Origin of the sequence: Mesorhizobium sp. M1365 (assembly GCF_040317865.1) — a bacterium.
Lineage (GTDB): Bacteria > Pseudomonadota > Alphaproteobacteria > Rhizobiales > Rhizobiaceae > Mesorhizobium.
In genome coordinates this window covers 169,224-226,361 of sequence record NZ_JAMYLG010000008.1, presented here as the reverse complement: position 1 = coordinate 226,361, position 57,138 = coordinate 169,224, and the positions used below count along the sequence as shown (strand labels likewise).

Here is a 57,138-nt window from a genome sequence, read left to right as displayed (position 1 = left end):
AGGACAACGACATCGCCATCTTCGCTGTCGGCGGCGTCCTCCTCCGCGGCCTGTTCGGCTTCATTGAAGAGGCGGTCAATGTGCTTTTCGCTCTTCGGCGCAAAACGATGCAGCCGCGCAAGCGCCAGCTCTTCCTCGAGTTTGACGACGCGTTCGGCGAGTTGACGGTTCTGCGCCTGCAGCGCAGCAATGCGCGCCATCAACTCTTTCAACAGTCGGTTCGCCGGGTCGATTCATCAGATTCTTGAATCGAAAGCATACCGCCGCGTCAACCGCTCAATTCGAGAGCCCTCAACCGGCAACCTGATATTGCCGCACCGGATGGCGGACCATCGCATCGATATCGATGCCGTCGAGGATCCAGTGCAATTGCTCGGTCGTAAGCGTGACCACCGCTGCCTCCCGGCGCGGCCACCGGAACCTGTCCTCGGTCAGCCGCTTCAGGACCAGCACAAAGCCCGACCGATCGAAGAACAGGAGCTTCATCCGGTCGCGACGGCGATTGCAGAACGCAAAAACCGCCGGAGCAAACGGATCGAGCGCCATCGTCTCCTGCACCAGAACCGCAAGGCTGTTGATGCCGGCCCGGAAGTCGATCGGCTCGCGGTGCAGGTAGACTTTCAGGTCAGCGCCCAGTCTGAACATGACCCAGCGCTCCGATGGTTGCCGTCAATGCATCCACATCACCGCATTCCAGCGTCAACTTCACGCCGTTCGGCAGCGACGCGCTCACCTTGGCTGGAGAGGAAAAATGCGCTGTCCTTTTCGATGCCGACCTACGCACCCCATCGCAAGTCCCCGGCAAATCCACCGCAGCCATGCTGCTCTGTCGCAGCAAGGCCCGATCGGAAGTGCTTTCAATCTGAACCGGGATGAACGCTGATGGTGAGGGCGGCGGGAGGGTCTCCGCGCGCCTCTTTATCCACTTCCGAAGAAGGTTCGCATTGACCCCATGTTCGAGCGCGAGCCTCGATACCGACACGCCAGGCTCAAGGCAGGCCGAGACAAGACGGTCCTTCGATGCGGGGTCGTATCGGCGTCGCCCGTCCCGACCGACAAGCCTTACCCGCAGTTTCTGCTCATCTTCTTCCATCACTTGGTGTCCACCTATTTTGGTGGACACCTGCATGCATCAGAGCACTCAACAGCAAAAGGTGCGGGGAAATTCGCGCTTACCGCCCATCCGCAACCATCTCATCAAGAGCATCGATCCGACACCGACATAGAGAATTGCTTCTCCATTTAGAGAGGCCTCGCCGCGGACATGAGATTGCGTCACTCTTCATGATCGCGGCCTCCAAGGATGTCGGGATCCAGCCAGTGCAACGGCACGACAGGGCGAAGGATCTGGCAGCTCTTGCAACTGCCGACCTCGATGGACAAGGCATATCGCGATCTGTCCGGCAGAGACAGAAGGTTCTGCACTGTCCGTTCATGAAGACGTCGTGCTGGTCTCCATAAGAGAAGTATTCTGGTGCAGAAGGTGCCCGATTAGCTATTCGGAAAGGGGACATCGACGTGCAAATCGGGCGCCGCCGGTACGCGTCCCCCTCAATGTCGGATTTCCGACAGGGTCGCAAATCCGCCAAGCCGTTGTTAAATAAAGTTTTCCTTCTCTGGCACGGCCCATGCATGGGGTCCTGCGAACGCATCAGCGAGACCTCCTCCATGATCATGCGCACCGAAAATGCCGTCGCCGCAATGAAAACCGCGCTCTCGCCTGCCATCAAGCGCCGAAAGGCCGGCGCGTCATGGTTGAGGCGGGCGACTGCGCCGGCTTCAAACACCTTAATGGGCCTGGAAAGCTCCTCGCGTGCGGCGACGCGGGCATCCAGACGGGCGGAAAGGATATACCGTTGATACCCCCAACCCACGTCGGCGGCATGACCCGTCGATTGTCACCGCGCTGGAATGCTCGGGTCTACATTCGACAACCCGAACGCGCAGGACAATTCTCGCAAATCCGGTCGGCACCGGGGCTCGAAAACGCCCGCGAGGGGGCCCAATGGCTATGGCCGATATTCGCCGCGAACAAGCCGCCGAGTCGGAAAAATTTATAGGAGCAAAGCAAGTGGAGTTATCTTGCGTTGGAGTCGGTGCTGGGCCGTCTAATTTGAGTCTTGCGTGTCAGATACACGAGCAAATTGGGCGAGGGGCGCTGTTCCTGGATCGGCAAGTCGACTTCCGTTGGCATCCCGGCATCGCGTTCGATTCCTCGGAGCTCCAGGTCAGCCACTTCAAGGATCTGGTCACGCTGGTGAATCCGCGATCAGCCTACACTTTCGTAAACTTCCTGCACGAGAACGGGCGTCTGTATCACTTCCTGAACGCACAGTTCGAAGCCGTGCTCAGAGTTGAGTTCGAGCAATACCTGAACTGGGCCTTCCACAGGAACCCACTTGTGCGTCGCGGCGAGACCGTGCACGAAATCCGCTTTAACGGCGAGTTTCGGGTGCGGACGGATAAGGCGGTTCTCGGCGCCAGAAACGTCGTGGTCGGCATTGGCAAGCAGGCGCAAATTCCGCCTCAGTTTCAGGGCTGGACTGGACACAACCTGTTCCACTCATCTGTTTTATTGCACGTCCATCCTGAGGTGCGGAGAAAGCATGTCTGCGTGGTTGGCGGAGGCCAGTCGGGAGCCGAGGTGATGTTGCACCTTGTCGGCCTGCCGAAAGAACGGCGGCCTGCCTCGATCACTTGGGTCTCGCAGCGTGAGAACTACCTGCCTCTCGACGACAGCCCGTTCACAAACGAGTTGTTCATGCCCTGCTTTTCGGATCGTTTCGCGGCGATGAGCGAGTCGCAGCGTAAGCTGCTCCTGCGGCGTTTCGTGCTTGCCTCGGACGGCATTTCGGAAAGCACGTTGCGCGCGATCTATCAGGCGCTGTACCGCCACGCATTTGTCGAGCCAAACCGATGCGACATCACACTGCGGCCGGGCTGCACCGTCTCGCACTGCATCAACGCCGGACCGGGTCACAGGCTGACCCTGCAGCACGGCATGGACGAGGTCGAAGAAGTCACGGCTGACATCGTCATCCTGGCCACCGGTTACGAGAACGCGGTGCCAGACTTCTTGGAACCCATCGCGCACCGGCTGGAGCAGATCGACAATGAATTAGCTATTCGCGAGGATTTTTCGGTGAGCTGGGACGGACCGCGTGACAGACGCATCTTCGTACAAAACGCGAGCCTCGGGCAGCGCGGCCTGGCCGATCCGAACCTAAGCCTGCTGGCCTGGCGCGCGCGCCGCATCCTCGATAGCCTTCTTGGGCGCGCGCCATGCGGGAACCCCGAGCATCCTGGCTTCATCAGCCATACCTCGATCGAGAGCTGGCCCGCCCCCGCAGCCGAAGAAATGGGCAGCGGGATATGACTCGTAGACTTTTGATCATCGGCGGTGGCATCCTAGGAATGATATCCGCCTCCGCTGCGGCGAAGGCCGGAGGCTTCTCCGAAATCATCGTGACCGAACAAGCCCTTGGACCAAGCGGCGCATCGCATTATTCTGGGGGCGTGCATTTCCCCTCCGGTTGTCAAGACCGTACCAGGTCGCTCACTCGAAAGAGCGCCGTGGTCTTGGCGGCCATGGCTGGGTCGGCGGTCAGCGGATGGTGCCGGCCTTTAGCGATGCGTGTCGTGGCTGGACCGGGTGAAGCGATTGATCCGGCCCAGTTTACGGAACCCCTGGACCCGGCTGAGCCTGACATAGGCAGTCTCGCGCCGAGCTTCTGCGGACAATATCCGCCGGAGCGGAACGCACTTAGCATCGCCGTCCCACATGATGTGAGTCCGTCTCCGTGGACCCGCAACTTGACCAGCGCCCGACTGCCCTAATTGGGATGTCCGACCAACCAGTCTTTCCAACAGGAGGCTTTTCACATGTTGACTGATGCACAAAGAGAAAAGTGGCAGAAAGACGGATACGTCAGGCTCGAAAGGTTCTTCTCTCCAGCGGATCAGGAAGATATCTCTACTTTTGTCGAAGATATGTCACGATGGGATGTCAGCGATGATAAATGGCTCATGTGGTTCGAGAAGACGACGGACAATCGAAAGATCATCTCCAAGATCGAGAATTTTCTCGATTTCCATGATCCATTGCGTCGTTTGCTCTTAGAAGATCAGCGCATAAAGTCAGCGGTCCAGGATTTGCTTGGCGAAGAGTCGCGCAGGCTCAAGGAGTTGCTGATTTTCCACTACCCCGACAGCGGCGGCTATCTCCCGCATCAGGACATTTATCACATTCCACACAAACTCCCCGACCGGATGGTCCATGCGGTGGTTGCCATAGGCATCGACGACTCCGACCCGGAAAACGGCGGGCTTTTCTTCAGCCCCGGCAACCACAAGAAGGGGGTGTTTCCCATGGATGCCGGTGGGGTGATCGATCCTCAAGTCGCCGAAATGTTCTCCTGGGAACCCGTAGTATGGAAGGCTGGCGACATCTTCATCTTCGACGATTACGCACCGCACTACTCACGACCGAACAAAAGCAATCGTTCGCGGCGGACACTCTACTTGGTGTTCCAGCGTGCTTCAACCGGTGGACCGACCCGCGCTGAATATAACGTGCTTAAGCGCGCCCTTAACCCGCCCGAGGGCAAAGTGGCCGATCTCGACAAACTCAAGCCCCCAAATGGCATTTTCTATCGCGATTGAGCTCACGCAGCCAGGCGGAGGCATGCACACGAAACTGATCGACCGCTCAAAAATGCGCGGAGAGTATGGCGTTCTGATTTGCGGGCTGGCGGAGCATCGACCGCAGCCCGTTACGACGCTTCGGCACGTGGATTGTGGAGGTGGTCGCAGGGCGGTCTTCTATAACGCCTACAGCCCGACTGGCGCACCCGTCGTCGCCGCCTGGGGCCCAGAGCCGGATTATTCTGGCCGAGGCCGGCAACGGGTTGGGCTGCCGCTTCTCTGCGCAACTTGCACAAGAGGCTGTTGCGTTGGCAGCCGAAGATACCACTGCTTCAACAGCTTAGGTTCGTCATGCGCAAACACAAGTTTTCTCGAACCGGGCTGTCGCGCGCGTTCGGTATCGACATGGCCACGCTTGGAACGGGAAGCGCCGGCACGGGGTTTTCGTTCGGTAGGGTGGCACCGGGCGTTACATCCGAGCCCCATCGGCACGACGAAATCGAGGCCTTCGTGATCCTGTCAGGATCGGGCAAGGTCAGGACCGACCTTGGGGAAATCCCGGTCGAGGCGGGCGATGTCGTTCTGTTCCACCCTTTTGAAGCGCATGTGCTGCGCAACGACGGAAACGAAGACCTAGATTTCGTCGATGTCTACTGGCGAGACGGCGAGGCCGCCCTTGATGCCGCTGCAAAGACCACGGCTCCACGCGGGCCGATCTTCGTCTTCTCCACGCCACCGACGCCTAATGGCGATCTGCATCTGGGGCATCTTTCTGGCCCTTATTTTGGCGCTGATGTCTACACGCGTTTCCTGCGCATGAAAGGGGTCGAGGCCTACCACCTGACAGGAAGCGACGATTACCAGAGCTACGTCACGATACGCGCCGATGCCGATCAATCGACGCCTGCAAACGTGGCGCGCTACTACGCCGACGAGATTTGCGCCACGCTTGCGCTTCTCGATTGTGACGTCCACAGCTTCCAACCCACAATGGACAATGACGGTTACGGCGAGTTTCAAGCCGCGTGTTTCCGCAGTCTTCTGAGCAGCACGGCGGTAGATCTGCGCCAGAGCCCTGCGCTTTTCGATGCTGTGACAAGCCACTATCTTTACGAACCGGATGTTAGCGGCCTCTGCCCCGATTGCGGCGGCTCCGCCGGTGGCAACATCTGCGAGGAATGCGGCGCCCCAAACCTTTGCCACGACTTGGGTGCAGCCCGGTCACGGCAGTCTGCCGAGGCGCCGCTGGTCGGCTCCGTCCGCCGCCCGGAGCTTGCCTTGGACCGATGCTACGACAATATCGACCGGCATCTAAGGGCGTCGGGCGTCCCGCTACGGATCTTGGATCTCTTCGCGCGCCTACGCCGACGCGGCAACTTTTCAGTGCCCATTACCCACCCCTCGGACTGGGGCCTGCCGGCCGAAGGGTTCCCGGGGCAAGTGATCTGGGTCTGGCCGGAAATGGCCTTCGGTTTTCTTTACAACATCCAGGCGCTCGGCCGCTTGCTGGGTCGCGACTGGAAGGCGGAGATGCCCGGCAACGACTGGCAGATTGTCCATTTCTTCGGCTTCGACAATTCGTTCTACCACGCGCTACTCTACCCCGCTCTTTACGCCGAGGTCTTCTCCCACTGGACGCCACGCATCCGCTATCACGTCAACGAGTTCTACCTGCTCGACGGCAAGAAGTTCTCAACCAGCTGCCGCCATGCGGTCTGGGGCAAGGAGGTTCTGAGCCCAAAGACAGTCGACGTCGTGCGCCTCCATTTGGGCCTGACACGCCCGGAAGGTGAGCGGACGGATTTCACGCTGGACGCGCTGCGCCGCACCGAGAACGAGGTGTTCCAAGGGATTTGGCTGAACTGGCTTGATGCGTTGAACCAGGAAATCAAGCAGGATTTTGGCGGCCGTGTACCCGATGCAGGCGACTGGAGCCCGGTCGACCGCGCCTTCTTTGCTCGGATAGAGATCTATCGCGCGGCGATGGAGCGCGCCTATTCGGACGAAGGCTTCTCGGTCCGGCGCGCGGCCGCTCAGGTCTGCGATTTCGTGCGCGATTGCGTGATCTACCGTCGGGCGCAAGACTATGCGGCGGCGCGACGTTTCTATCCCGCCCGCAATCGGACTTCGCTAGCCCTTCAGACGACGGCCGCTGCGATCCTGGCACCGACACTCGCTCCGCTGCTGCCCCGATTCGCCAGAACGCTGGCGCGAGGCATCGATGGCGTCTCAACCGAAACATGGCCCCGGTCCGTCCAGCGCCTTGCGCCCGGGACGCGCTTTGATCTCGGACCGGTGTTGGTGTTCTACGCCAAATCCGGCAATCCTCATCTCCATGAGGAGGAAGCACTATGAGCCCAAAGGTGCACCAGTGAGCTATCCCAATCTCGACCAGATCTGCGCGGCAATCAAAGCCGATGATGCCAAATATCTTTACTCGCTGTCACTGGCGACCGAAGCCGCTATCAGACGGTAGAGACCAGATTGGCGGACCTGAACCAACGCATGTCGACACCCTGGCTCGCGCCTTCGAGGACCGCCGATCGCTTCCCAGCCCTTGCTGTTTCGTGCCGCAAATGCCGTGTGGGCTCGACTGCGCTGACCAACCTCTTCGGCATCGCGGGATTTCCGTCCTCCAGCCGGTCAAGACTGTCATGCGGTTCGAGGCGCTTGGTCAACCGGGCGCGCCCTGGATCGTGCGCCGATCACCGGAAATGTCGAATGCGAATGCCTGCCTGATGGTATCTTCGATTCTGTCCGAGCCTGTACTGGCGCGGCAGTCGGCCGAAGAACAACTGAGCTACTGACGATCGGAAGGTAGCAGGTTCAAAATTCTGCCCCACAAACCGGATATTGCGCACAACCAGCGTTCGCGATCGCGATGGTGCACAAGCTTCCAACCAGACCCGCGCAATGACAGCCCGTCGCCTGAAGATAGTCGGCGAGGGCCGCCAAATCCTTCGCAAGCGTATCCTCCGTCACATGCACGCCGTCTTCGCCGACAATGCAGACGCTTGTCTCGTCGAGAGATAAGTCCAGCCAGGGTGCTCCTTCAGGATTGCGTGTTTGCTCGGGACGGAGCCGCCCCTCAGTTCCCAATCGAGGAGCGATCCTACAATACACATGTTTGGAGATCGCTCGCTAGGTTACCGGTCTGTGAACCCTGCAAGCCGAAAATTCAGATGCCGCCCATGCAGAGATATTTCATTTCAAGGTAGTCCTCGAGGCCATGGCGGGATCCCTCCCGCCCGATGCCGGACTGTTTTATCCCACCGAACGGCGCCGCTTCTGAAGACATCCGGCCGGTATTTACCCCGACCATTCCATATTCCAAGGCCTCGGCCACACGCCAGACACGCTTCAGGTTGGAGGCATAAAAGTAGGCCGCGAGGCCGTAGATCGTGTCGTTGGCCTCACGCACGACCTGATCCGCATCTTTGAAGCGAATAATCGGTGCCAGCGGCCCGAATGTCTCTTCTTGCGCGACGGTCATCTCGCTGGAGACACCGGTCAGGACTGTCGGTTGGAAAAACGTGCCATTCGTGCCGATGCGTTTGCCCCCGCATCGAATTGCGCCGCCTTTGGCGACGGCATCGGCAATATGGGATTCGATCTTGGCCAAAGCGTGCTTGTCGATGAGCGGTCCGATGTCCACTCCGGGAGCGAAACCGTCACCAACTTGAAGTTGGCGAGCCCGTTGCACGAATTTCTCGACGAACTCGTCGTGAACGCCCGACTGGACATAAAGGCGGTTCGCCGAAACGCAGGTCTGGCCGGCATTGCGGAACTTCGCCTGGATCGCACCGTCAACCGCGGCATCGATATCGGCATCATCGAAGACGATGAAAGGTGCATTGCCGCCGAGCTCAAGGCTGACTTTTTTGATCTGGTCCGAGCACTGGCGCATGAGAAGGCGCCCGATCTCAGTCGACCCGGTGAAGCTGATCTTGCGGACCTTGGGATTGGTACAAAGTTCGCGGCCGACCGCGTCACCTTCGGACGCATAGATCAGGTTGACGACGCCTTCAGGAAAGCCAGCCTGATGGGCGAGGGCGAACATTGCTCCCGCCACCAGCGGCGTCTGTTCAGCGGGCTTGAGGACGATCGTGCAGCCCGCCGCCAAGGCTGGCGAGATTTTGCGCGCCACCATCGAGGCCGGGAAATTCCATGGCGTTATCGTGCCAACAACTCCGATGGGCTGCTTGATTACCAGCATTCGGCGGTCCATCGATGGTGCGGAGATCGTCTCGCCATAGACGCGATTGGCCTCCTCGGCGTACCATTGCAGATACGCCGCAGCATGCGATATCTCCGACTTGGCTTCGGCAAGCGGCTTGCCCATCTCCGCGGTGAGAATCGCGGCGAGATCGTCGGCGTGGTCGATGATCAACTGATGCCATCGCCATAGAACGTCGCTGCGCTCACGTGCGGTCAACCCTGCCCATCCAGGCTGCGCGACATAGGCCTTGTCGATCACAGCGCATGTCTCCTCGACACCCATGTCGGGTAGTTCTGCCAGCACTTCGCCAGTCGACGGGTTGAGGACCTCGAATGTCCGCTCGCTGATCCGCGTGCCAAGTGCCGGCAGGCGATCAATGGGTCCAAACAGGTCGGGGGATGTCAGGTGACGGATCATCGGCCGGCACAGGGGCAATACCGGATTCCTCCTCAACGCAGCAGGTATATATAGCAGGTGCGGTGTGTACTCCGCGACGTCCGGGTTCCTTATAGGGCCTCGGCCAGACAGCTGGTAGACCACGGTACCCAACTGGAAAGGGAGAAATACGCTAGAAGATGTCTCGCGGTTCTACTAGTCGAACGATTGAACAACGGACATCGGCTTCGCCAGCCCCGCGCAGTGGATGCTGGTGGCCTCGGCCTACAATCTGCGGACCACGAATCGGCGACTCTATCCACTCGAAGAGAGGCTGGCCTGAGGAGGAGCGCACCCCAATAATGACGCCGGAACCGGCAAATGCCTGGCAAGGCCCGCGAACACCGCTCCTCGCGGCTTTAAACAGATCCCGTTTACCCGGCGAGCGCCCGCAAGATGAGAAAGAGGATGGAGAGGAACAGGGTGGCGAAGGCGCGCCGAAGGAAGACCGGCCGGCGCATTTGCACGGGGATGGAGCTCATGATCAATTCCCCGCCTGTTGCTGCGGCAAAAGATAGCCTGTCGTCGAATGCTCGAGCACCAGATAACGCGCGGCGACCGCCTTGACCTCGTCGGTGGTCACCTTGCGGACGCGGTCCGGCCTCTCGAGCACGTCCTTCACATTGCCACCGGTGGTGAGCGTCTTGCCATAAATGTTGGCGATGTGGTCCAGCTCGTCGTGCGCAAAAATCACCGAGCCGATATAGCGGTCTTTGGCCTTGTCCAGCTCGTCGCTGGTGACGCCATCCTTGGCGATCCGGGCGACTTCGGCAACGGCTGCCGCTTCGAGATCGACGAGCTTTGCATCGCCGCGCTGCGAGCCGGAGATCGTGAAATTGGTGTCGTCTAGCATGGTGCCCTGGAAGGAGGCGCCGGCCGCCGAGGCTATGCCTTGCTTGACGACAAGCTCCTGATAGAGCCGGCTGCGGTTACCGCCGCCGAGGATCTCGGCCAGCAGGTCGAGCGCCTCGGCCTCGCCGGGCTCTGCGGTATGATAGGACGGCACCACCCATTGAGTGGAAAAGCTCGGCACCGAAACGCGCGCATCGGTCAGCGTCACTGTGCGCTTGGTGTTCTGCTCCGGCTCGACCGGACGGTTGCGCGCGGGCAGGTCCGGCCCGCGCACAACCTTGCCATAGGTCTTCTCGGCCAGCGCCTTCACCGTCTCAGGCTCTACGTCGCCGGCCACCACCAGCACGGCGTTGTTCGGTCGGTAGTATTTGTTGTAGATGGTGAATGCGTCGGTGCCGTTCAGCTTCTCCATCTCCTGCATCCAGCCGATGACCGGAATGCGGTAGGGCTGGTTCTGCCGTAACGTCGCGTTGACCTCCTCGTCCAGCAGAGCATGCGGGTTCGTCTCTCTGTGCCAACGGCGCTCCTCCAGGATCACGTCGCGCTCGGTCTTGATATCATCGTCGTTGAGGATGAGGTTGAACATGCGATCGGCCTCGAAGCCCATCATCTCACCCAACGCCGAGGGCGCCACCGTCTCGAGGAAGGTGGTGTAGTCATAGGCGGTGAAGGCGTTATTGTAGCCGCCGATGGCTGAGACGGCTCGGTCGAACTCGCCGGCGGCGTGGTTGGTCGTCGCCTTGAACATCAGATGCTTGAGGAAATGGGCAAGGCCGGATTTGCCGGGTGGCTCGTCGGCGCTGCCGATCTTGTACCAGACCATATGAGTGACGATCGGCGCGCGGTGATCGGGGATGACGACCACTTCCATGCCGTTGTCGAGCAGGAAATCCGTCACCTTGCCGCCGTCGGTGGCGGCCAGAGCCGGAGCGGTCGTCACCAGGGCCAGCGCGGTGGCAATGAACGCCCTGCGCAGCCAGGGGGACGATCGATGGCTGCGGTTGTGGTGGCTGGTCGAAAGGCAAGGTTCGAGGCAAAGTGATTTGTTCTTCATTTTGATGAAGGCGCTGCGTCCCCGTCTCCCCGCGTGGGAGGATCGGCGGGCAGCGCCGAGCCAGATGAATAAGCTCTTCATGGGACCAGGCCTTACTCGAGCCTCATCTTTGGATGGACCCAGGAGACCTGCGGCGGTATTTCTTGGTGAGGTGATCATGGGACGGATTCTCCTTGGTCCGCGACGCCTTGCCGATGACCAAGCATGCACCGTGCCAGATCAGAAAACCGTTCGAGGCAGTGGACAAATCGGGCTCTGCCATGTTGCGCATCCGACATTGTCGGACATCGGACAGGGCCGAACGCGACGCGCGCGCGGCTGAGAATATCTTCTTCGTTCGGAAGACGATTGGGCGCGCTGCCGGGGAGGGTATAGGATGCGCTTCGAATGGCCGCTGCACTGACGGTGAGAATGGAGATGTTGGTCGCCCCAGCGGAACCCTGTCCTCGACAGCCAGACCGGGTCGATGAACGGCAGAGGCGCGAGGAGCGTAGCGAACTCGAGCGCGGAGCCTGCTCGCGCGCTAGGACGGATCTGATCCAAAAATCGGCGAGTTGGGCGATATCCGCGAGGCGCTGGAAAACGAAGATCGTAGGACTCGGGCGGGAAAAAACAATGCGGTTGCGCGCTTCTGGCGTAATGCGCCTGCCGCGAGGCCGTTGAGCCTGATGAGTTGCTGCGGGAAAGGGGAGTGTTTGCGCGGGACCTTGGTCAAACGTAAGAAACAACCGTCGAGCTCGCCCTGGATGGGGCATGCAGGCACGTTTGTCGCTGGAGGACAGCAGCACGGAAGCTGTCCGCGCTTGCCGTCGTCGCTGGGTACCAAACAGGAGAATTTGGCGGTCGCGATCGAATTCATCTGCGTAAATACCGCCTGGCTGTGCTCGGTTTGCCGGCGAACAGATTTTGCCTTCTTTGCGGCTGCAAACGCATCGCCGGCGGCGTGGTCCCTTAGGTCAAGAGCATCGGGTGAGTAACAGCCTGATCCTGCTCAATCTGATACGCGCCAACCGCCTCGCCGGATTGTGGAACCGCTCGCGGGTAGCTTCTACCACAAACAGCAAGGTCATGAAATCAAGTAGGAAGTCGTCGATCGCTTGGGCGATTGTTTCTGACTTGCCCTTGAACTGGTCCAGCAAAACGCGCGCGTTATCGATCGCTTCCACGCTGGTGGCATCGATCAACCCCTCGACCCTCTTGAAACAATCCAATTCGAAACTCCTTCAAGCGCTTGTCGAGCCGTTATGCACGAAGGTAGCTCCGTGAACTACCCGGCCTTTGACCTGGCGGCACGAGCAGCGGTCGGCCTTACGTCCCGTGCCTCCAAGCACCAGCCCTAGACGTGGCGCTGAGGAGCGTTGGAAGGATCGGGCGCTTCCGGCCATGCTCGAGCGGTAGTGTAGGACAGTGCTTGCTGGCGACTACGGCCAAAATGGAGTGCGCCAGCTGATCGGGGCTTAACAATTTTTCGCTTTTTGCTGCGCCCAAGTCTCGGCTATGAGTCAGGCAGGCCTAATGGCCTGCCCGACGTTGCAATTGTTAAGGAGGAACACGTATATGCCTACTGGAACGGTAAAGTGGTTCAACAGCACCAAGGGGTTTGGATTTATCCAGCCCGACAATGGCGGTCCGGATGTTTTCGTCCACATTTCCGCTGTCGAACGCGCGGGCCTCTCGACCCTCGCTGACGGCCAGAAGATCAACTATGAGATCGAGCAGGATCGCCGCACCGGCAAATCCTCCGCTGGCAGCCTCAGCAAAGCTGGTTGAAATTTTCTCCTGCGTCCTGGCAAGAGTGGGCGCGTAGGTCCGGAGGTCCTCACGGCCGCTCGATAGGAGCGAGCAAGAACTGAGGGCAGCAGATTGCTGCAGGCGTCGCGAATTCCTCATGAAACAAAAAAGGAAGGCGGGGTTGGCCCCGCCTTTTTATATGACGATATGACGCGCAGATTAAGCCGATGGCTGCAACGCTCCAGAACGAATCTCCATTGCCGAAATCAAGCCGCGACCTTCTTGCGGGTTCGCTTCGTCGGCGCCGGCTCCGGCGCTTCCGGCGCTTTCGGTTTGCGGCCGAGCCCCATTGTCTTGGCCAACGACGAGCGCGCCGCGGCGTAGTTCGGCGCGACCATGGGATAATCCGCCGACAGGCCCCATTTGGCCCGATATCCATCCGGCGTCAGCCCATAGTGGGTCGACAGATGGCGCTTTAGCGATTTGAATTTCTTCCCGTCCTCAAGGGAGATGATGTAGTCCGGTGTCACCGACTTCCTGATCGGGACTGCAGGCGTAAGGGCAACCGGCTCTTTTGCAGAGACACCTTCCGCCGTCCCTTTCAGAGCCGCGTGCACTTGGCCGATGAGGGCAGGGAGATCCCCCACCGGGATCGGATTGTTGGAGACATAGGCTGAGACGACATCGGCCGTGAGCTCGATGAGGGTGTTGATGTTTTTTTCGGCTTCTTCTGTCATGAAACTCTCCAGGCGGCGTGAAACACAGTCGGCGAAGCGTCGCTTCATAGTGGCGGTCTCCGCTGAAAGCAACCAAGGTCTCGACAGGATTATTGCGATGCTCGTCCAGCGAGATCTATGGCGCAGTATCGCGCCGTCATGACCGTTGATGCGTTCCGTTGTTGGCGACCTGCCGCGGTGCTTGCGCATTTTCAGGCGCGTCTCGGCCGTAAGCTTTGCGCCAAAATGACCAGTAATCTCGAAACGAAGCGGGCTATTCCTGTTTCGCCATTCTCTTTTTGGCTGTGAAATCGATGGCAGAGCAGTGGCCGCTTCCTGGTGGCGCGTGGAGGAACTATCAAGCGTTGATTCGCAATGGTCGAAACGATGTAGATTCATCATCCGGTGAGCCGCTCTTGCAGCAGGATGTTAGGGATTGACCCGCTGGCAAACCGAGGACATCACGCCGCTGCTTTGCTATTGAACCGCTATCGCTGTGACAACACATTCCGCAATGGTGGGCGGGTGTAGAGGAGGCGCCTGTTCACGCAAAACTAGCGGTTTCAGCAGGTCGGGAGGAACGAATGAGCTCAGGGACTTTCAGCAGCCCACTTTTCGTAAAGTGTCAAACGCACATCGTGCAAGAGATTGCCAGTCCTGCGGATGCTATCGATTTTCTCAACGAATGGCCAGAAGATCGCAGAGACCGGATCTACGAAGCCGCCCTCAGGCGTGCTTTGATGCATACAACGGACGAATACCTGCGAGCGCAGCGCGCTATACTTTTTTCCGCTTTGGGGAACAGGTGGCCATATTGGAAGATGCAACCTCCGCGATGCATGGCTCGCTGCCTGCATGTCGGGCGGTGGAAAGCGCAATATAGGCGTCGCAGTCGTATGTGAGGCTGGAGCGGGTACGCCGACGAGGTATTGTATCGAGGTTTCGCCGGCATCTGGAGCGTACTATAGAGATCAAACAATATTTTGCGCCATACGGCGATGTTAATCATCTTGTTGCATTTTAAATCAGCTTATCGCGACAGTACTGCAACGCTTCCGATGTGAAAATCACTGCGTGAGACTTGGTTCTCTCAAATTCATGATGGTAAATTGCCGTGTAGTTATTGCAAAGCAGTTGTCCCATTGAAGCAAGATGATAACGAAGCCAAAATTGTGCTCCGTCGTCTGCCAATATTTGCTCGATGGAGGCTATAGGCCTCACAAGCTAATCAAAACAGCTACTTGGGCGCCCTTTGAAATTCGTTTAATTTCGCTCACCCCAAACGGCCCTCCACAGTCGAAAATAAGATTGTCCCGCAAAGGGTGCTACAAGACGCGACCGCGGATCGTTTGGGCCAACGTCGATCTGGCGAAGGCCCGGAAATGGAGCAGGACCTGCAGCGGAACAGATAACCGGCCCCCAACCGAAATCTGACACGGCGGCGGACCCGATTTCTTCTTGGTAGAAGGCGCGGAGAACCGGAGCACGGCTCCGGCGCCGAAGGTTGCCGAGCAGGGATCCTCCTCCTCCTCCTCCCTGAAGTCCAATCGAGAAGAGCGATCACTTCCAAGAGGGTCCCAGCTCTGCCGCGAAAACAGGTGTCAGACCCCGGTCCTCTCCCGCAGCTGATCTAGCGCAGGGCGTTCATGGGCTGCGTATCCCAGAGTGGCTGCGTGGACGACGCAGGGAGATCATTTATGAAAATCCTATTCGGTACGATGGCTGTCCCTTTGCTGGCAGCCACCGCTTTTGCTGCGGATTCGATCCCCACAGACCTCAGAGAAACGGCACTGGCCACCTTCAGGGCTTTGCCATCCACCACGCCGGCAGTCGCCAACAACCCGATCACCCCGGAAAAGATCGCTCTCGGCAAGGCACTGTTCTTCGATCCACGCGTTTCTGCGTCAGGCGTCTTGTCGTGCAACTCGTGCCACAACCTGGCCACCGGCGGCGACGACAATCACGAAACCTCGATCGGCCATGGTTGGCAGAAGGGACAGCGCAACGCGCCGACTGTACTGAACGCTGTCTTCAACATCGCCCAGTTCTGGGATGGTCGTGCCGCAGACCTGAAGGCTCAGGGGAAGGGACCGGTCCAAGCCGGCATCGAAATGGCCAATACACCGGGTCAAGTCATCGCCACGCTCAAGTCGATGCCGCAATATGTCGAGTGGTTCGATGCAGCTTTTCCCGCTGAAGCCGATCGGGTCACCTTCGACAACTTCGCCAAGGCAATCGAAGCCTTCGAGGCGACACTGGTCACGCCGGCCCCCTTCGACAGCTTCCTGAATGGTGATGAGCTTGCCATGACTTCCGAACAGAAACAGGGCCTGGCGCTTTTCATGGACAAAGGCTGCTCGTCCTGTCATGCCGGCATCAACGTTGGTGGGGAAGCCTATTACCCATTCGGCCTCGTGGAACAGCCCAGCGCCGAGGTCCTGCCGGAAAAAGACAAGGGCCGATTTGCGGTCACCAATGCAGCCGACGATTCCTATGTTTTCCGCGTGGCGCCGCTGCGCAACGTTACACTCACCGCGCCATACTTTCATTCGGGCAAGGTTTGGGATCTGAAACAGGCCGTTGCCATCATGGGAACCACCCAGCTTGGCGTGGTACTGGCGGACGAAGAAGTCGACCTGCTTGTTGCCTTCCTCAACTCGCTGACCGGAAAGGCACCCGAGTTCGCCTATCCCATCTTACCCGCCGAAACGGCGACAACACCCCGGCCTATAACGCAGATCTTAGGAAAATAAACGGCCAGCTGACTGCGGAACATCGCAATTGACAATGATTGCGACTTTTACTGGACGAGACGAGTCGCGACGTCCATGAGAACGCAAATGGCTCGTTTCCAAAGTGCAGACACTGCTTCCGTCACCAGCTCGTTGCGATGGAAACATGTTTGGGATCTGGCGTGCGACATGCCAAGGAAGGCGTCTGACGCATGAGGCTCGCGCGCTGTCGATACCGCGCGGCGGCCGGCCATCGCGCTGGCGGCCGAATTGCCGCGCGCCGAAGTGATCGGCCCCCTAGGGCGAAGGGGCAGCCACTCCGTCCTCCATGTCCAGCGATTCTTCGACTGCTTCCGGATTCCGGGCGATGGTCCAAAGGAGAGTATTCGCCGCTGCATCCGGTTTCGAGCGACCTTGCTCCCAGTTTCGAAGCGTTGCCAGATCGAGGCCATACCTCACGGAGAATGCCTCCTGAGAGAGCTTCGTGCGATCCCGGACTTCGCGAACACTTATCGGCCGCGGCGCATGAACCTTCGCGATCACGCCTGCGGACGATAGTTCATTCTTCAGTGCCAATAGGTCGTCGACGCAAGGAACCGTCACGAACGCCTTGCCGTGATCGACCATCTCCGTGAGTATCGCGTGGGCCGTCCTGAGCGGCAGCTGTCTCTTAACGAGAATCCGGGCGGCCTCAGGAGTATTCGCGCCGTGAAGAAAACTGAGGCTCAGTCGGACGGGAGAGCATGACGACACCGGGGCGACGTCCCGGGTTCGCACCCGTTGTCCGTACCGCTCCATGAATTCCGATTTAGTCGACATTAAGCTTCTCCGCGATCACTCGACCGAGCTTGCGCAATTTGGACCATCCCCACTGGAGGCATCGCGATAAAAGTACGCCAAACAACGCTAAGGGAGAACAAGCAGTGATCTGATTTCGTTCGACGCTCGTTTTCGAGAGCCGTTCTGGGTCGTTCGCAATCAACTGTGTAGGCCAGCGGAGCGAGCAAGGAGCGCCGATCCGGACAGGGCTGAGTGGGGTGTTTCTCCGAAAGGTGGGCCATGCCCTAAGGGACACGAGATGTAGTGGACTCGTCGATCCACGCGGTTTCGATTCGCGCACCCGGGCACAACGCTTGGATAAGTCCCATCAAATGCTCTCCGGTGCCCGTCATCTGTATAGCTGACATTGGGCCGAGGGCTTCCAGCACGAGCCACATGGCGCGGGTATCGACCGTGACCCATGGTGCGCCGCCCCTGCCGCCAGTTCCAGCGGCGGCACGTGACACCGGAATCATCGCACCAGATGACTTCGCCCGGTTCGGGATGCTCGGTTACCATTTCACCTTGCTCGATCGTGTCGAATGGCTCCGCTCCCTTCGCAATTAAAAGTCTCGGGACCCCTGGTAGAGATCGAGATCTTCCCCGCCAATCGGAACGCCATACAACACGCTGACGGCATTGTAGGCATCAACCAGTGGGGAAATCCGCGGGAGAGAGCCATCTTTCCGCACCCGCTTGAGAAGCGCGGCGGCCGAGCACGGCGTTCGATTGGCCTTTGTGCCGAAAGCCTCGTAGGCAACGGCCCACGCCGCAAGACGCGCGTCCCTTTGGGCGTCATCGCGAAGCGCCGCCTGTTCCGCCGCCGCAATCGTGTCGTTCAACGCCTGTGCATCCGGCACGTCGATTCCAGCGTTCCGCACCACGATGCTGATCAGATGAAAATCCCGGTAGCGGGCCTTGATCTCGGGGCAATCAATGACGTGAAAGACATGGGATGCTCTTTTCTCATGGGGAGGCTTTGCGCTGCGGGTGGTTCGGGAAATGTTTCAAGAAAGGTGCTTGTCGAGCGTCCAGATCTTCTGGCGTCGCCATGGTGCATGCCGCACCATGCGCTGGATAATTCCATCATTCGGCGGTGGACAAGGCCTGATAGAGATCGTCGATTATGTCTTGCGGGTGCTCGAGCCCACGTCCGGCAACAAGCTACGCCTCCTCCAGATCCTCCATTTCATAGAAGGCAGCGGGCGCGATATGGATGTGAAGCAGCTTTCCTTGCCGGGTCATGCATCGCTTTCGGAAATTCGTCTCGCACGAAAATCTGCCGCCAAACTGGCCTGATCAATAGCATGGTATGGCGTTTTCCCAGTCCAGTTGGCTTTGCAACGAAACGCGGTTCAGCCCAAGGGTCGGTTTCCTCGCCAGCACGCCACGTCCCCGCCGTTTTAGCCACCGTGTCCCGGCAACGCGTCTTGTACCTGCCTGACAACCGCTCGCAGGACCTCAACGCCCTTCTCGATCTGCCGAATGCTCAAGGCGGCATAGCCCATGACAAGCCCCATGCGATCGATGTGGCCTTCGTCCGACTGCCGCTCGTAAAGGGGCGAGATCAGGTGTAGCCCCAGGCCCGCGCCTCGGGCGGATTCGACCAAGGCCGTTTCCCGCGATCGTGGCAAGTCGTTGAACCAAACGGCGACGTGCAGACCGGCCTCTGCTCCCTGGACAGCGATGCGATCACCGAAGCTGTGCCGCAAGGCGCCCAACAACGTCTCCCGACGTTCGCCGTTCAGCCTGCGCACACGCCGCACATGGCTTTCGTAGCCGCCACTCTCGATCAAAGAGGCCAGAGCCTCCTGTTCAGCCACCGGCGAATGTCGGTCCGCGAATTGTTTGGCGGTTGCGAAGACCTCCTGCAATTCCGGCGGGACGACGAGGTAGCCGATACGCAGCATCGGCGAGAGCGTTTTGGAGATCGTGCCGAGGTAGATGACAGCCCCGTGGTCCTCGAGACTGTGCAGCGGAGGGACCGGATTGATGTCGTAGCGATATTCGCTGTCGTAGTCGTCCTCGATCACATAGGCGTTGTTGTGCCTCGCCCATTCCAGAAGCTGGTGGCGGCGCGCGATCGGCATGACGCCGCCCAGCGGAAACTGATGCGATGGCGTGACATAGGCCAGTCGCGCCCCGATCCCCGCCAGCAACTCCGTCTTCATCCCGTCCTCGTCGACGGTGACCGGGATGGGCGAGGCACCCGTACTGGCAAAGACCTGACGCGCCATCCTGTAGCACGGGTCCTCGATGACAAAGCGGTCGGCGGGATCGAGAAGCAGGCGCGCGCACAGGTCGAGGCCCTGCTGCGAACCGTTGACGATGATGATCTGCTCGAGGTCGCAGCTCAGGGTTCGGGCGCGCCAGAGATAGCCCTGGAGCGCCTGGCGCAGCCGGCGCGAGCCGCGCGGATCGTCATAGGCAAGACGCAACGGGCGCTGCCCCATCGCCTCGTTCATCGCACGTTTCCAGACCAATGCGGGGAAGTCTGACGGCGCCAGGTCGCCATAGCGGAAATCGACCTTCAGCCCAGTCGGCAGATAATCCGGCCAGGGCGGCGTGACGCGCAGTCGGCCCCCATAGGCGGACAGAAGAACCGGGCCGACCCGTTTCGCAGGCGTGCGGCTTGTCCCAGGACCGACCAACGAAGATGCAACGCGGGGTCGTGCGCCTTGACGGACGTCGATGAAACCCTCCGCGGCCAGTTGCTCATAGGCGACCGTCACCGTCGTTCGCGAAACCCCAAGGTCATTTGCGAGGCCTCGGGAGGACGGCAGCTGACTGCCGGTTTCGTAGACGCGGCCAAGGATTTGCTCGCGAAGAGCCTCGTAGATCTGGCGTGCACCCATCGCGTGCGAGCGACCTGCAGAACCGGCACTTGAAGACTGGACCATTTCATTCATCGCCAACTGGATATTTCACATTGGCCAGTTTGCCGTCAATCTTTCGGAAACCCAAGAAAAGATCTTAGAGGCCGAATGACCCGTTCCTATCAATCCGAAACCGATGCTCTCACGCGGTCGCTCAACGACACCGGTCCCGGATTCGCCACTCGGGCGATCCATCATGGCTACGATCCGGCCGGCTTTTCCAATGCCGTTCAGCCGCCAGTCTTCTTGACCTCGACCTATGGATTCGAAAGCGTGGCAGCGAACGAGGCCGCCGCCGCGCTCGGCGGAAGGCTCTATGCGCGCGAATACAATCCGACGACGGAGATCCTCGAGCAACGGCTCGCCAATCTGGAAGGAGCCGAGGCAGGTTTGGTCGTTGCCTCGGGGATGGCGGCTTTCGGCACACTGATCTTGTCGCTCCTGTCCCAAGGCGATGAACTCATCGTCCACAAGACGCTTTATGCGAACACGCTTGCCATGGTCGAACAGGCGGTCCCCCGCTTCGGCATCAAGGTCGTCGCGGTCGACCTGTCCGATCCTCACAATCTCGATGCCGCGATTACGGAGCGGACCCGGCTTGTTTTTTTCGAGACGCCGGTGAATCCGCTGAGCCGCATCCTTGATCTCGCTGCCATTGCCGAGCGCGCCCACGCGCGCGGTGTAAAGGTTGCAGTCGACAGCACCTTCGCCTCGCCCGCGCTCCAGCGGCCGCTCGAACATGGGGCCGACCTCGTGCTCCACTCCCTGACCAAATACATCAATGGGCATGGCGATGCCCTTGGCGGGGCGATTCTCGGCGACGCGCAAACGCTCCGCACGCTGCACGAGACGGGCCTGCGCTACATCACCGGCGCAGCGCTCTCGCCCATGTCAGCCTTCCTGATCCTCCGCGGTCTGAAGACGCTCACGCTACGCATGGAACGCCACAGCGCCACAGCCCTTGCGGTGGCTCAGGCACTCGAGGCGCACCCGGCGGTGGCATGGGTGAGTTATCCCTTCCTCGACTCGCACCCTGATCAGGTGACGACGCGAAAGCAGATGTCCCACGGGTCGGGCATGTTGGCCTTTGGGCTCCACGCCGGATTCGAGGGCGCGCGCCGGATGATGGACCGGCTCAACCTGATCACCCGGGCTGTCAGCCTCGGCGATGCCGACAGCCTCATCTATCATCCGGCAAGCCTGACCCGTGCTCGTCAGCCGATCCGCAAGGATGCGCATCTGGCCGATGGAGTCGGCGAGGACCTCATGCGTCTCTCGGTGGGTCTTGAAGACGCCGAGGACCTGATCGCCGACATGCGGCGGGCTCTGGACGCCTTGTGATGACCTGTCGTCCGGCCAGTCCTGCGCTCACGCACAAACCTGGAGCCTTGCCATGGCATTCCTGAGCGGTCTTTCCGCGTTTCCCATCACGCCCGCCGATCGTGACGGCCGCGTCGATACCGTTGCTCTGCGCAGGCTGATTGCTCGGCTTGGCGCCGCTCAGGTCGACTCCATCGGTCTTCTCGGCAGCACCGGCACCTATATGTATCTGTCGCGCGAGGAACGGCGACGGGCGCTCGCCGAGACCTTGGACGAAACCGGGGGACAAATGCCGGTCGTGGTGGGTGTGGGCGCGCTGCTCACCGACGAAGCAGTGAGGCTCGCGCAGGACGCTAAGGCCCTTGGGGCTGCCGCGGGGCTGCTTGCGGCCGCCTCCTACACCCCGCTCACTGAGGACGAGGTGTTCGAACATTTCTCGACGGTGGCGTGCGAGAGCGGCCTGCCGATCGTCGTCTACGACAATCCAGGAACGACGCATTTCCGTTTCACCCCAGCACTCGTCAGCCGCCTGGCAAAGGTGGGTGGGATTGTCGCTATCAAGAATCCGACAGACAAGGGCGATGCGATCAAGAGCCATCTGGCCGACCAGAGGCGCACTGTGCCGGAAGGGTTCTCGATCGGCTACAGCGGCGACTGGAACGCTGCAGAGGCCATAATCGCCGGCGCCGACACATGGTACAGCGTCCTCGCCGGCGTCCTGCCCGAGGTCTGCGTGAAGATCGTCACGGCGGCGCAACAGGGCGATGCGGCCGAAGCGCGACGGATCGATGCCACGCTTGCGCCGCTCTGGAGCCTCTTCAAGGAGTTCTCGAGCCTTCGCGTCGTCTATGCACTTGCCGAATTGCTCGACATTTGCCGTGCCGACCCCCCGCGTCCCATCCTGCCTCTGCCCTCAGCAGCGAAGCGCCAGATCGCCGCCGCGTTGGAACGCTTGCCATCGGATGTCAACCGGTGAACAGCGAACCCGGCGGCCAGTGAAGGAACCTGTCATGTATGTACCCGCGCATTTCGATGAACCGAGCCGAGAAGTCCTTTACGAACTGATCGAGAACAGCGCACTTGGCATGCTGATAACCCATGGCCGGAGCGGTCTCGACGCCAATCACATCCCCTTCGAACTCGACACGTCACAGGGAGAAAACGGTTCCCTTTATTCCTGCGCGATTAGTACACGTGCCGAAGGAAAGTGCACTTTCTCGCTCGAGTGACTTATTTCAAAGGATGTGATCGCGTTTTGGCACATTCACGGCCCACATGCGGCAGCCGCTAACTCACCACATGGTGAGCAACCAGGAAACCTTCCGGCTTTCTCCCGGAGCGCGCGTGCTGCAGCAACCATGTTCATGAGGGCAGGGCGGACCTCCTCCCACTTGCGGGTTTTGAGGCCACAGTCCGGGTTTACCCACAGTTGGGCATCGGACAGTCGCTCGCGGGCAAGCATGACGAGATCCGAAATCTCGCCGACTTCCGGGACCCGTGGTGAGTGAATGTCGTAGACTCCGGGCCCGATTTCGTTCGGATATTTGGAACTCGTGAAGGCGTCCAGCAGTTCCATTTTCGAGCGCGACGTCTCAATCGAAATTACATCCGCATCCATTTCGACGATCGCGTCGATGATCTCGTTGAACTCCGAATAGCACATGTGGGTATGGATTTGAGTGGCGTCCTTCACATCCGTTGAGGCGATCCGGAAGCATTCGACAGCCCAGTCGAGATAGTCTTTCCAGTCAGACTGGCGCAGTGGCAATCCTTCGCGGAACGCCGCCTCATCGATCTGGATCATCCTTGCGCCGGATCTTCCGAGGTCCGCCACTTCATCGCGGATGGCGAGCGCGATCTGGCGGCAGGCTTCGGAGCGGGGTACGTCGTCGCGAACAAAAGACCAGTTGAGAATGGTCACTGGGCCTGTGAGCATTCCCTTCACAGGCTTTTCCGTAAGCGACTGGGCGAATTGCCACCAGCGCAGCGTCATCGGATTGCGCCTCGATACGTCGCCGAAGATGATGGGGGGGCGCACGTAACGCGACCCATAGCTCTGCACCCAGGCATGCTGGGTGAAGGCGAAGCCGGACAGCTGCTCGCCGAAATACTGTACCATGTCGTTTCGTTCGAACTCACCGTGCACCAGCACGTCCAGCCCGATCTCTTCCTGCCAGCGAATTGCAGCCTCGATCTCCTTCTTCAGGAAGGTCTCGTAGTCGACATAGCTCAGCTGGCCCTTCGCATGAGCGGCCCGCGCCCTGCGTACCTGCGGTGTCTGCGGGAAGGACCCGATGGTCGTCGTCGGGAACGGCGGCAGCCCGAGCGTGCCGGCCTGGACTCTGGAGCGCTCGGCAAAAGCGCTCTCTCGTCGCTTCATGCTGTCGTCAATGCTGGCGATCCGTCCCTCAACAAGCGGGTCATGGATCTTCGTGGATGTCACGCGAGTGGCGGCAGCCTCGGCAGACGCTTTCAACGCGCCTGCCACCGCATCCCTGTCTTGAGTGAGGGCCCGGGCCAGCAACACCAACTCGTCGGTCTTCTGGGCCGCGAAGGCGAGCCACGACCTGATGTCCGCGTCGAGTTCGGTCTCCATGCGCAGGTCGATCGGCACGTGCAGCATCGAGCAAGAAGGCGCGATCTCGACGCGGTCCAAGGGCCAGCCGGCGACGATCGGTTTGATGCGGTCGAGAATGGCGGGCAGGTTCGCACGCCAGACGTTGCGGCCATCGATCAAGCCAAGCGAGAGCACCAGATCCTTCGGTGCGAGCCGACCCACCGTTTCCAGTTGCTCGGGAGCGCGCACGAGATCAATATGCAGCCCGGCCAGGGGCAGAGAAACCGCGGTTTCGAGATTGTCTCCCAGCGGCCCGAAATACGTAGCCAGCATGATTTTCAACTCGGGCGCGGCTTTTGACAGCTGGCCATAGGCGAATTCGAACGCAGCTCGTTCGTTCGGGTTCAGATCGAGGACAAGCGCTGGCTCATCGATCTGCACCCAGTCGGCTCCCGACAGCTTCAGCCTCTGCAGGAGTTGCTCGTAGACGGGCAGCAGCCGCGGCAGGAGCGCGATGGGATCGAATCCTTCGGCAGGCGATTTCGCCAGCTTGAGGAAGGTGATCGGTCCAAGGATGACTGGGCGTGTGTGAATGCCGAGAGCTTTAGCCTCGAGGAAGTAGTCGACCGGTTTCGTCGACGAGAGGGCGAACGTCTGATCATCGTCGAGTTCCGGCACAATGTAGTGATAGTTGGTGTCAAACCACTTGGTCATTTCCATCGCGGTTACATCAGACCCATGAGCCGCCTGCTGGTGACCAGCGTGTCGACAACCCTGGTTGCCCCGCGCCATTGCGAAGTAGATGTCAGGTGGAACCTCGCCGCTATTCCAGCCGTAACGGGATGGAACGGCGCCGACCATGGCTGCGGTGTCGAGCACATGGTCGTAGAGCGAGAAGTCGTTCGACGGGATTTTCGACACGCCGCGATCGTGCTGCTCCTCCCAGCTAGCGGCACGGAGCGCCTTCGCGGTCGTGAGAAGGTCGGCAGCGGACGATTTTCCGGACCAGTAGCTTTCAAGCGCGAATTTCAGTTCTCGCCGACGACCGAAGCGCGGCACGCCGAGCGTTGCTACAGGAATTTGCTGAGAGACAGTCATGCATACCCCGATGGTTGGGGCGTCGGTGACAAGGAAGGCGCTAGCAGGCCGGCACGAACGCCAGGCTGCAGCGGCCATCGAGACACCCCGCCCGTGGACGTAATTCGCCGTGGCAGGTCTCCTGGCTCGCGGGGTCATAGCCTCTACCCGTCTTCCCAAGGCTATTCGCCTCAGTGACATGAGTGGGGTTGGCTCGCCGCTAACAGTTGCGGGGGCAGCGCCGGCATCGCACCGGCTTCCCTCTTAGCTCCGCTGCGGCAGCGCCGTACGGAGAACCACGACACGGGAGACAATTACCGCAGTTCGCTTCTTTGTCAACGCCGCATAAAGAAATGTTTATGTCGTTATGTTAAATTTCCGTTGGCATGTTGCCAAAGGTCGCCTTGAAAGCGAAACTATGGAAGCCTTGAGCGGCCGGTAAATCAAAGCAATAACGCACAGCGGTCCAGGAGGATAGGAGTTCGTCGGCTGCCGGCGGCAAACTACCGGCAAGCGCCGTGGTGCTGCTTAGCGCATCATGCGAACCACCTCGGCGTCGAACTTCGGCTCCGAGGTTCCGACCGCTTCGTTGGTGATCTGCTCGCGACCATATTCGGCTCAATGGCGAGGCTGTTGCCCACGTGGAAGCTGTTGGCCGTGATGCCCTCGGTGATATGACACAACGATTTCGGGGGGAGCACACCGAGGCCAGGCGCAGCGGCGTGTTGCGAAGTGATCGAGGCCAATGTCTCGAACTGCTTGTTCGCAGCCCACCGGCTCAAGGTAACCCGGCTCAAACCACCGGGCCAGCTCAAGTCCTGTCCAAATGAGGCCTGAGCGGCAAATCGTCGTGCACGCGCACGGTTTGGCGTTCGATCTTGTGATGCGTCTTGGGCGGACAATCGCCACGGTGCAGCGCGCAGAAGCGGTCCCCAATTGGGAAGCCGAGGGCGGTGAGGGCAAGCCAGCGCCACAGGCGGAAGGGGACTTGGACCTGTTTGCCCTGCTGGACCACAAGTTCGCGACACCGGGCCTCAAGGAGAAGACCAAGAGTGATTATGCGCGGGACCTCGCCAAATTCATCAAAAGCAGCGGGCAGTCAAAGTTCGGCGCCGATTGACATGGAGATAGCCATCGCGGCGGACCGCCCAGGCGGACCGCAAGCCGGAATACAACCGGGTGCAGGCGGCCAAGCTCGTCCACAAGATGGCGTCGGGCACACACCGGCGATGGGAGAGCGGACCGTGGAGTGCAGGAACTTCACGCCTATCCACGCTCCCGTGGACGTGTCCTGCGGCACATCGGCACCGATATTGAGGAGGCAGTTGAGCTTCTGGTCGAGCACTCTTACCTGCCACTACCTACGCTTAACGTCATCTCGTACTGAAAACGCACCACGCAAGGTCGAGATGTAACATGCGCCCTTCGTGGATGGTTCTAAGCTTCCTCGGGCGCGGTCAATCTGTGATAACGATCGCTTGGAACCTCCATCACCGCGACGCTATCAAGGTTGGCGTATCGCGCTCGGTAGTAACCTTCTTCCTCCACTTCGGCGAAACTACACTGGGGAACGTCAAAGGTCGCAGCTTCCAATCCGAAGAAAGTCGTAGCGGTTTCTTCATCCAAGAAGTTCCACTCATCTTCTCCGTCGTCATATGTGACGCGAACATAGGAGGCCATGCGCACGGCTTCCTGATCACCCATCTCTGCGATGATGGCATCGCATTCTTTCTTCAGCTTTCCTGAAACCTCACCCTTATCCCAGTCATCCAAAGCCCGATAGATTTCTGGATGATAATACTCTGGCATCTCCTCTACATCGTCACCGATGAGCTCAATGGTGCGGACATATTGCGGATTTATCAAGAGTATTTTGTTGTCAAGGCTCCAACAATACAGCCATGGCCTGCTTGTGTTATTTCTACGAAGATTATGAAGTTCCTTCAACTGACGTAAAATCGATTCACGCGCCTTTTCATCGATAGGATATTGGCGGCTGCCAACAGTCGTCTTGATTCTGAGCGTGCCGTATCGCGTTTCGGCATCGGCAATTGCAAACGGGCTCGTGCGCCACTCCTCGACATCAATCTTCCAGCCCAGCAGCTCCTCGACTGTGCATTTCAACGTGAGACAAAGGTCCTTGATCTGCTCGACGTTCAACTGCGTTTTGCCTGTTTCCCAACGGGCCACAGTCTGTTGCGTCGTTGCCATCTGCTCTGCCAAATCTTTTTGAGTCATGCCCAGTCGAACCCTAAGTTCTTTCATGTTCATAACTCACCTCGCGTGTGCAATACACGCATTGTGGATGAATTAATCTAACACGTCAAGCGTGTTCAAAAATCCCAGCATGTGTTTTTAGGGCGTCTTCGAGGCTCCGACAGCCGTTCGTGACCACTTGCGCAAGACACAGGGCTGGTACACAGCACGAATGGGCGATCAAAAATTACTGCTGAAATTCAGAAAATTATTGTGGGCGAGTCTGGATCTCTCTGATCGACACGATAGTCGACCATCACCATGATCGGACCGCTTCGTGGCCGCAGGTCAAGTTGCAGCGTCGGTTCGCTGAACTTGTTGGTCGGATCCAGATTGAGCGTTTCAAAATCCGGCTGACGCAGAAGGATGCCCATCATTCCCCAATCACAAGAACCATGCTGGCGGACGAGCAAGGCTCCCGAAACACCTTGGACATCCGCCAGTTCGCCCCAAAGCCAGCTTCCCGCCGCCATGCCGCCGTATGTGGCCGTCTGATAGAGAGACAGGGCGCGTCCAACCACCCACCGCGGCGCCGAAAGCTGCACTGTGACGTTAAACAGCGAGAATGATTGAATCCAGGCCGCACCGGCTGCATGAGGAGCAGACAGCTCAGCCCAACGTGCGACGGTCAAAGTTGTCCGCGAGCGCTCCCGCCGCGAGGGAGAAGATCATGTAGGGGAGGGTGGTCGATGACTGGACGAGCGCCACCATTCCATGGGAGGTGGCGATGCTCGTCATCAGCCAAGCTGCCGCGATACCTTCCACCAGGGTGCCAAGGTTCGAAACGAGTGCAGCCGACCATAGCGAACGGAAGGTCTTGTGCTGAAAAGGAACGAGTGAAGATGTTCTCTTCGCCATTGTGGGAAGCTTCGGGATCCACCGCGGGGCTGGATTTGGTTCGCTGCCAAGCTGCCACAGTGGCGCGCCTGCTAACCCAGAAAACTTGGCGGCCTTGCAGGCATGCGCAGGACGCGCGAAGCCGCTCAAATCTCCCCAGATGGGTCAGCCATCGAAGACCGGCATCACTTGCCCGTTGAGCGGCTATACGATAATGCTCCGCGCTAAGCAGGAAGCGCCAAAAATTCGAGCGGCGACTTCATTCTCCTATTCAGGAAGGAACTATGAGGCGGCAGACGCGACCATTCACCGTGGAAGTCAAACAAAAGCGCAATTATCAAAAATCCGCACGTTCCATCTGGGGCAATTTCGACATCGCCGCGGCGATGGCCGAGACAACAAAGGAAGTCGAGCCGTTAAATCGTCAGCTTGTTGACTCTACTGTAGTGGCCCTTGATGCTGAACCTTTGCAAAAACCGCGAGTGGAGCATTTCATGGCCAATCCCCTGGAAACCGAGTCAGCAGTAGTTCCTAGCGCACCGGCAGACAAAGCGGAAACGCCAAAACCGAAGACGAGAGCGCGGCGGTCGAGGAAGCCAGAAGCTGAGGCGAGCGCGCCTGCCCGCAAGGAGGGCGCCAAGCCGATATCCGCGACCACTGAAGCACCGCCGTCAGCGCGAACAGGCCGAAAGAGCTACTCCGCGAAGGATCGTGCCCAGAAGCTGGCGCAGATCGAGACCTCAATCGGCGGCGGCGCTACTCTCAAGAGCGCGGTGAAGCAAGCCGGCATCTCGGAACAGACATATTATCTTTGGAAGAAGGCGGCGGCGCCGGCGGCGGACAGTGACGGGCTGAAGGATCTCGTCGCGCTCGAGGAAGAAAACAAGCGGCTAAAGAGCCTGCTTGCCGATCGTCTCCGCAAGGAGAATGCGGAACTGAAGAAAAGGCTCGGGCTGGATTAAGGAGGGTGGGCAGCTGGTTCTTGGCTCGCCACCTACAGTAATCCCGCCTGCTCGGCCTCGCGGCGCAAATTCTGCCTTGGCCTTGGGCCGATTTGCTGGATGACCAGCCCGGCTGCCAGCGAGCCGAGATCGCCGCAATCCTTGAGGCTGCGGCCTTGCGTGTAGCCGTAGAGGAAGCCGGCGGCGTAGAGGTCGCCGGCGCCGGTGGTGTCGACCAGCTCGCGGATCCTGGTCGCATTGATGGTCACGGTCTCGTCGCCGCGCACGATAACCGAGCCCTTTTCCGAGCGGGTGACGGCGGCGATCTTGCAATCCTTGCGGATCTGGGCCAGCGCCTCGTCGAAGGACGCGGTCTGGTAGAGCGACTTGATCTCGTGGCTGTTGGCAAAGACGATATCGACGGTGCCGGAGCGCATCAGATCGAGGAATTCGTCGCGGTAGCGATCGACGCAGAACGAGTCCGACAATGTCATCGACACTTCGCGCCCGGCGGCGTGGGCGAGCTTAGCCGTCTGCCGGATCGCCTCCTTGGCGCGCGGCGGGTCCCACAGATAGCCCTCGAAATAGGTGACCGCGGCGCCCGAGGCCTTGTCGGCCTCGACGTCCTCCGGGCCGAGCTCGACGCAGGCGCCGAGATAGGTGTTCATCGAGCGCTCGCCGTCCGGCGTGACGAAGATCATCGAGCGCGCTGTCGGCGGTTCGCCGTTAAGCGGCCTGGTGTCGAAGGCGACACCCTGGGCATGGATGTCATGCGCGTAGATTTCGCCGAGCGCGTCGTTGGAGACCTTGCCGAAGAAAGGTAAGCGCCACGCCGCTCCCCTCGTGCGGGGCATGAGGTGAATGTGCGAAGAATCCTCCCGATCGCGAGAGACGGAGGGCCTACGTGGGAGCAGACGGCAAAATGGACGTCGATTTGGACGTCCCAACAGCTGGCTACGCAGGCCGGCTCGAGGTTCTGGAAGGTCCGACGGGACGGCGGGTTCGCTCGGAGGCCGAGAGAGCCCGGATTGCGGCCGAGAGCCTGATGCCGGGGGTGCAGGTGGCGGCGGTCGCACGCAAGCATGGCGCGACCCGCTGGCAGGTCTACGATTGGCGGCGTCGCCTTCGTCAGGGACAACTGGCACTGCCGGAAAGCATGGCGCCGATGTTCGCGCAGTTGATGGTGGACGACTCATCGGTGCCTCAGCGGAGGATGAGGCCATCGAAATCGACGCCGGCGAAGGTGGAGATCGTGATCGACGACATGGTGATCCGAACGGCGGTTGACCTCGAACAGCTGTCGCAGGTGATCCGAGCGGTTCGGGCCTCGCGATGATTGCACCGGGCAACGATCTGAAGATCTACGTGGCGACCCGGCCGGTTGACTTCCGGCGCGGCATGGACGGATTGGCATTGGCTGTGCAGGAGATGCTAGGCCTCGACCCGTTCTGTGGGGCAGCCTTCGTGTTCCGGGCCAAAAGGGCTGACAGGATCAAGATTTTGGTGTGGGATCGCACCGGCCTTGTGCTGGTGCACAAGCGGCTCGAGGGCTCGAAGTTCGTCTGGCCGCAGGTTCGCGACGGCGTGATGCGCATGTCGCCGGCGATGTTCGCGGCCTTGTTCGAAGGGCTGGATTGGCGACTGGTTCGCCCCGAGCGGGCACGGCGTCCGCAGCTGGCCGGATGAGTGTGGCACAGTGACTCAGGTGCCTTGTCTCCAATGGCGTTATCGGAGATCATGTGGTTGATTTAGTGCATGAATCTGACGGTTCTCCAGGAAGAGAACGAGCGTTTGAAGGCGCTCCTCGCCGAGGCGCAGGCAGCTTTGGCAGAGTCCGAGGAGGCGCGCCGCCGCCTGGAGAGCGTCGTCAGCCAGCTCAACCACGAGAAGTTCGGCGCCAAGTCCGAGAAGCTGCATCCCGATCAATACCACCTGCCGCTCGAAGACGTGGAGATCGCGCAGGGCGTGCTCGATGCCGCGCAGGAAAAGGCGCAGCGGGTCATCCGGGGGCGTTCGGACGGCTCGTCCGGTTCGCGCCAGCGCAATCGTGGCCACTTGCCTGCCCATCTGCCGCGGGTGGAGCGGATCATCGAGCCCAGGAGCACGCTGTGTCCGTGCGGCTGCGGCGAGATGGCCAGGATCGGCGAGGATGTCAGCGAGCGGCTCGACGCAATCCCGGCGCAACTGCGCGTGCTGGTCACGCGCCGCCCGAAATACGCTTGCCGGCGCTGCTCGGGCGCCGTCGTGCAGGCGCATGCGCCCGAGCATATCGTGCCTGGTGGCCTGCCGACCGAGGCGCTGATCGCCCAGGTCATCGTCGCCAAGTTCGGTGATCATTTGCCGTTCTACCGGCAGGCCGAGATCTACGCCCGCCAGGGCATCCAGCTGGATCGGGCGACACTGGGCAACTGGGCAGGCCGGGCCTGCTTCCATCTCAAGCCCATAGCCGATCAGATGCGCGGGCATCTGGCTGCGGCAGAGCGCCTGTTCATGGACGAGACCACGGCGCCGGTGCTCGATCCCGGACGCGGCAAGGTCAAGAAGGGCTTCTTCTGGGCAATCGCTTCCGATGACCGCGGCCATGGTGGCCAAGGCCCGCCCATCGTGCTGTTCCACTATGCGCCGGGACGCGGCGGCGAGCATGCCGAACGCTTCCTTCAAGGCTTCGGCGGACAGTTCCTGCAGGTTGACGCCTATGAGGGCTATGACCGGCTGACACGCCTGGAGCGGCCACAAGGACCGTGGCTGCTCGTCCATTGCTGGAGCCACCTGCGCCGACGTTTTGTGAAGCTGGCGCGCAACACCAAGTCCCCGATCGCCGAAGCTGCCGTGCGCCAGATCGCTACGCTCTACGCCGTCGAGGCGACGGTGCGCGGCATGACGCCACAAGCTCGGCTCGCCGCCCGACAGCAGTACTCCACCCCGATCATCGCCGCCTTGAAGCCGTGGTTTGAAAAGCAATTGTCGATGATCTCCTCGGGCTCAAAGCTGGCCGAAGACATCCGCTATGGTCTTGCCCATTGGGAAGGGCTCACCCGCTTCCTCGGCGACGGCCGGCTCGAGCTCGACACCAACCCGGTCGAAAACGCCATCCGGCCCGTATGCTTGACCAGAAAAAATGCTCTCTTTGCTGGCCATGAGGTCGGGGCCGAAAACTGGGCGCTGCTCTCATCCGTCGTGGCCACCTGCAGGCTCAACGACGTCAATCCCGTTGCCTACCTCGCCGAAACCCTCGAGGCCATCATCAACGGCCATCCACAGAGCCAGATCGAGGAACTCATGCCCTGGCGATTCCGGAAAACATCAAGCCCAAACCCATAGGTGATCGGCGAGGCGCTTACGAAGAAAGCGGCGCGACCGCCGAAGGAGGCGACGCCCGCCGCCGTGTTGCCGGCGCTGCCGCCCGAGGCTTCAATGGCCGGGCCCATGCGGCTGTAGAGCAGTTCGGCGCGCCTCGTGTCGATCAAATTCATCGCGCCCTTGATGATGCCGTTGGTCTCCAGGAACGCCTGTCGCACTGGGCGATGATGTCGACGATGGCATTTCCGATACAAAGCACGTCATAGTCCGGCATCAATTCATGTCTCCGCCAAAAAACCACCGGCTTTCTGTCACGCCGGGCGCGGGCGGGTCTGGCCAGTGGGAATGGGCTTTGCGCTTGCCAATCCGTTCGGCGCCAGCCCTCACGGGGCGGCAAGTCCTGCCTCGCGACGCAATTCGTCGGCCCTGTCTGTCTTCTCCCAGGTGAAATCAGGCTCTTCACGGCCGAAATGGCCATAGGTCGCGGTCTTGCGGTATATAGGGCGTAAGAGATCAAGCATCTTGATAATGCCCTTCGGTCTGAGATCGAACAACTCAAGAATGAGGCGCTCGATCCTTCTTTCCTCAACCCTCGCTGTTCCGAACGTGTTGACCATGACAGAAACCGGACTGGCCACGCCGATTGCGTAAGCAAGCTGCACCTCGCAGACGTCCGCAAGTCCGCTAGCGACGATATTCTTTGCGACATACCGGGCCGCATAGGCAGCTGAGCGGTCAACCTTGGACGGGTCCTTGCCCGAAAAGGCGCCGCCGCCGTGACGACCCATCCCACCATAGGAATCGACGATGATCTTGCGTCCAGTGAGACCGCAGTCGCCGCGCGGCCCGCCGACTACGAACCTCCCCGTCGGGTTGACCAGAATTCTGATGCCTTCCGTCTCCAGGTGGGTCGGCAGGACAGGCTTTATGATTTCCTCAATGACGCCCTCGCGGACCGTCTCTTGCGAGACCTGCTCGTCATGTTGGGTCGATACGACGATGGTATCCAGGGCGACCGGGCGCAACCCCTCATAGCGCACTGAGACTTGGGATTTCATGTCAGGACGCAACCAGCCAAGCTGTCGTGCTTTCCGGAGATCTGCCTGTTGTTTCGTCAAGCGATGAGCGAGCTGGATCGGCAAAGGCATCAGAGTATCGGTTTCGCGGCATGCGTAGCCGAACATGAGGCCCTGATCTCCCGCTCCCTGTTGGAGGTCCTGCCCTCGTCCCTCGTCAACGCCCTGGCTGATGTCGGGCGACTGCTCGGTGAGTGCATGAACGACGGAGCAACGCCGGCCGTCAAAGCCGACGGCCTCGTCGTCGTATCCAATATCGAGAATCGTATCGCGCGCAACTTGGCTATAATCCACCTGCGCATCGCTGGTAATCTCGCCAGCCAGAACGACCATCCCTGATTTTACCAACGCTTCACAGGCGACGCGCGCCTTGGGATCGCTGCGGAGGATGGCATCGAGGATGGCATCCGAGATGTTGTCGGCCAACTTATCCGGGTGTCCCGCGCCAACGGATTCGGAAGAGAACACGAACTGCCTAGCCATGAAATGCCTCGCTTCGGGTGTTGGAGTTGTATGGGGCATTTTGCTTAGCCCACCTTACCTGTCGGTGAGGCCCGGGACCTCGAACGCAGCGCACAAGTCGGCAACGTCTCTTCGCACGCAGGCATGGAGATCTTCGTCTTCTGGCTCGCCGGAGGACGGAGTCCATGAAGCCAGCAATTTGCACGGTTTCCACATCGCGCAAGCCCATTGACGTCACTGCTGGCGCCCCCAGGCGAATTCCGCTTGTGACCTCAGGATGGCGCGGGTCCCCCGGCACCATATTAAAGTTCGTAATGATGCCTGCCTTCGCTAACCGCTCGGCATAGGCCTTGCCTGATAGTGGTCGATCGCGAAGATCAAGGATCAGCATGTGATTGTCAGTGCCCCCGGTGACCAGGTCATAACCCCGGTCCAGAAGCGCGTGGCCCAGAGCCTTGGCATTTTTGACAATCTGTTGGCCGTAACTGCGGAAGGACGGGTCTGCGGCTTCCCTCAAAGCGACAGCTAGCGCCGCGATAACATTCATATGGGGGCCGCCTTGCAGTTGAGGGAAGACAGCGCGATCTATTCGTCTGGCGAAATTGCATTTGCCCTTCGAATGATACTGCGCTTGATAACGATCTTCATTCCTTGACAAAATGAAGCCACCGCGGGGACCGCGGATCGACTTGTGAGACGTGCTGCTGACGACGTCGCAATGGGGTACGGGATTCGGATGCTCTCCAGCGACAATCAGGCCACTGATGTGCGCGATGTCGGCCACGAGATAGGAGTTCGCTTCCAGAGCGATTTCTGCCATTGCCGCGTAGTCAAAGACACGCGGATAAGCAGTCGCGCCGACCCAAATGAGCCGCGGCCATTCCCGCTTGGCTGTCTCGCGCAAGCGGTCATAGTCAATTTGCTGCGTCTTGTCGTGCAGCCCATAAGGGACGCGTTGATAGTCAGTCCCGGAAAAGTTGATGGCCCAACCATGAGTCAGATGGCCCACTTCCGGAAGGGGCAAGCCCATGATATTGTCACCGGGGCTCAAAAGCGCGCGGTAGACAGCCTGATTGGCCGGCGAGCCGGAATAAGGCTGGACGTTGGCGTGTTCGCTGCCAAATGATGTTTTCAAGCGCTCAATGGCGAGGGTTTCAAGCTCATCGACGATCTCGTTTCCCGCGTAGTAGCGCGCAGCGGGGTACCCCTCGGCGTACTTGTTCGTGAAAATCGAACCGGTCGCTTCCAGCACGGCCGAGGAGGCAAAGTTCTCAGATGCGATCAGTTTGAGCGTCGTCCGCTCCTGCCGCTCCTGTCTTAGAAGCAGTTCGTGAACGCGGCAATCAACCGTCGCCAAGCGAGACCGTCCGTAAGTGTCGGGCTGCGCGATGGCGCCGTCGGCGGAGTTGTCCATGGTGGTTTCGCGCTCCAATTGGATTGATCTATTTCACGGTCAAGCATGCGGTCCCCTTCGGCCGCGTGTCTCGTACCGCTTCGAGCCGTTGAAGGTCTCGTTTGTGATAGCCATCGCCGTGGGGCAGGAGATCAACCAACAATTGAACCAGCCCGCCGTCCTTACCTCCTGTTTTGAGATTGTACGAGCACCACGGACGTTGTTCGTTGCAGTAAAGAAAGTCGGCTTTGGCCAGCAGCCGGACGTGTCGTACAACGTGCTCACGACGCAGACCCAGAATCTCCGCTAGCTGGCAGACAGTTAGGTCCGCGTGCGCGCAAAGGCCTAGGATTCGAAGGCGATCTAAATGCGCTGCCGTCCGTAGGCGACTGACCAGTGTCAGCATTGGTCAGGACCAAGCCACTTGGAAAGCCTGGGCACTCGTCCTGCTGAATTTGTCATTTCGCGTTCTCCACAGATGTTGCGGCTTTCGAACCAAATTATATGGTTGGTTGTCCATCGACCGGACAATGTCGGTGGCTGTGAAGATACTGTTTTGAGCCGATATGGCTGTGTCGAACAAACAAGATGGGCGCTCTTCTTGCCATTGCCTTTAGCCGAAATTGCACGCAGTTCGGCGGGTCGGAGAATAAGCGGCGCCACGGTTTGGACCCCACTGACCTCAGACGTTGCAATAAGCCTAGCATTCACAGCGAACCGGAGTTGCTAAGAGTCTATGAATTTCCTTGAAGGATCTGTTGCAACGTTTGCCCAGCCCGCTCGTGCTCCTCTTCCTGGCCAAGTGGTCGTAGTCTCATAACCTGAAGCTCACAGGTTCAAATCCAGTCCCCGCAACCAACGATTCTTGCGAAAGCAAGGCACCCAAAACCCCGGCCTCCGAAAGGACGTCGGGGTTTTTCTTGTTTGCGGCAAACCGCAGGATCGCGGCCAGGTCGCCGCGCAGCACGATAGCCAGCTCTTCCGCGTCGGGCACGAGCGTCACCTGATCGACCAGAGTTCGAAAGACCTGCGCCGCTTCGGCCTATGCTTTGCCGTCTTTGCTTTGCAGGCTCTCATAGAGAGTCGAAATCCGCTGGCTGTAAATCTCCGCCATGTTCGGATATAGAAGCGGCGGCGGCTCCGCGGCCTCGGCCAGCGCCTTTTCGAGATCCTCTTTGCGGATCTCGAGTTCCTTCATCTGCTTCATTACGCGCTTCGACGCATCGATGTCTTCGGACGCCAAGATCAGCTTCATCAGCTTGTCGAGTTCACGGTCTATTCGCGGAAGCTCGTCCCGCATCGCAGTCAGACCGGCGCCACGCTCAATCCGTAGCCGGTTCACCTCACGAGTAAACTCGCTACAGAATTCCTTGAAGAGCTCGGGCTCCATCAGATGGGTCCGTAAGCCGCTGAGCACCGAGGCTTCCAGCGCGTCCCGCCGGATATTCAACCGGTTATCGCAGGTGCCCTTATTCCGTGATGTTGCGCAGCCCAGCAGATCCTTCGAGATCATTGTGTAGCCGCCGCCACAGCAACCGCACTTCACAAGGCCGGCGAACAGGTGCTTCGGACGCCGCCGTTCGTTCAGCGGGTTCTTGCCGGGTTCAGACGTCTCATACGCGAGCGTCTGCTGACGTGCCTTCACGTTGTCCCAGACGTCCTGATCGACGATGCGCATCTCCGGCACTTCCTGAATCACCCACTCGGACTCAGAATTGAGACGCGACGCCCGCTTTCCCGTATCGGGGTCCTTCAGATAGCGCAGCCGGTTCCAGACGAGGCGGCCGACATAAAGTTCGTTGTTGAGGATGCCGACGCCGCGCTTCGGGTTGCCATGGATCGTTGACGGCCCCCATTCGGCACCTTGCGGCCCGGACACGCCTTCCTTGTTCAGCTCAAAGGCAATGGCGCGGGACGATTTGCCCGCGAGATAATCGGCGAAGATGCGGCGGATGATGCCAGCCTCGGCCTCGTTGATCGTTCGATCGCCGCGGATCGGTTCGCCACTCGCGGAATTCGCTTCACCACGTCATAGCCGAAGCACAGCCCGCCACCGGATTTGCCGTCCTCGACGCGGCCGCGCAGCCCGCGGCGCGTCTTATCGGCCAGGTCTTTCAGGAAGAGGGCGTTCATCGTGCCCTTGAGACCGACATGCAGATGCGTCACGTCGCCTTCGGACAGCGTGACGATACGCACGCCGCCGAAGGCCATGCGCTTGAATAATCCGGCGATATCCTCCTGATCGCGGCTCAGGCGATCCATTGCCTCTGCGAGCACGACGACGAACTTGCCGCGCATCGCATCGCTGATCAGCTCCTGAAGGCCGGGACGCAGCAGCGACGATCGCGGTCGGTATAGCTGTCGACGACTGTCCAGCCTTGCGTTTCGGCATGCAGGCGGCAGAGCCGCAACTGATCCTCGATCGAGGCGTCTCGCTGATTGTCAGTCGAGTAGCGAGCGTAGAGCGCGACCTTCAGGTCTTGAACGCCGGTTGACCTCGTCAATGGAAAAGCGTATTGGCAATAATGAAACGCCATTCCAGATGATATGCCATGTCAAACACAGCGTCCTTAAGCTCGAGTGCCCTCGCACAAAGTCTCGTCGCTGCGCACCAAGGTGGCCAGCGCGTCGGGGCCGAGTTATCCACACTTCAGGCTCTGAGCCGCGCTCAAGCTCTAAGTATCCAACATGAGGTCGTCAGCACACTGTCGGTCCCCATCGCGGGTTGGAAGGTGGCTGCCTTGCCCGATGGAGACCTAATATCTGCCCCCATCCTCACGAGCCGCCTTCTTCATAGTCCGGCGTCCATTTCTCAACCAACTTACGGACTCGGCGGTGTCGAATGCGAAATTGCATTTCGTCTCGCGAGAGAGCCAGTTCCGGGCAAGGGTGGCTTTGCGAGAGAGCAAATTATCGAGGCAATCGAGGGGGCCTGCGCAGCAATCGAGATCGTAGACAGCCGCTGGACGACAGCCTTCTCGACTCCTCGCAACGCAATGATCGCGGACCTGCTCTCGAACGGCGCGCTGGTCGTTGGTGCGATGAACAAAAACTGGAGAGACATGGCATTTAACACCCTTCAGGCTCGCCTCGGCATTAACGGAACCACCGTCTGCCAAACCTCGGGCGGGCACCAAAACGGAGACCTTATTGGCCTCCTCACCACGTTCGCAAACGATCTTCGTGAAAGAGGGCTCGTCTTGAGGCCCGGTGAGATTGTGACGACGGGAAGCTACACAGGTTTTCACACAGCAAGATCCGGTGATGAGATAGCAGCCGAGTTTGACGGGTTCTCGCCAGTCTCGGTGGCATTTCAATAGCTTAAGAATTGAGGAGAGATTAATGCTCTGCGGCAAAGGCGTGGTTGCCATCTGGAACGGAATATCCGAGGACGGGCGCCAGGACTTCTATCAGTGGCACATACACGAGCACATGCCGGAGCGAACCGGCATCTCTGGGTTTTTAAGGGGGCGACGCTATCGAGCGACTGATACGGACACCGATCCTGAGTTCTTTACGCTCTACGAAGTTGAGCAATTCGAGGTCATAAAAGGCGAGGAATATGCCAAGCGCCTCAATGCTCCGACGCCTTGGACAAAACGCGCGGCATCGCATTTTCTCAATACGTCTCGTGGTTTGGCGCGGGTCTTGTCGTCGGAGGGACCTGGACCGGGCGGCGTCCTTGCGACAGTGCGCTTCCATCCTGCGACAGTCAACGACGAGCAGGTAGCCGGCGAACTCTCATCGCTTGCATCCCAGCTTATGCAGGCACCACTCATAACCGGTGCGCATTTATGCAAATCTGATGAAGAAGCTACGGAGGTGCGCACTGCCGAGAGTGAGGGGCGGACAGACTTTAATGCGCCGCCCAATTGGTTCATGCTTTTAGAAGCTTGCACCGTGGAGTCTCTGGAAGCACCGGTGCAGGCTGTCCTCCAACATCCAATGGTACGGCAGGCGCAGGTCGGCCGTTATTCACTCGAGTACACCCGTTTGAAGACCGATTCGGCGGCCGGGTAGGTTAAGGGAAAAGTCATGAAACTATTACGATTTGGAGCACCCGGGTCTGAGAGGCCGGGGTTGCTGGACAATGATGGAACTATCCGTGACCTCGGTGGTGTGATTCCGGATATTGGCGCAAAAACGCTCTCACCCACCGGCCTGGAGATGCTGCGTTCAATAGATACGTCGTCGTTGCCCGCTATTGACAGCAATGTTCGTTTAGGACCTCCGGTGGCCGATGTTCGACATTTTATCGCTGTCGGCCTGAACTACACCGATCATGCAATCGAAACCAATACTCCGATCCCTGAGGAGCCAGTTGTCTTTTCAAAGGCGCCGTCGTGCATTGTTGGACCGAACGATGACGTCCTGATGCCACCAAAATCCCGCATGTTGGATTGGGAAGCGGAAGTCGCCGTTGTCATTGGAGAGCATGCTTTTGAGCTGGCAGAAGAAGATGCGTTGTCGGTTGTGACGGGCTATCTTGTCTGCCACGATGTTTCCGAGCGCGAATTTCAAATCCATCGTTCAGGACAGTGGATCAAAGGGAAATCCTCGCCGAGCTTTGGCCCCCTTGGGCCTTGGCTTGTGACGGCAGATGAGGTTCCCGACCCTCAAAGCCTGGATCTCTGGCTCACGGTTAATGGGGACATGAGGCAGTCAGGATCGACCGCCAAAATGATCTTTCCATTCAAATATCTGATCTCATACATCTCGCAGTTCATGGCGCTTGAGCCGGGGGACGTCATTACCACCGGTACGCCCCATGGTGTCGGACTCGGAATGAAACCCCCGGTATTTTTACAGCCGGGCGATGTGGTGGAGTTGGGGGCCAGTGGGCTCGGCCGGCAAAGGCAAACTGTCGTCCTCCGTGGGTAGCCTTCGGACCTGATACCCTCGACGGGGATCGGTGCCGCGACGCACTTGGCGCCAAGGATTATGAGCGGCTCGAGATCCGGCACAGCCCTTGCGGTACCGAAAAGGAGGCGAAGCACTTTCACTATGGCTTGCCGCAAAGGAGATGCTCCCTTGATAAAAGTTGCATTGATCGATACGGCCCATTGGCACGTTCCGCTCTACCTCGACGCCCTGCTCAAAGCCGACGTCGAATTTGTAGGCATCTCCGATCCCACAGGAACGACCGGACCCGCCCTCGCTCAAAAATTAAAGACAAAGTGCTTTGCAAGTTGCGAGGAGCTTATCGCCGAGGTGAGGCCAGATCTGGCATTTGTCTTTGGCCGGCACATCGACATGCCTATTTCAGCTAACCTGTTGTTGGATCACGACATTCCCTTCGCGATCGAAAAGCCGTGCGGGATAAGATCTGTTGATGTTCGACAGCTCGCCGAGAAGGCGGCCCAGAAGCAGGCATTTGTAGCAGTTCCTTTTATCTTCCGCTTGAGTGACACGATGAGGGTCATTCGCAGTGGAGGAGTTCCGGTTAAAATTGACCACGCCAGCTTTCGGTTCATTGCTGGACCGCCAAGCCGTTATAGGCAGGCGGGCAATCTTTGGATGCTGGAGCGCGACATCGCCGGCGGTGGGCCACTAATCAACGTTGGTGTGCATATGGTCGACCTTTTCCACTCCTTAAGTGAAAGCAGGATCGTCGCGGTATCGGCTTTTGCCACATCACACATCAACGAGTTGTCCATCGAAGATTTCATTGCCGTCACGCTTCAAAACGAATCGGGGGCTATCGGCACAATCGAATGTGGATACACATTCCCCAGTGCCCCCGGCATGCAACGTGACTTTTCGTTCTCTATTCGGTCCAGCGACCGATTCTTGCGGTCCGTTGATAAGGGCATCGAAGTCATCAAAGACATAAGAGCGGGTGTCGAACATGAATTTGTGGCTGCCGATTTCGAACTCGAGCCCTGTTACTCCAAATTCGTCGAACATGTGCTTGATGCTTTGAAGGCAGGCAGCCCCGCAATAGCAAATTTCCAGGACGCGGCTGGCGTGCTGGAGCTTGTCGAAGCCGCCTACATATCAGCGGCTGAGGGGGGGCGAACAATCCGCCTCTCGACCTAAAGTCTTAGTATCCGGCCCCCGTTTCGAATGAGAACCAATCAAGGAGAGCTGATATGAGCAGCGTGTTCCACCGCATTCCTAAGCGTCATCTTCCTGTCGCCGTCAAGGGTGACGGCATGTACATATTCGACCGAGATGGCAAGCGATACATCGACGGCTACGCCGGCGGCGCTTGCGTCTCATGCCTCGGCCATAGTCAACAAGAGGTAATTGACGCCATTAGGAATCAAGTCGGTGAAATGGCTTTCTTCCACGCCGGGATGTTTACCTCGGAACCGCTCGAGGAACTTGCATCCATTTTGACGACTGATGCTCCGGAAGGCCTAACTCGTGTTTTTTTTACAAACAGTGGGTCAGAAGCGGTGGAAACAGCCATCATGATGGCTCGGCAATATTTTGTGGAGGTCGGCGATCCTAGGCGGAAAAAAGTAATTGGACGCCGGAGCAGTTACCACGGAGCCGGCTTAACGGGGTTAAGCGTTGGATACCAGGTGGCACGTCGAACACCATTCGAAGACATATCCCCAAGCGTTTTTCACATTTCGCCTTGCTATGAGTACCGTGGCCGATTGGAAGGCGAGACGCCGGAACAATACGGTCTGCGCACAGCCAATGAATTGGAGCAGGCAATTCTTGGGCTCGGGCCCGAAAGCGTAATGGCTTTCGTCGCAGAAACTGTGACCGGCACTACGAGCGGTGCCACTCCACCTGTTCCGGGTTACTTCAAGCGTATTCGTGAGATCTGTGACAAATATGGTGTCCTACTCATCTTGGATGAGGTTTTCTGTGGCCTGGGCCGAACCGGTACTCTCCATGCTTGCGAGCAGGATGGCGTTGCTCCCGACTTTCTGACCTTTGCAAAAGGCATTGCAGCCGGCTACCAGCCGATTGGCGCGACCATGGTGAACCAGAAGATTTACGACGCCATTGTAGGCGGCTCAGGAACTTTTAAGGGCGGATATACCTATTCCGGGCATGCCACGGCATGTGCGGCTGCGGTAGCAGTGCAAAAGATTCTGCGCGCTCCTGGTTTTCTCGACCACGTAAAGGCAACAGGAAATGTGCTAGCCGCTCAGCTTAAAGACCAGTTTGCTCAACATCCGCATGTTGGCGACATTCGAGGTCGAGGTATGCTCATGACGTTGGAACTCGTCGAGAATAGGGAAACGAAGGCTCCGTTCCCGGCGGCGCTCGGCTTAAGCTCGAAGATCTATCAAAGTGCTCAAGCCAAGGGTCTGATCACACATGCGCAGAGTGGAACCGTTGACGGCCATGTCGGGGACCACGTCGTAATTTGCCCACCTCTGATCGCGACTCCGGAAAATGTCGAGACAATCTCGGGATTGCTAAGTGAGGCCATAGCGATAGCCTTGGAAGAGGTACGCGCAAAGGCGGCGTAGACGTTAGGTAGAGGGCTGTAGTGGCGATCGGCGCGTCGCCGCGGCCGCGCCTCACTCCTGCGGCTCATCCAAGGAGCAGTTGGAGAGTGAACACCGAGGTCTCGAAATTTCCTGGTCAGCGCCGGCGCTGGTGGCCATTGCGGTATGGTCACCGTTGGAGAGCACCACATAATTTTTGGGTTAGCCCTACGAGCCCACCTACGAAAGTTATGTCGATGAGAAATATGAAACCGGAGCTGTCTGGTATCTCCGGTTTTCATTTGTAACTTTTCGGTGCCATCTCTAACGTCCTGATGCGAGACGTGTACGCTCATCCGACATCTCCGCCATTTTCGCGAAGTCGGTTGTAACCGCGTCGCGAATCTCATCCAGCCAACCCGGTCGCATCTCTGGCACTGACGACAACAGCAAGTCGGTATAGGGATCAAAGGGCGGCATCAGCACTTTGCTCTTCGCACCGTAGCGCACGACTTCGCCGCGATACATCACCGCGATCGAATCGGCGATTGATCTCACGGTTGCAAAGTCGTGGGTAATGAAGAGGTAGGCGACCTTCTCGTGCTGCTGCAGGTTCAGGAGCAACTTGAGGATGCCGTTGGCCACCAGCGGGTCAAGCGCCGACGCCACCTCGTCGCAGATGATCAGCTTGGGCTTGGCGGCGAGCGAACGCGCAATGCAGACGCGCTGTTTCTGGCCGCCCGACAGCTCGGCCGGATAGCGGTCGATGAAGCCCTTGCCCATCTCGATCTCATCGAGCAGTTCGGCAACGCGCTTGTCGCGCTCGCGGCCGCGCATGCCGAAGTAGAACTCCAGCGGCCGGCCGATGATGGTGCCGACGGTCTGGCGTGGGTTCATCGCCACGTCGGCCATCTGGTAGATCATCTGCAGCTGGCGCAGATCCTCCTTCGGCCGGTCGGCCAGCCGGTTGGCCAGCGGACGCCCGTCGAAGGTGACGGTGCCTTTTTTAGGCGGCAAAAGCCCGGTGATGGCGCGCGCCAGCGTCGACTTGCCGGAGCCGGATTCGCCGACGACGGCCAGCGTCTGGCCCGGGTAAATGTCGACGGAAACGTTCTTCAGCACCTTGATGTGGCCGCCGCCATAGGCAGCGGTAACATTCTTGACCGACAGGAACGGTGTCGCGCCGGGCTTCTGCTCCTGGTGCTCGATCTCGTGTACGGAGACCAGCGCCTTGGTATATTCCTGGCGCGGCTCCTTGATGATCTGATGGGTGCCGCCCCACTCGACCAGACTGCCGTGGCGCAGCACCATGATCTCGTCCGACACCTGGGCGACGACGGCAAGATCGTGGGTGATGTAGAGCGCCGCCACATGCGTGTCGCGGATGGCGTCCTTTATCGCCGCCAGCACGCCGATCTGCGTCGTCACGTCGAGCGCAGTGGTTGGTTCGTCGAAGACGATCAGGTCGGGTTCCGAACACAACGCCATCGCCGTCATCACCCGCTGCAGCTGGCCGCCGGAGACCTGGTGCGGGAAGCGTTCGCCGATGGTTTCGGGGTTCGGCAGGCTGAGCTTCTTGAACAGCGCAATAGCGCGTTGCTCGGCCTCGGCCCGTGTCGCCGTGCCATGCAGCAGCGTGGCTTCCACCACCTGATCCATCAGCTTGTGTGCCGGGTTGAAGGCGGCTGCCGCCGATTGCGCGACATAGCAGACCTCGCGGCCGCGCAATTTGCGGAAACCTTCCTTGCCGCCCTTGAGGATATCACGGCCGTTGAGCAGCACCTCGCCGCCCGCGATGCGCACCCCGCCGCGGCCATAGCCCATCGACGACAGGCCGATCGTCGACTTGCCGGCGCCGGATTCGCCGATCAGCCCGAGCACCTTGCCCTTTTCCAGAGTCAGCGAGACATCGTGGACCAGCACGATATTCTTCGGCGCTTCGCCGGGCGGGTAGACGGTCGCCTCGATGCGCAGGTTGCGGATGTCGAGCAGCAGGCCGGGCTTCGCTTTCGTGTCGGCCATCACCCGCGTCCTCCCTTGAGACTCGTCGTGCGGTTGAGCACCCAGTCGGCGACGAGGTTGACCGAGATCGCCAGTGCCGCGATCGCCGCGGCAGGGATAAGCGCTGCCGCGATGCCGAAGACGATGCCATCCTTGTTTTCCTTGACCATACCGCCCCAGTCGGCGTCCGGCGGCTGCACGCCAAGGCCGAGGAAGGAGAGCGTCGACAGGAACAGCACCGCATAGATGAAGCGCAGCCCGAGCTCCGAGACCAGCGGCGACAGGGCATTAGGCAGGATCTCGCGGAAGATGATCCAGCCGCTGCCTTCGCCGCGCAGCTTGGCCGCCTCGACATAGTCCATGACGTTGATGTCGACGGCGACCGCGCGCGAAAGGCGATACACGCGGGTCGAGTCGAGAACGCCCATGACCAGGATCAGCGTCACCAGGTTGGTCGGCAGCACGGAGAGCACGACCAGGCCCATGATCAGCGTCGGGATCGACATCAAGAGGTCGACGAGGCGCGACAAAAGCGTGTCGAACCAGCCGCCGAACACCGCCGCCGAAAAACCGAGGATGGCGCCGAGCGAGAAGGACAGCGCGGTGGCCAGCACGGCGATGAACAGCGTGATGCGGGCGCCATAGATCATGCGGGAGAGGAGATCGCGGCCGAGATTGTCGGTGCCCAGCCAATGCGCCGCCGACATCGGTTCCCAGACGTCGCCGACGATCTCGCCATTGCCGTGCGGCGCGATCCAGGGTGCGAAAATCGCCGCCAGCACGAACAGTCCGGTCAGCACTATGCCGATCAGCGCCGGGATGGGGATGCGTTTGATATCGAGCATGCCCGCCCCCTCACTTCGGATGTCTGAGACGCGGATTGGCGACGATCGCCGCAACGTCCGCGATGATGTTCAGGCTGATATAGACGGCAGCGAAGATCAGGCCGACTGCCTGCACCACCGGCACGTCGCGCTTGGTGACGTGGTCGACCAGGTATTGCCCCATGCCGGGGTAGACGAAGATAACCTCGACGACGACGACGCCGACGATGAGATAGGCGAGGTTGAGCATGACGACGTTGATGATCGGCGCGATCGCGTTCGGGAAGGCGTGCTTGCGAATGACGGCGAAGGCTGAAAGCCCCTTGAGCTCCGCGGTCTCGACATAGGCCGACTGCATGACGTTAAGGATCGCCGCGCGCGTCATGCGCATCATATGGGCGAGCACCACCAGCGTAAGCGCCGTGGCCGGCAACGCGATCGCCTGCATGCGCTCTCCAAAAGGCATGCCGTCATAGACGGTGGAAATGGCGGGAAACCATTGATGTTGCACCGCGAAGAAAAAGACGAGCACGTAGCCGATGAAGAATTCGGGAAACGATGTCGAGGCGAGCGCCAGTCCGGAGATCAGCTTGTCGACCCAGCCATTGCGGTAGCGCACCGCGATCAGGCCGAGGATGATCGCCAGCGGCACGGCGACGATCGCCGCCCAGAAGGCGAGGAACAGCGTGTTCCACAACCGTCCCTTGATCGACGTCGCAATATCCTGGCCGCTCGACATCGCCGTGCCGAGATCGCCGGTCACCACCCCGCCGAGCCAATGGAAATACCTAAGATAGGCCGGGTCGTTGAGGTCGAGCTGCTCGCGCAGATTTGCGAGCGACTCCGGTGTCGCCGATTGTCCGAGAATGGCTTGCGCGACGTCGCCGGGCAGGATCTGGGTGCCGGCGAAGATCAGGACCGAAACGGCCAACAAAAGGAGGAAGCCCAGCGCAATGCGCTGGGCCACCAGTCTTAAGACGAGACTCACCTCTTAGGCCTGCCAGCACAGGACGGCGGCCTTACCGTTCATCATGTCCATATTGGGGTTTTCCTCCCATCCAGCGACACGGTCGCTGCGGTAGGCCTTAATGAAGCTCTTGAACATCGGGGTGATCAGTCCCCCCTGGTCTCGCAGGATCAGGTTCGCTTCGCGATACATATCCTTGCGCTTGGTCTTGTCGAGTTCGCCTCGCGCTTTCAAGATCAACGCGTCGAACTTTGGATCCTTGAAACGGGTATCGTTCCAGTTCGCCGAGGAGAAATAGACGGTTGAGTATATCTGATCCTGCGTAGGCCGACCGCTCCACTCTCCGGCCGAAAAGGGCTCCTTGTTCCAGACTTGGTCATAATAGCCGTCGCTCGGCTCGCGCTTGAGTTCGATGTTAATGCCTGCCTTAGCTGCGCTTTGTTGGAACAACTGGGCCGCGTCGACGGCCCCGGCGAAGGCGACGTCGGAGGTCCTCAGCAGGATCGGGCCGTCATGGCCGGACTTCTTATAGTGGAACTTGGCTTTATCCGGGTCATAGGCGCGCTGCGGGATGGAGTCGTCAAACAGCGGATAGGATGCATTGATGGGGGAATCGTTGCCGATCGACCCGTAACCGGCAAGAATTTTGTTCAGCATCTCCTCACGGTCGATCGCCAGCTTCAGCGCCATCCGGAGGTCGTAGTTGTCAAAGGGAGTAGTGTCACAGAACATGTTGAAGCAGTTGTATGCGCGGCCAACTGCTGACTCAACGATGACCTTCGGTGCCTGCTTGAGAAGCCCGGCTACGCGTGGTTCGACCAGGTTGACCATGTCCACTTGGCCAGACTGAAGCGCCGAATTCCTCGCGGTCGAATCGTTTATCACTAGGATATTGACCGCGTCGAAATGACCGACGGTTGGATCCCAATAATTCTTAAACTTTTCCATCTGGATGCGTGCGCCCGGCTCGAAGCTATTCAGGTTGTAGGCGCCGCTGAATATCCCTGCGTCCGGTTTGTCTATTCCCCCTCCTGGCTGGATCACCAAATGCCAATCGGACATCAAATAGGGCAGATCTGCGTTGGGGGATTTCAGCGAAATTACGACATTGCTGCCATCCACCTTCACATCCGCGATTTGCTGAAGGATGCCGAAGGCGCCCGACTTGGAATTCTTGTCGGAATGGCGCTGAATTGTCTTCGCGATGTCGTCCGGCGACATTGTCTTACCATTGTGAAACTCGACGCCCTTGCGAATTTTGAATGTCCAAGTGGCGGCATCGACCGAACTTTCCCAGCTTTCGGCAAGGGCGGGCACCGCTTCGCCCTTTGGCGAGACTTGGACCAGGGTCTCACCCAAGGTGTGGAGGTAAACGAGGGCGACCCCGTTGGAAGCCAGTGCAGGGTCCAGGGAGTCTGTTGTGCCTCCGCCCCCGAGCCCCATTGTCAGGGTACCACCTTTGTTTGGCGCGGCCGCCTTTACGCTGGTGCCGAACATGCTATTTGCCGCGGCAGCGGCGAGACCTAGAGCCATGGTCCGTTGGAGGAAGCCCCGACGGCTATACCCGGCTTCTCCGCCAACTTCTGCGACATGACTAAACTCATCGTTTTTCATTGCTTTTCCCCTGTGGTTTCTTAGCAGTGACAAGTAGTTTCTCAGTCGGTCTATCCAGCATTTAGCGTGGATAAGATGTGAGTTGTCGAATTCTGTTACGCGCCTGGGCGCACAGGCCGCCGACAAAACAAAATGAACGTCCTGCCTGCCTCGTATGACCTGGCAGCCGTTAGATGGCCCCGAGCGCACCCTACAGGTATGGAGCAACCGCACCCCAAGTGGAAGCCCGTTCCAACTAGATCACCGTTTCAAGATACCGTCAAGTGCCGCGGTAAAGTTTGCTAGCGGCTCAAACAAGGCGACGACGTGGCGATGCCGATCGATCTAACGAGGATTTAGGTATCGGCTGCGGTCGACGCTCACATGAGCTGCGGACGGTAAATCACCGGTGGTACCGGCCGGCAGGAGTCTGCGCAGGTGCACAGGCCAATGCTGCCTTCAAAGCAATTTAAACCGATGGACACTCACCAATAGTTTCGGGAACAGCAGCCTTGGTTGCGCCCAAAGATCTGATTTCAGCCGTTAAGCGCATAAGAACCAGGGCTACGCAGCTGAACGCACAAATCAACAGGAACGGCCTAGAGGTCGAGCTTTAGGCGCCTGGAACCCGCACGTGAGCAACAAATCATAACGACGGTTTGCGACGCCTTCTCTTCGTCGGTCAGGACGAAGTCGCGGTGATCTGCTGTTCCACCCAGAAGACCTGTTGCGCACGTCCCACAAATCCCCTCTTCGCATGAACTATCAGGGAATATCCCGTTCTCGCGCAGGACGTGCAGAATGGATTTTTGCGGCGGTACCTCCAGGATTTGTCCGGTTGAATCGATCTCTATTTCGAAGGTCGAGTCCTGTCCTGACCCGGTTAATAGAGCCGGGTCTATCTTAAATCGTTCAAAATGAACGGAGTTTGCCTGCCAATCCCATGTGGCGGCTTTAACACCGTCAATGAGGCCAGCAGGCCCGCAGCAATATACTTGCTGTCCTTCCACTCGTTCACGGAGCAGGGATGCGAGGTCGAGCCTTTGCCCGGAATGTTCGCCATCGAAGTGCATCACCGTGCGCCGGCTAAAGGGTGCCGTGTCAAGAATCTCTCGAAAGGCGGCTCGCTCAGGATTCCGAGCACAGTAGTGAATCGAGTATGCCGCGCCCGTTCTCTCGAGATAACGGGCCATCGACAAAATTGGCGTGATGCCAATACCTCCGGCGATTAGGGTATAGATACTAGCTCCCGCCATCAGCTGAAAGTTGTTCAGGGGATCTGAGATTTGAACTTGACTGCCCACGGCAAGGTTGTCGTGCACGTAGACAGAGCCTCCGCGCCCGGCGGGCTCGCGAAGAACAGCGATAACGTAGCGCTGGCGTTCCTGGGGATCATTGCACAGTGAGTACGACCGTGTGCGGCCGTCGGGCAAATGCAAATTTATGTGGGCGCCGGGTTCAAAAGGAGGGAGAAGCGCGCCGTCAGGGTCTACCAGCTCGTAAGAGCGTATGCCAAGGGCCTCATCTACGCATCGACTGATCCTGAGCGTCCTCACAACACTACTCGTTGATCAGCCTATTCAAGTACCAAGCGATAAACGCTGCCGTCATTTCCTCCCGAACCGAGTATAGGCCCGGAGTGTAGTGGCGTGAAGTCACCCCTCGATGGTTGTTCGCGATGAGCTCTGCGTCTTGCAGAGTGGTCACATGCCACATCCACTTCAGGCGCTCCACGTCATAGTCCGTCCCCTCGACTGCGTCTTCGTGCACCAGCCAAGTGAGCCGCATCTCCGTGTGGGTCGGATCTATCGGGGTGAAACGAATTAGGGTTGTGTGGTCACTGGTGCTATGAAGTCCGAACTGAGGCATAAAGTCCACGGCAGTTTCGGCCCCATCGAACTTCTTCAGGTTACCCATGAGGGGAGCAACCGGTTGGCCGTCTTTGGAAGCGGTTTGCCACCCATCGCGGATTGGCCGCCGCCTGACTTGATATGGCTGAAGTCCAGTGGCAAGGGCGACAGACCCCACCACGAATCCTTCATCCTTCGCGGCCGCTTCCCATGCGGGAAGAACATTCGCCTCAAACGAGCCTGGAGCGGCATCATTGGTTTTGACATATGCATTAACCGCTGTGTATTCTGGATGTGCCATTACGCAGTGATAGCACTCTCGAAAGTTCTCAACCGCAAGCTTCCAATTTCCGAGTGTTGTGTATACTTCAGTGTGAGCGATCTTTGCTCTCGTCAGCCCATGCGGCTCCAGATAGGGGAGCACATCCGCTTCCATCCCAGCAAAATCAGGGGCGTCCTTCTCGATCCCAAGGTAAATGAAGATCAATCCCGCAGTCACACGCACTGCACATGAGTGCAGCCCCCATTTCGAGCGATCAAACCCTTCGCCCATATTCTTGGCGTGCACTAAACGGCCACTTAAATCATAAACCCAGCCGTGATAAGGGCAGGTAAACGTCCGGACCTTTCCTTCTGGTTTCTGGCAAATTATACTGCCCCGATGGCGGCAGACATTATGGTGCGCGAAGATTTCGCCGTTTGTGCCGCGCACGATAACGATCGAGTCACCGCCGATCTCAAAAGTTATGAAATCCCCCGGTGTCGGAATGCGCGAGACATGGTCAACGAAAAGCCATTGTCGAGCGAAAATCACCTCGATGTCTCGCTCGAAGATATCTTTGTCAACGTAAAAGACGCGGTCTAGTGAATGCCCAGGCCGTTGAAGGGCCGCCAACTCCACAACCGTCTTTTCAGCCATATTCTCCATCTCGGCAACTTCTCTCTGCTGGACCATTCAAACGTTGGGGATGAGTATTTGCTACAAAATCCTATGCCGAAAGTCAATCGTCAGTGGAACGGTATTCAATCTGGAACTCGATCCCATCTTGCGGGGGTTGGTGCTAGGCTTGCTGCGTCGGGCCACAGCGCAGGTGCTGGACAGGCTGCCATCCGATCGCGCTTGGTTGATCACCGGCCGATCGAATGAAGCCGCCACGATCGTCGCAAGCGCACGACAATGCGTAAAAAGGGTGACGTTAGGCCACGTCTAAGCGCGGCCTGACCCGTCTGCGCCGAGATTGGCAGCCTAGAATTTGGCGGCTATTGCCTCTACCTCGACAAGCGCTCCTGGTGCAGCCAACGCCGGTACTAAGACCAGCGTGTTGGCAGGGCGATGACCGGCGAGAAACTTATTTCGCACTCTGGTGTAAGCGGAAACGTCTGTGCCCGCGACGATATACTGATTGATCTTGGTAAGGTTGTCGATCTCCATTCCGGCTTCCTTAAGCAAAGCCGTTATTTGGTCCCAAACTGTGTGAGCTTGTTCCTCACAGGATCCTTCAGTACAAAGCTGTCCAGAAACATGAAGCCAGTTGGCGCCAGATGGGGTGAGCATGGCTTGGCTAAACGGAGCTGAAGGATTGTGCAAAGTAGCAGGTTCTATAGCGGTCGATTTCAATGGCGTTCCCTTCAAACCAGTCGGTTCATCATCGGATTTGCTTTTTTAGCCGAGCGACAACGATCGTGCGCGTCACGCCGGACTCGGGCTCCGGGTCACGGCTTACCAGCCTATTCGGGCAAGGCGCCGGACTTCTTCGCGGTCCATGTCGCGATGTAGTCCATCAGGCCGGGGTTGAGGCAATCATAAGGTTCGAGCCCGATCGACTTCAGCTGTGATCGGATACCATCCATGCGGCTCGGATCGACACCGGATTCGATGATCGACGAGACAAAGGCGGTGAAGCCCGGAGGCGACCAGCCATCCTCCTGGAAGCGTTCCGGATGGATGAAGGACAGCCCCTTGAAAGCGTGGTCGCGCTCGACCGGGCCGTGCATGTGGACGCCGCAGCCGGTGCAGGCATGGCGCAGGATCAGCGCGCCCGGATCGACCACCTTCAGCTTGTCGCCGTTTTCGGTCACCGTCACGTCGTTTGTACCGGCAACCGCCACGATCGAGAACAGCGCGCCTTCCGGCTTCCAGCATTTGGTGCAGCCGCAGGCATGGTTGTGGGCGATCTGGCCCTTGACCTTCACCTTGACCGGATTGCTGGTGCAGGCGCAGACCAGCGTGCCGCCGGCAAAGTCGGGCTTTTCCCTAGGCAGGCCATTGTCGATTTTAGGGTGCAGTTTCTCCGGCATTTTTGTCTCCTCCCGTGTTGAACATGTGCATTTTCGGCCGCTGGCTGGTTAGCCGGCGGCTTTCTCCTCCTCAGTAAACCACCACGCTCCTGATCGACTTGCCTTCATGCATCAGGTCAAAGCCCTTGTTGATGTCCTCGAGCTTCAGCGTGTGGGTGATCATCGGATCGATCTCGATCTTGCCGGCCATGTACCAGTCGACGATCTTCGGCACGTCGGTGCGGCCGCGCGCGCCGCCGAAGGCGGTACCCATCCAGGTGCGGCCGGTGACCAGCTGGAACGGCCGCGTCGAGATCTCCTGGCCGGCGCCGGCAACGCCGATGATGACCGACTTGCCCCAGCCGCGATGCGACGCTTCGAGCGCCTGCCGCATGACTTTGGTGTTGCCGGTGCAGTCGAACGTGTAGTCGGCGCCGCCGATCTGGTCGGCGCCGCGCTTGGTCATGTTGACGAGATGAGCCACGACATCGCCGTCGATCTCCTTCGGATTGACGAAATGCGTCATGCCGAATTTCTCGCCCCATTCCTTCTTGTCGTTGTTCAGGTCGACGCCGATGATCATGTCGGCGCCGGCAAGGCGCAGGCCTTGGATGACGTTGAGGCCGATGCCGCCGAGGCCGAAGACGACCGCCGTCGCGCCTTGCTCGACCTTGGCCGTGTTGATCACAGCACCGATGCCGGTGGTGACGCCGCAGCCGATGTAGCAGATCTTGTCGAACGGGGCGTCGGCATTGACCTTGGCCACGGCGATCTCGGGCAGCACGGTGAAGTTGGAAAAGGTCGAGCAGCCCATGTAGTGGAACAGCCTGTCCTTGCCGATCGAGAAGCGCGAGGTGCCGTCCGGCATCAAACCCTGTCCCTGCGTGGCGCGGATGGCGGTGCACAGATTGGTCTTGCGCGACAGGCAGGACGGGCACTGCCGGCATTCCGGCGTATAGAGCGGGATGACATGGTCGCCCTTCCTGACCGAGGAGACGCCCTTGCCGACGTCGACGACGATGCCGGCGCCCTCATGGCCGAGGATCGCCGGAAACAGGCCTTCCGGGTCGGCGCCCGACAGCGTGAACTCGTCAGTGTGGCAGATGCCGGTTGCCTTGATCTCGACCAGCACCTCGCCATCGCGGGGACCTTCGAGGTCGACCTCCATGATCTGCAGCGGCTTTCCGGCGGCAACGGCGACAGCGGCGCGCGTTTTCATCAGGCAATCCTCCCAAGGCACTCTGCAATCCAGGTTAGATTTAACTTACCATTCAGCTCTGCGCTATGCACGAAGCGACGTTGTGACCCCGGATTTTCGTCAGCGCCCGCCGATTTGCATGCGGGATAGGCTCCGACTTTGCCTTGACCGGCCCCCTGAAGCCCATAAAACGGGAAGCCCGTAAAAGAAGGGCAGCCGAGGGACGAGGCCTGCATGTTCACAAAGATCCTGGTCGCCAACCGTGGCGAGATCGCCTGCCGCGTGATCAAGACGGCGCGCAAGATGGGCATCGCCACCGTCGCGGTCCATTCCGACGCCGACCGGGACGCCGTGCATGTCGAAATGGCCGACGAGGCGGTGCATATCGGGCCTTCGCCGGCTGCGCAAAGTTATCTGGTCGCGGAAAAGATCATCGCCGCCTGCAAGGCCACAGGAGCAGAGGCCGTGCATCCCGGCTACGGTTTCCTGTCCGAGCGGGCATCCTTCTGCGAAGCGCTGGAGCAGGAAGGCATCGTCTTCATCGGCCCGAAGCCCAAGGCCATCAAGGCGATGGGCGACAAGATCGAATCGAAGAAGTTCGCCAATGCGGCCAAGGTGTCGACGGTGCCCGGCTGGCTCGGCGTCGTCGAAAACGCCGCCCATGCCGAAAGAATAGCCTGCGAAATCGGCTATCCCGTGATGATCAAGGCTTCAGCCGGCGGCGGCGGCAAGGGCATGCGCATCGCCTGGAGCAAGGCAGAGGTGCGCGACGGCTTCGACCGGGCGCGGTCGGAGGCGAAAAGCTCGTTCGGCGATGACCGCGTCTTCATCGAAAAATTCATCGTCGATCCGCGCCATATCGAAATCCAGGTGCTCGCCGACGCGCATGGCAACACGCTCTATCTCGGCGAGCGCGAATGCTCGATCCAGCGCCGCAACCAGAAAGTCGTGGAGGAGGCGCCGTCGCCGTTCCTCGACGCCAAGACCCGCAAAGCCATGGGCGAGCAGTCGGTGGCCCTGGCCAAGGCCGTCGACTACCAGAGCGCCGGCACGGTCGAGTTCATCGTCGACAGCGACAAGAACTTCTATTTCCTGGAAATGAACACGCGGCTGCAGGTCGAGCATCCGGTGACGGAACTCGTCACCGGCATCGACTTGGTCGAGCAGATGATCCGCGTGGCGGCCGGCGAAAAGCTCGCCATCAAGCAGAGCGACGTCAAGCTGAACGGCTGGGCGGTGGAAAGCCGCCTCTATGCCGAAGATCCGTATCGCAACTTTCTGCCGTCGATCGGCAGGCTGACGAAATACCGGCCGCCGGAAGAGGGAAAATTCGGCGAAATCGTCATCCGCAACGATACCGGCGTTACCGAAGGCTCGGAAATCTCGATGTTCTACGACCCGATGGTCGCCAAGCTGTGCACCTGGGCGCCGACACGGCTGGCGGCAATCGACGCGATGTCGGAAGCGCTGGACAGTTTCGTCGTCGACGGCATCGAGCACAACGTACCGTTACTGGCGGCGCTGATGCAGCATCCGCGCTGGCGGGAAGGGCGGCTATCGACGGCGTTCATCGCCGAGGAATATCCCGACGGCTTCGCGCCCATTGTGCCGAACAGCGAAGAAAACGCGGTGCTGGCCGCGATCGCAACCGCGGTCGAACTGCTGCGCCGCGACCGGCTCGACCGGCTGGGCGGGCGGCTGGCGCCGCATTCGGGCGCCTTGAAACGCGATTGGGTGGTGAAGATCGGCCGGGATTATCTTTCGGTTGCCATCGTCGAAGGCATGATTTCCATTCCGATGGAGCTCGACCTCACAATCGACGGCGGCAAACCGCTGACGGTGGCATCCGACTGGCGGCCGGGCGATCTCATCTGGCGCGGCACGGTCGGCGGCCGCAAGGTCGCGGCGCAAGTCAGGCCGGTGCTGAACGGGTTCCGCATCGCCTGGAAAGGCATCTCGGTGACAGCCCGCGCCATGCTGCCGCGCACCGCCGAACTCGAAAGGCTGATGCCGGAAAAAGTGGCGCCGGATACCTCGAAGATGCTGCTATGCCCGATGCCCGGCCTCGTCGTGTCGATTGCCGTTGCCGAGGGGCAGGAGGTCAAGGCCGGCGAGACGCTGGCCGTGGTCGAGGCGATGAAGATGGAAAACGTGCTGCGCGCCGAGCGCGACCTCATCGTCTCGAAGCTCAACGCCAAGCCCGGCGACAGCCTTGCCGTCGATGCTGTGATCATGGAATTCGCGTGAGGTTGGACCCGCCCTCGACGCTCTGTCTGAAGTTGGCGGGACAGCGCGCCCCTCTGTCCTGCCGGACATCTCCCCCTCAAGTGTCCCTAAAGTGGGGAGATTGGCAGCTTCGGGGCCCAGCTCGCTCCTGCAACGTTGGAAATTGGCGAAAGCCGAGATGATGGCCAATCTCCCCCCTCATGGGGGAGATGTCCGGCAGGACAGAGGGGGGCGCGAAGGAACGCGACCTTGCAATTGGTTGGGCACGCTCAGTGGAGGAGGGACAAGGCGAGGCCGCGAGGAATTCGCATTTTTCCCCGTCGCGCCGTATTTTGTTCTTGCTTTGTGCCGGCAGCTATGCTACTAATTTGGGTATGGTGCTAATTGGCTCCAGCGACCCGCCCGCAGTGGCGGGTTTTTATTTGCAGCCTGACGTCGGCGGGACAGCGCCCCTCTCTGTCCTGCCGGACATCTCCCCCACGAGGGGGGAGATTGGCAGCTTCGGTGGCAGCGCCTTTCTGCCGGCGGAAGCGATTGCTAAGTTCACAAAGCTCCAATCACTACCGCTGGACTCGTGTTACCCGGTGCCGGACAATACAATACATCTTCATCGACTGAGTCCTTGTGAGGCGGCGCGAAAAAACCATGGCGGATGAAAGACTTCCACGCGATCCCTTGCTGCGCGAGGCCTATGCAAAGGCGTCGCGGGCGGAGGCGGCGGCGCGTCGATTCATTCATCTGCGCGTGCATTCGGCCTATTCGCTGCTCGAAGGTGCCTTGCAGCTCGGCAAGATCGTCGGCCATGCGGTGCAGGACGAATGCCCGGCAATCGCCGTCACCGACACCAACAATCTGTTCGGCGCGCTGGAATTCGCCCAGAAGGCGGTAAAGGATGGCATCCAGCCGATCATCGGCTGCCAGATCGACCTCGCCTTTTCCGGCGAGGCGAGCGACAGCCAGCGCGACCGCAGGCGGCAAGGACCGGAGATGCGGCCGGTCGTCCTGATCGCCGCAACCGAGGCCGGCTACGGCAATCTGGTCAGGCTGGTCAGCCGCGTCTACCTCGAGACACCGCCCGGCGAAGCGGTGCATCTGACGAGCGAGATGCTGCAGGGCCACACCGACGGATTGATCTGCCTTACGGGCGGGCCGCGCGGTCCGATCGGCACTGCCTTGAAACAGGATCGCCGCGAACTCGCCGAGACCCGGCTCTCGGCGCTCAAGAGCCTGTTCGGCGACCGGCTCTATGTCGAGCTTGAGCGCGTGTCCGGCTATGACCGCGCCATCGAGCAGTCGTCGGTCGATCTCGCCTACCGCCACGATCTGCCGCTGGTTGCCACCAACGAGGCGTTTTTCTTCTCTCGTGAAGACTATGAGGCGCATGACGCCCTGATCGCCATCGCCGAAGGTTCCGTGGTTGCGGCCGACAATCGCCGCCGCCTTTCGCCCGACCACTTCCTGAGAAGCCAGGCCGATATGGCGAGGCTGTTCGCCGACCTGCCGGAAGC

The 57,138-nt window shown here is 59.6% G+C and carries 48 protein-coding genes, 6 pseudogenes and 1 riboswitch (2 of these 55 running past the window's edge); of the genes and pseudogenes, 22 read left to right on the top strand and 32 right to left on the bottom strand.

Going from position 1 to position 57,138, the window contains the following annotated elements; translation table 11 throughout:
- The 3 genes and pseudogenes from tnpC (NKH04_RS13065) to tnpA (NKH04_RS13055) form a co-directional block, all read right to left on the bottom strand.
- Nucleotides 1-237: pseudogene (tnpC, locus tag NKH04_RS13065) on the bottom strand (IS66 family transposase) (its annotated part extends 939 nt beyond the left edge of the window); the annotation flags it as partial.
- Nucleotides 238-291: 54 nt separating this feature from the next.
- Nucleotides 292-645 carry an IS66 family insertion sequence element accessory protein TnpB gene (gene tnpB, locus NKH04_RS13060; protein WP_023721448.1) on the bottom strand — a complete coding sequence of 118 codons (354 nt, stop codon included), beginning with the start codon at nt 643-645 and terminating at the stop codon, nt 292-294.
- The gene (tnpA, locus tag NKH04_RS13055) at nt 626-1,093 is read right to left on the bottom strand and encodes an IS66-like element accessory protein TnpA (protein WP_156948185.1); all 468 of its coding nucleotides are present in this window, start codon (nt 1,091-1,093) and stop codon (nt 626-628) included. The genes tnpB (NKH04_RS13060) and tnpA (NKH04_RS13055) overlap by 20 nt, the downstream gene beginning before the upstream one ends.
- A 912-nt stretch (nt 1,094-2,005) precedes the next feature.
- Here tnpA (NKH04_RS13055) and NKH04_RS13050 point away from each other — a divergent pair.
- The 4 genes from NKH04_RS13050 to NKH04_RS13035 all read left to right on the top strand — a co-directional run bounded on the left by NKH04_RS13050 (nt 2,006) and on the right by NKH04_RS13035 (nt 7,120).
- Complete coding sequence (locus tag NKH04_RS13050; protein ID WP_353044395.1) at nt 2,006-3,376, top strand: lysine N(6)-hydroxylase/L-ornithine N(5)-oxygenase family protein; 1,371 nt, start codon at nt 2,006-2,008, stop codon at nt 3,374-3,376.
- 506 nt (nt 3,377-3,882) lie between these two features.
- Nucleotides 3,883-4,662, top strand: a complete 780-nt coding sequence (locus NKH04_RS13045) for a phytanoyl-CoA dioxygenase family protein (RefSeq protein WP_023721444.1) — start codon at nt 3,883-3,885, stop codon at nt 4,660-4,662.
- Nucleotides 4,663-4,995: 333 nt separating this feature from the next.
- Complete coding sequence (locus tag NKH04_RS13040; RefSeq protein ID WP_353044394.1) at nt 4,996-6,999, top strand: class I tRNA ligase family protein; 2,004 nt, start codon at nt 4,996-4,998, stop codon at nt 6,997-6,999.
- A complete protein-coding gene (locus NKH04_RS13035) occupies nt 6,980-7,120 on the top strand; it encodes a hypothetical protein (RefSeq protein ID WP_353044393.1) in 141 nt (46 codons plus the stop codon). The genes NKH04_RS13040 and NKH04_RS13035 overlap by 20 nt, the downstream gene beginning before the upstream one ends.
- 702 nt (nt 7,121-7,822) lie before the next feature.
- On the opposite strand, the gene NKH04_RS13030 is transcribed toward NKH04_RS13035, so the two are convergent.
- From NKH04_RS13030 to NKH04_RS13020, 3 genes are all read right to left on the bottom strand, one after another.
- Entirely contained in the window at nt 7,823-9,280 is a 1,458-nt protein-coding gene (locus tag NKH04_RS13030; protein ID WP_502901945.1) for an NAD-dependent succinate-semialdehyde dehydrogenase, read from the bottom strand.
- A gap of 502 nt (nt 9,281-9,782) precedes the next feature.
- On the bottom strand, nt 9,783-11,204 hold the full coding sequence (locus NKH04_RS13025; RefSeq protein ID WP_353044392.1) for a M16 family metallopeptidase: 1,422 nt from the start codon (nt 11,202-11,204) through the stop codon (nt 9,783-9,785).
- A gap of 956 nt (nt 11,205-12,160) precedes the next feature.
- A complete protein-coding gene (locus tag NKH04_RS13020) occupies nt 12,161-12,415 on the bottom strand; it encodes a hypothetical protein (RefSeq protein ID WP_352452611.1) in 255 nt (84 codons plus the stop codon).
- 346 nt (nt 12,416-12,761) lie between these two features.
- Here NKH04_RS13020 and NKH04_RS13015 point away from each other — a divergent pair, with 346 nt between their 5' ends.
- Nucleotides 12,762-12,974 carry a cold-shock protein gene (locus NKH04_RS13015; RefSeq protein WP_023679670.1) on the top strand — a complete coding sequence of 71 codons (213 nt, stop codon included), beginning with the start codon at nt 12,762-12,764 and terminating at the stop codon, nt 12,972-12,974.
- Between the two features lie 227 nt (nt 12,975-13,201).
- Here NKH04_RS13015 and NKH04_RS13010 read toward each other — a convergent pair whose 3' ends face one another.
- Complete coding sequence (locus NKH04_RS13010; RefSeq protein ID WP_352452644.1) at nt 13,202-13,672, bottom strand: Ros/MucR family transcriptional regulator; 471 nt, start codon at nt 13,670-13,672, stop codon at nt 13,202-13,204.
- Between the two features lie 563 nt (nt 13,673-14,235).
- Here NKH04_RS13010 and NKH04_RS13005 point away from each other — a divergent pair.
- Nucleotides 14,236-14,553, top strand: coding sequence for a DUF982 domain-containing protein (locus NKH04_RS13005; RefSeq protein ID WP_353044391.1), 318 nt, complete (start codon nt 14,236-14,238; stop codon nt 14,551-14,553).
- Nucleotides 14,554-15,348: 795 nt separating this feature from the next.
- The gene (locus NKH04_RS13000; RefSeq protein WP_353044390.1) at nt 15,349-16,404 is read left to right on the top strand and encodes a cytochrome-c peroxidase; all 1,056 of its coding nucleotides are present in this window, start codon (nt 15,349-15,351) and stop codon (nt 16,402-16,404) included.
- A 276-nt stretch (nt 16,405-16,680) separates the two neighbouring features.
- Here NKH04_RS13000 and NKH04_RS12995 read toward each other — a convergent pair whose 3' ends face one another.
- The 4 genes and pseudogenes from NKH04_RS12995 to pdxR all read right to left on the bottom strand — a co-directional run bounded on the left by NKH04_RS12995 (nt 16,681) and on the right by pdxR (nt 20,102).
- Nucleotides 16,681-17,010, bottom strand: a complete 330-nt coding sequence (locus tag NKH04_RS12995; RefSeq protein ID WP_023679674.1) for a helix-turn-helix domain-containing protein — start codon at nt 17,008-17,010, stop codon at nt 16,681-16,683.
- Between the two features lie 755 nt (nt 17,011-17,765).
- Complete coding sequence (locus NKH04_RS12990; protein WP_352842160.1) at nt 17,766-18,044, bottom strand: phenylalanine--tRNA ligase beta subunit-related protein; 279 nt, start codon at nt 18,042-18,044, stop codon at nt 17,766-17,768.
- A 325-nt stretch (nt 18,045-18,369) separates the two neighbouring features.
- A pseudogene (locus NKH04_RS12985) lies at nt 18,370-18,447 on the bottom strand (MOSC domain-containing protein); the annotation flags it as partial.
- A gap of 158 nt (nt 18,448-18,605) precedes the next feature.
- Nucleotides 18,606-20,102, bottom strand: a complete 1,497-nt coding sequence (gene pdxR, locus NKH04_RS12980) for a MocR-like pyridoxine biosynthesis transcription factor PdxR (RefSeq protein WP_502913390.1) — start codon at nt 20,100-20,102, stop codon at nt 18,606-18,608.
- Nucleotides 20,103-20,186: 84 nt separating this feature from the next.
- Here pdxR and NKH04_RS12975 point away from each other — a divergent pair, with 84 nt between their 5' ends.
- The 3 genes from NKH04_RS12975 to NKH04_RS12965 are packed head-to-tail and all read left to right on the top strand — an operon-like array spanning nt 20,187 to nt 22,627.
- Nucleotides 20,187-21,419, top strand: a complete 1,233-nt coding sequence (locus NKH04_RS12975) for a trans-sulfuration enzyme family protein (RefSeq protein WP_353044388.1) — start codon at nt 20,187-20,189, stop codon at nt 21,417-21,419.
- Between the two features lie 52 nt (nt 21,420-21,471).
- Nucleotides 21,472-22,374 (top strand): dihydrodipicolinate synthase family protein, encoded by a 903-nt coding sequence (locus tag NKH04_RS12970; protein ID WP_353044387.1) that lies wholly within the window; start codon nt 21,472-21,474, stop codon nt 22,372-22,374.
- A 34-nt stretch (nt 22,375-22,408) separates the two neighbouring features.
- Entirely contained in the window at nt 22,409-22,627 is a 219-nt protein-coding gene (locus tag NKH04_RS12965) for an FMN-binding negative transcriptional regulator (protein WP_352452617.1), read from the top strand.
- A gap of 35 nt (nt 22,628-22,662) precedes the next feature.
- Here NKH04_RS12965 and metE read toward each other — a convergent pair whose 3' ends face one another.
- Nucleotides 22,663-25,053 (bottom strand): 5-methyltetrahydropteroyltriglutamate--homocysteine S-methyltransferase, encoded by a 2,391-nt coding sequence (metE, locus tag NKH04_RS12960; protein ID WP_353044399.1) that lies wholly within the window; start codon nt 25,051-25,053, stop codon nt 22,663-22,665.
- A 94-nt stretch (nt 25,054-25,147) separates the two neighbouring features.
- Nucleotides 25,148-25,348, bottom strand: a riboswitch (cobalamin riboswitch).
- A gap of 549 nt (nt 25,349-25,897) precedes the next feature.
- Here metE and NKH04_RS12955 point away from each other — a divergent pair.
- Complete coding sequence (locus NKH04_RS12955; RefSeq protein WP_353011897.1) at nt 25,898-26,152, top strand: hypothetical protein; 255 nt, start codon at nt 25,898-25,900, stop codon at nt 26,150-26,152.
- Nucleotides 26,153-26,469: 317 nt separating this feature from the next.
- On the opposite strand, the gene NKH04_RS12950 is transcribed toward NKH04_RS12955, so the two are convergent.
- From NKH04_RS12950 to NKH04_RS12940, 3 genes and pseudogenes are all read right to left on the bottom strand, one after another.
- Nucleotides 26,470-27,303: a helix-turn-helix transcriptional regulator gene (locus tag NKH04_RS12950; protein ID WP_353044386.1), complete on the bottom strand. Its 834-nt coding sequence runs from the start codon at nt 27,301-27,303 to the stop codon at nt 26,470-26,472.
- A 212-nt stretch (nt 27,304-27,515) separates the two neighbouring features.
- Nucleotides 27,516-27,901: pseudogene (locus NKH04_RS12945) on the bottom strand (MFS transporter); the annotation flags it as partial.
- Complete coding sequence (locus NKH04_RS12940; RefSeq protein ID WP_353044385.1) at nt 27,898-28,146, bottom strand: MFS transporter; 249 nt, start codon at nt 28,144-28,146, stop codon at nt 27,898-27,900. The pseudogene NKH04_RS12945 and the gene NKH04_RS12940, both read right to left, overlap by 4 nt.
- A 263-nt stretch (nt 28,147-28,409) precedes the next feature.
- Here NKH04_RS12940 and NKH04_RS12935 point away from each other — a divergent pair, with 263 nt between their 5' ends.
- On the top strand, nt 28,410-29,087 hold the full coding sequence (locus NKH04_RS12935) for a transposase (RefSeq protein WP_245274818.1): 678 nt from the start codon (nt 28,410-28,412) through the stop codon (nt 29,085-29,087).
- A 32-nt stretch (nt 29,088-29,119) separates the two neighbouring features.
- Here NKH04_RS12935 and NKH04_RS12930 read toward each other — a convergent pair.
- Nucleotides 29,120-29,893: pseudogene (locus tag NKH04_RS12930) on the bottom strand (adenosine kinase); the annotation flags it as partial.
- A 95-nt stretch (nt 29,894-29,988) separates the two neighbouring features.
- On the opposite strand from NKH04_RS12930, the gene tnpA (NKH04_RS12925) reads away from it, so the two are divergent.
- The 3 genes from tnpA (NKH04_RS12925) to tnpC (NKH04_RS12915) all read left to right on the top strand — a co-directional run bounded on the left by tnpA (NKH04_RS12925) (nt 29,989) and on the right by tnpC (NKH04_RS12915) (nt 32,387).
- The gene (tnpA, locus tag NKH04_RS12925) at nt 29,989-30,402 is read left to right on the top strand and encodes an IS66-like element accessory protein TnpA (protein WP_352622406.1); all 414 of its coding nucleotides are present in this window, start codon (nt 29,989-29,991) and stop codon (nt 30,400-30,402) included.
- Entirely contained in the window at nt 30,399-30,752 is a 354-nt protein-coding gene (gene tnpB / locus NKH04_RS12920) for an IS66 family insertion sequence element accessory protein TnpB (RefSeq protein WP_352480788.1), read from the top strand. The genes tnpA (NKH04_RS12925) and tnpB (NKH04_RS12920) overlap by 4 nt, the downstream gene beginning before the upstream one ends.
- Nucleotides 30,753-30,821: 69 nt before the next feature.
- Nucleotides 30,822-32,387: an IS66 family transposase gene (gene tnpC, locus NKH04_RS12915; protein WP_353044384.1), complete on the top strand. Its 1,566-nt coding sequence runs from the start codon at nt 30,822-30,824 to the stop codon at nt 32,385-32,387.
- Nucleotides 32,388-32,395: 8 nt separating this feature from the next.
- Here tnpC (NKH04_RS12915) and NKH04_RS12910 read toward each other — a convergent pair.
- The 7 genes and pseudogenes from NKH04_RS12910 to NKH04_RS12875 form a co-directional block, all read right to left on the bottom strand.
- Nucleotides 32,396-32,640, bottom strand: a pseudogene (locus NKH04_RS12910) (adenosine kinase); the annotation flags it as partial.
- Nucleotides 32,641-32,749: 109 nt separating this feature from the next.
- On the bottom strand, nt 32,750-33,925 hold the full coding sequence (gene metK, locus NKH04_RS12905; protein ID WP_353044383.1) for a methionine adenosyltransferase: 1,176 nt from the start codon (nt 33,923-33,925) through the stop codon (nt 32,750-32,752).
- A 54-nt stretch (nt 33,926-33,979) separates the two neighbouring features.
- A pseudogene (glyA, locus tag NKH04_RS12900) lies at nt 33,980-35,318 on the bottom strand (serine hydroxymethyltransferase).
- 793 nt (nt 35,319-36,111) lie between these two features.
- Nucleotides 36,112-36,291 carry a hypothetical protein gene (locus NKH04_RS12890; RefSeq protein WP_353044382.1) on the bottom strand — a complete coding sequence of 60 codons (180 nt, stop codon included), beginning with the start codon at nt 36,289-36,291 and terminating at the stop codon, nt 36,112-36,114.
- Nucleotides 36,292-36,339: 48 nt separating this feature from the next.
- Nucleotides 36,340-37,242 carry a recombinase family protein gene (locus NKH04_RS12885; protein WP_353044398.1) on the bottom strand — a complete coding sequence of 301 codons (903 nt, stop codon included), beginning with the start codon at nt 37,240-37,242 and terminating at the stop codon, nt 36,340-36,342.
- Nucleotides 37,188-37,595, bottom strand: coding sequence for a recombinase family protein (locus NKH04_RS12880; RefSeq protein WP_353044381.1), 408 nt, complete (start codon nt 37,593-37,595; stop codon nt 37,188-37,190). The genes NKH04_RS12885 and NKH04_RS12880 overlap by 55 nt, the downstream gene beginning before the upstream one ends.
- An 11-nt stretch (nt 37,596-37,606) precedes the next feature.
- Nucleotides 37,607-37,801 (bottom strand): recombinase family protein, encoded by a 195-nt coding sequence (locus NKH04_RS12875; RefSeq protein WP_353044380.1) that lies wholly within the window; start codon nt 37,799-37,801, stop codon nt 37,607-37,609.
- Nucleotides 37,802-38,038: 237 nt separating this feature from the next.
- On the opposite strand from NKH04_RS12875, the gene NKH04_RS12870 reads away from it, so the two are divergent.
- The 5 genes from NKH04_RS12870 to NKH04_RS12850 all read left to right on the top strand — a co-directional run bounded on the left by NKH04_RS12870 (nt 38,039) and on the right by NKH04_RS12850 (nt 42,736).
- On the top strand, nt 38,039-38,617 hold the full coding sequence (locus NKH04_RS12870) for a fumarylacetoacetate hydrolase family protein (protein ID WP_353044379.1): 579 nt from the start codon (nt 38,039-38,041) through the stop codon (nt 38,615-38,617).
- A gap of 22 nt (nt 38,618-38,639) precedes the next feature.
- Complete coding sequence (locus tag NKH04_RS12865; protein WP_353011911.1) at nt 38,640-39,317, top strand: hypothetical protein; 678 nt, start codon at nt 38,640-38,642, stop codon at nt 39,315-39,317.
- A 15-nt stretch (nt 39,318-39,332) separates the two neighbouring features.
- Complete coding sequence (locus tag NKH04_RS12860; protein WP_353011913.1) at nt 39,333-40,178, top strand: fumarylacetoacetate hydrolase family protein; 846 nt, start codon at nt 39,333-39,335, stop codon at nt 40,176-40,178.
- Between the two features lie 150 nt (nt 40,179-40,328).
- Nucleotides 40,329-41,336 (top strand): Gfo/Idh/MocA family protein, encoded by a 1,008-nt coding sequence (locus tag NKH04_RS12855; RefSeq protein WP_353011915.1) that lies wholly within the window; start codon nt 40,329-40,331, stop codon nt 41,334-41,336.
- A gap of 53 nt (nt 41,337-41,389) precedes the next feature.
- Nucleotides 41,390-42,736 (top strand): aspartate aminotransferase family protein, encoded by a 1,347-nt coding sequence (locus NKH04_RS12850; protein WP_353011918.1) that lies wholly within the window; start codon nt 41,390-41,392, stop codon nt 42,734-42,736.
- 282 nt (nt 42,737-43,018) lie between these two features.
- Here NKH04_RS12850 and NKH04_RS12845 read toward each other — a convergent pair whose 3' ends face one another.
- The 9 genes from NKH04_RS12845 to NKH04_RS12805 form a co-directional block, all read right to left on the bottom strand.
- Nucleotides 43,019-44,716 carry an ABC transporter ATP-binding protein gene (locus NKH04_RS12845; RefSeq protein ID WP_353044378.1) on the bottom strand — a complete coding sequence of 566 codons (1,698 nt, stop codon included), beginning with the start codon at nt 44,714-44,716 and terminating at the stop codon, nt 43,019-43,021.
- The gene (locus NKH04_RS12840) at nt 44,716-45,540 is read right to left on the bottom strand and encodes an ABC transporter permease (RefSeq protein ID WP_353044377.1); all 825 of its coding nucleotides are present in this window, start codon (nt 45,538-45,540) and stop codon (nt 44,716-44,718) included. Before NKH04_RS12840 ends, NKH04_RS12845 begins: the two co-directional genes overlap by 1 nt.
- 10 nt (nt 45,541-45,550) lie before the next feature.
- The gene (locus tag NKH04_RS12835) at nt 45,551-46,507 is read right to left on the bottom strand and encodes an ABC transporter permease (RefSeq protein WP_353044376.1); all 957 of its coding nucleotides are present in this window, start codon (nt 46,505-46,507) and stop codon (nt 45,551-45,553) included.
- Nucleotides 46,508-46,510: 3 nt separating this feature from the next.
- Complete coding sequence (locus NKH04_RS12830) at nt 46,511-48,100, bottom strand: ABC transporter substrate-binding protein (protein ID WP_353011929.1); 1,590 nt, start codon at nt 48,098-48,100, stop codon at nt 46,511-46,513.
- Nucleotides 48,101-48,678: 578 nt separating this feature from the next.
- Nucleotides 48,679-49,401 (bottom strand): PDR/VanB family oxidoreductase, encoded by a 723-nt coding sequence (locus NKH04_RS12825; protein ID WP_353044375.1) that lies wholly within the window; start codon nt 49,399-49,401, stop codon nt 48,679-48,681.
- Nucleotides 49,402-49,639: 238 nt separating this feature from the next.
- A complete protein-coding gene (locus tag NKH04_RS12820) occupies nt 49,640-50,884 on the bottom strand; it encodes an aromatic ring-hydroxylating oxygenase subunit alpha (RefSeq protein ID WP_353044374.1) in 1,245 nt (414 codons plus the stop codon).
- A gap of 291 nt (nt 50,885-51,175) precedes the next feature.
- Entirely contained in the window at nt 51,176-51,517 is a 342-nt protein-coding gene (locus NKH04_RS12815; protein WP_353044397.1) for a RidA family protein, read from the bottom strand.
- A gap of 140 nt (nt 51,518-51,657) precedes the next feature.
- Nucleotides 51,658-52,227 carry an S-(hydroxymethyl)glutathione synthase gene (gfa, locus tag NKH04_RS12810; RefSeq protein WP_353044373.1) on the bottom strand — a complete coding sequence of 190 codons (570 nt, stop codon included), beginning with the start codon at nt 52,225-52,227 and terminating at the stop codon, nt 51,658-51,660.
- A 70-nt stretch (nt 52,228-52,297) separates the two neighbouring features.
- On the bottom strand, nt 52,298-53,425 hold the full coding sequence (locus tag NKH04_RS12805) for an S-(hydroxymethyl)glutathione dehydrogenase/class III alcohol dehydrogenase (protein WP_353044372.1): 1,128 nt from the start codon (nt 53,423-53,425) through the stop codon (nt 52,298-52,300).
- 213 nt (nt 53,426-53,638) lie between these two features.
- Between NKH04_RS12805 and NKH04_RS12800 the strand changes: the two genes are divergently transcribed.
- Both NKH04_RS12800 and dnaE read left to right on the top strand, forming a co-directional pair.
- Nucleotides 53,639-55,651 (top strand): acetyl-CoA carboxylase biotin carboxylase subunit, encoded by a 2,013-nt coding sequence (locus NKH04_RS12800; protein WP_353044371.1) that lies wholly within the window; start codon nt 53,639-53,641, stop codon nt 55,649-55,651.
- A gap of 624 nt (nt 55,652-56,275) precedes the next feature.
- On the top strand, nt 56,276-57,138 hold the beginning of the coding sequence (gene dnaE / locus NKH04_RS12795; RefSeq protein ID WP_352971172.1) for a DNA polymerase III subunit alpha. 2,665 nt of this gene lie beyond the right edge of the window; 863 of the gene's 3,528 nt are visible here — the first part of the coding sequence; the start codon lies at nt 56,276-56,278; its stop codon lies off the right edge, out of view.

What these genes read in the sequence shown, in the direction of transcription:
- tnpB (WP_023721448.1), bottom strand. Translation starts at nt 645, where the DNA reads ATGTTCAGACTGGGCGCTGACCTGAAAGTCTACCTGCACCGCGAGCCG.
- tnpA (WP_156948185.1), bottom strand. Translation starts at nt 1,093, where the DNA reads ATGGAAGAAGATGAGCAGAAACTGCGGGTAAGGCTTGTCGGTCGGGAC.
- NKH04_RS13050 (WP_353044395.1), top strand. Translation starts at nt 2,006, where the DNA reads ATGGCTATGGCCGATATTCGCCGCGAACAAGCCGCCGAGTCGGAAAAA.
- NKH04_RS13045 (WP_023721444.1), top strand. Translation starts at nt 3,883, where the DNA reads ATGTTGACTGATGCACAAAGAGAAAAGTGGCAGAAAGACGGATACGTC.
- NKH04_RS13040 (WP_353044394.1), top strand. Translation starts at nt 4,996, where the DNA reads ATGCGCAAACACAAGTTTTCTCGAACCGGGCTGTCGCGCGCGTTCGGT.
- NKH04_RS13035 (WP_353044393.1), top strand. Translation starts at nt 6,980, where the DNA reads ATGAGGAGGAAGCACTATGAGCCCAAAGGTGCACCAGTGAGCTATCCC.
- NKH04_RS13030 (WP_502901945.1), bottom strand. Translation starts at nt 9,280, where the DNA reads ATGATCCGTCACCTGACATCCCCCGACCTGTTTGGACCCATTGATCGC.
- NKH04_RS13025 (WP_353044392.1), bottom strand. Translation starts at nt 11,204, where the DNA reads ATGAAGAACAAATCACTTTGCCTCGAACCTTGCCTTTCGACCAGCCAC.
- NKH04_RS13015 (WP_023679670.1), top strand. Translation starts at nt 12,762, where the DNA reads ATGCCTACTGGAACGGTAAAGTGGTTCAACAGCACCAAGGGGTTTGGA.
- NKH04_RS13010 (WP_352452644.1), bottom strand. Translation starts at nt 13,672, where the DNA reads ATGACAGAAGAAGCCGAAAAAAACATCAACACCCTCATCGAGCTCACG.
- NKH04_RS13005 (WP_353044391.1), top strand. Translation starts at nt 14,236, where the DNA reads ATGAGCTCAGGGACTTTCAGCAGCCCACTTTTCGTAAAGTGTCAAACG.
- NKH04_RS13000 (WP_353044390.1), top strand. Translation starts at nt 15,349, where the DNA reads ATGAAAATCCTATTCGGTACGATGGCTGTCCCTTTGCTGGCAGCCACC.
- NKH04_RS12995 (WP_023679674.1), bottom strand. Translation starts at nt 17,010, where the DNA reads ATGGTCGATCACGGCAAGGCGTTCGTGACGGTTCCTTGCGTCGACGAC.
- pdxR (WP_502913390.1), bottom strand. Translation starts at nt 20,102, where the DNA reads ATGGTCCAGTCTTCAAGTGCCGGTTCTGCAGGTCGCTCGCACGCGATG.
- NKH04_RS12975 (WP_353044388.1), top strand. Translation starts at nt 20,187, where the DNA reads ATGACCCGTTCCTATCAATCCGAAACCGATGCTCTCACGCGGTCGCTC.
- NKH04_RS12970 (WP_353044387.1), top strand. Translation starts at nt 21,472, where the DNA reads ATGGCATTCCTGAGCGGTCTTTCCGCGTTTCCCATCACGCCCGCCGAT.
- NKH04_RS12965 (WP_352452617.1), top strand. Translation starts at nt 22,409, where the DNA reads ATGTATGTACCCGCGCATTTCGATGAACCGAGCCGAGAAGTCCTTTAC.
- metE (WP_353044399.1), bottom strand. Translation starts at nt 25,053, where the DNA reads ATGACTGTCTCTCAGCAAATTCCTGTAGCAACGCTCGGCGTGCCGCGC.
- NKH04_RS12950 (WP_353044386.1), bottom strand. Translation starts at nt 27,303, where the DNA reads ATGAACATGAAAGAACTTAGGGTTCGACTGGGCATGACTCAAAAAGAT.
- NKH04_RS12940 (WP_353044385.1), bottom strand. Translation starts at nt 28,146, where the DNA reads ATGGCGAAGAGAACATCTTCACTCGTTCCTTTTCAGCACAAGACCTTC.
- NKH04_RS12935 (WP_245274818.1), top strand. Translation starts at nt 28,410, where the DNA reads ATGAGGCGGCAGACGCGACCATTCACCGTGGAAGTCAAACAAAAGCGC.
- tnpA (WP_352622406.1), top strand. Translation starts at nt 29,989, where the DNA reads ATGGACGTCGATTTGGACGTCCCAACAGCTGGCTACGCAGGCCGGCTC.
- tnpB (WP_352480788.1), top strand. Translation starts at nt 30,399, where the DNA reads ATGATTGCACCGGGCAACGATCTGAAGATCTACGTGGCGACCCGGCCG.
- tnpC (WP_353044384.1), top strand. Translation starts at nt 30,822, where the DNA reads ATGAATCTGACGGTTCTCCAGGAAGAGAACGAGCGTTTGAAGGCGCTC.
- metK (WP_353044383.1), bottom strand. Translation starts at nt 33,925, where the DNA reads ATGGCTAGGCAGTTCGTGTTCTCTTCCGAATCCGTTGGCGCGGGACAC.
- NKH04_RS12880 (WP_353044381.1), bottom strand. Translation starts at nt 37,595, where the DNA reads ATGCGCGGCAAGTTCGTCGTCGTGCTCGCAGAGGCAATGGATCGCCTG.
- NKH04_RS12865 (WP_353011911.1), top strand. Translation starts at nt 38,640, where the DNA reads ATGCTCTGCGGCAAAGGCGTGGTTGCCATCTGGAACGGAATATCCGAG.
- NKH04_RS12860 (WP_353011913.1), top strand. Translation starts at nt 39,333, where the DNA reads ATGAAACTATTACGATTTGGAGCACCCGGGTCTGAGAGGCCGGGGTTG.
- NKH04_RS12850 (WP_353011918.1), top strand. Translation starts at nt 41,390, where the DNA reads ATGAGCAGCGTGTTCCACCGCATTCCTAAGCGTCATCTTCCTGTCGCC.
- NKH04_RS12845 (WP_353044378.1), bottom strand. Translation starts at nt 44,716, where the DNA reads ATGGCCGACACGAAAGCGAAGCCCGGCCTGCTGCTCGACATCCGCAAC.
- NKH04_RS12840 (WP_353044377.1), bottom strand. Translation starts at nt 45,540, where the DNA reads ATGCTCGATATCAAACGCATCCCCATCCCGGCGCTGATCGGCATAGTG.
- NKH04_RS12830 (WP_353011929.1), bottom strand. Translation starts at nt 48,100, where the DNA reads ATGAAAAACGATGAGTTTAGTCATGTCGCAGAAGTTGGCGGAGAAGCC.
- NKH04_RS12820 (WP_353044374.1), bottom strand. Translation starts at nt 50,884, where the DNA reads ATGGTCCAGCAGAGAGAAGTTGCCGAGATGGAGAATATGGCTGAAAAG.
- gfa (WP_353044373.1), bottom strand. Translation starts at nt 52,227, where the DNA reads ATGCCGGAGAAACTGCACCCTAAAATCGACAATGGCCTGCCTAGGGAA.
- NKH04_RS12805 (WP_353044372.1), bottom strand. Translation starts at nt 53,425, where the DNA reads ATGAAAACGCGCGCCGCTGTCGCCGTTGCCGCCGGAAAGCCGCTGCAG.
- NKH04_RS12800 (WP_353044371.1), top strand. Translation starts at nt 53,639, where the DNA reads ATGTTCACAAAGATCCTGGTCGCCAACCGTGGCGAGATCGCCTGCCGC.